The following is a 57,192-nucleotide window of genomic DNA, read 5'->3' as shown; positions in this document are numbered from 1 at the left end:
CCGCTTGAGTCCGCTCAGCAACATACGTGCCAAGGGGAGAAGTGCTGGATTTCTTGGAATAGGCGGAGCGGGGCGCGTCATCGATGCGACACGGCGCGCAACACGATTGTCCCTTCGGTGACGCAGATCTGTTCCGTCGACGCGCGATGCGGGTCCGCCGATCGTCTTCGGCTCTGCACAGAAACGACCTGTTTCCGTCACCCAAGCGCCTCACCTTCCTGCTTGGCATCAAGCATGGCATTTGCCATCGCTTCACCTCCTCCCATCAGCTCATGCCAGCCTGTATCCCAAGCGAACCGCGCGATGAGGAGGTGGAGGCTTCATGCCGGTTACGGTGGTTTTGGGAAATTGGCGAAGCATGAGGTGAACTAAAATCGATCTCGAGATGGGAATCTCGCCAGTCGGGAGCCGCGGCGCGAACATCTCAATTGAAATTGCAATTTGCTTTCCTTGAGCGATTGCCATCGCGCGATCCGAAATCCAGAACCTGGCTCGCCTTACTGAGTAACGACAGGCTGCATGGAGGTGTTTTGGATGCTTGAGGCGCAAGGATATATCGCAATTTCGGTCATCTATTTGGTCGTCGCCTGGGTACATTGGCGGTTTTCAAACAAAGCGCACGTTGCGACCGGCCAATCGACGGCGAACGAATCGAATGAGCAAGGCGGCAAAGAATGAACAAGGAGACCCTGATCATCTGCGCGAGTTACGCTGCCATCGCACTGATCTACTTCGCGATGGCGATTGCTCATGCGGTGGGCATTTAGAAGGAAGCCGGCGAGTGAGAGTGCACTCGCAGGCTTGATTGCTAGCTCTCAAGGCTGGATTTTGTCAGTATTGGTTGGCAATGGCGAGCACCGAACACTGCTCATATAACCGAGTTTCTCAAAGTCGATGGACGAGTTAACGTCGCGATTCAATCTTGGCATCTCGATTGCCTTCGATGTGGATTGCATGGCATAAGCCAAAGACAATGTCCGATCCTTCATTCCAGAGGCTTGAGTGTCTTGGAGTGCTGGAGGGGAGAACATGACATGTCCCTCCCGATTGGCAAAGGAAGCGCGCGCTGTCTTGATCTGTAAGGCAATCTCGGAAATCTCATTTTGCCTGTTCTTTAGCTCTGCTGCGACTTCCCTTTGTTGCCTTACAAACGAGGCGACGACATCCGCTAGCGATTCCGAGCGCGCAGGCTTGAGGGACTGATTGATCCAGTGCATCTCGGCAACTTCAGCTCGCAACTGGAGCGAGAATACGGTCATCGTAATCGTACTCCCAACCAGAGCGACGCCAGCTATTCCAAACGCTAGACGCAACCGCCATCGCGTCGTGAATATGCGTGCAATGGCGTTTGCAGCGGCGCCGATCCGTCCATGTGGGTGGAGTTCTCCCCGAGGCTTCGGATCGCCCTGAGACTTTCCCGTCAGTTCGCGCAAGGCCTGCGGCATTTCGGGGCGCAGTCCCGCTGCTCGCAGTTCCTCTCGAATGACGGCGTCCGGATAATCAAGAACATCCGTATGATCTTCCGGCGGGTTCGCGTCGAGGCGAGCCAAGATCGTTTCGATAAGCGATTTATCCATGTTTACTCCTCCAATTCAGCGATCTTGGTGCCAGACGCCGGCTTACGCTTGAGGCACAAGTCGTTCCCTCCAAGCTCCAGAACGATGCGGCGCAAATTCTTCTTGAGCGCGTCCACTTTTTGAGGAGGAACACTCATGGCCTCGGCTATTTCACGCGAGGTTCTGAGTCCTGCGAGCATGTGCATCGCTACTTGGTTGGCCCCTGGGTCCTGTTGTTCGATGAGCCGCGAAAGATTCGCGATCGACAGCGCGTCGTCTTGAGTGGGACGCGCGGGGAAGCGGATCACCGCTTCATCATCGAAATCGAACAGCCTTGCGCCTGGTGACCTCATCTGATCGCTGCGAATGCTTCGCATGATGCCGACGAGATAGACGAAGAGTTCGTATTTTTTTAAATCAACCGTCCTGGTTGTGAAGCTCCGCGTGATAGCTTCTTGCGCAAGTTGTTCGGCTTCGTGCCGCCTGTTCGCTCGACCGGCACTCATCCGATAGGCGACAGCGAGGACTCTTGGATAGAGGTCGTCCCAATCGATGTCGTCCACCCAGTCCGGTCGTTTTTGCATTCTTCACCGCCTTGCTCGAGGCATTCTAAATGGCCGCCGTCCCCATCGCCTTGGCGAACAGCTGAAGTCTCATTCGGGTAGGCGAGCCTGCGGCACGTTTTCATCGCCACCAGACCAAATAAATTCGACAACATAAAAATCTTTGCAAAAACAGCGGCGTGTTCTTTTGGCAAGAGGCTTCCGGCGCGACGTGGCGGCGATCCGCGAGTTCGGCTTCAAGGTGTTCAGCTATGAGCTCTTCACGAAGGGCACCGTCAAGGAGACGCTCTCGACGATCAATCAGCCGGTCATCGGCGGCTTGCCGTTCACCCGGGCGACATCGTCAGCGCGGATGACAACGGCGTGATGGTGATGCCGAAGGCAACGAGCGCCGCGGCCGCGAAAATCGCAGCCGCATGTGACGAGAAGGAAGCCGGGAGCCATGAAGGCACTCCTGGACGGAGGCGACATTCGAGCTTTCCGGGATGAAACGGGTGCTTTCCGCCAAGAATTGCACCTGGGACTGAGGCTGGCGCGGCTCTTCGCGCCGTCGGCACCGACAAGCGAGAATTGGCGGTGAAAGGCGGTCACACGGTTTCCTCCGGCGGCAAGAGCATCGCGCATATCCTGCATCACCTCATCGGCTTCGTTTCGCAAAAATCGCCGGCCACGTCATCCTGTTGAATGGCGAGCGTGCTGTCGAAAGCGAGCGAGACGGAAAGCCGTCCCCTCTCTCCTACCGAGAGGCGGGAGGAACTGTCTGGACCAGATCATCCAGCAGACCAGGTTGACTGCGGAAGACCAAACTTGATGCATGGGATCGGAGGCCTCGAAGGGCGCTTCAATGAGTTGCGGTCTTGGAAAATGCAGGCCGCTACGGGCGCAGCCGGAAGATCCACCGAGCGCCAGGGCCTGGTAACCTGGCCAGTTGCCAAAGGGTGAATGGCGCTTCGGGTCTTCTCATCAGCCCCTAGGTAGCGCCGGGAAGGGGCTCAGAAGCCATCATCACTCTTCCTGGGCCGGAAAACCACCAGGGAACTGAGGGCATCGGCTCTTCCCTGAAAAAGACTTGTTTAGGGATCATTGATGATCCGGAAGATACGTAGACATATCAATTGACGGCGGTTCCTGTGATCTGTATACGTATCATTTAACTCTTGAATGAATTGAGAACGTATCATGTCGCGCGCACCGGATCCACTCCTCAAGGACCTTGGCCTGCGCTTTCGAAAAGCGCGCTTGGCCGCTCGCTTGTCGCAGCAGCAAATCGCCGAGCGGGCCAACATCAGCAGGCCTCGCTATCGGGACATCGAAACGGGCGCTGCCGCCGCCCGTGCAACCACGCTTGTCAACGTCGCCCGAGCGCTTGGCATGGAGATGATGCTGATCCCGCAGGCGATGGTGCCCGCTGTTCAGTCGATGCTCCAGCCCGCGGATAGCGATGATGATCGCCCTGCGTTCACGTCGGATGTCGAAGACGAGGAAGGATCGTGAGCGCGACACCCCACGCCGCCGAGCGTATCCAGTCGCTCGATATCTCGTTGAACAATCTGGCGGTCGGCACGCTCGTCCGGACGCCGGGCGACTACAACGCGTTCAACCTCGTGCCTTCTTACCGGAGCTTGAACAACCCGCCGATCTTCAGCCTGTCGCTTCGATCAGTCGATGGCGGCCTTCGCAAGGACCCCCAACCGATACGCGGCGCACTTCCACCATTCTTTGCAAACCTGCTGCCCGAAGAGAAGCTGCGCGAGGCCATGGAAAAGCATCACGCCGCGTCAGTCAGGCCGGGCAACGATTTCGATCTGCTCGCAGCTCTGGGAACCAATCTGCCCGGCGCGGTGCGCGCGCTGCCAAGTGACGGCATCCCCGTTCCCATTGGTTCGGAAGCGGAGGGCAACAAGAAGGCGCGCTTTTCGCTCGCCGGCGTGCAGATGAAACTGTCGGTCATGAAAAACACGGGAGAGGAAGGCGGGATCACGCTCGCCGTGGACGATGAACAAGGGCAATACACCGCGAAATTTCCCTCCCTCACGCACATCGGCCTATCGGAGAACGAATTCGCGATCCTGGCCCTTGCGGAAGCGCTGGGAATGGACGTGCCCGCCCGCGAACTCGTCGACAGATCAGAGTTTGCCGGCATCCCGGAAGAATTCAACACCATGTCCACGGGCAAGGTTCTGCTGGTCCGCCGCTTCGACCGCGAGGCTAGCGGCGCACGCGTGCACATGGAGGATTTCGCGCAAGTGTTTGGCCGATATCCTTCCGAGAAATACACCGGCGCAGCCTATCACAACATCGCGGCAGCGCTGAACAGCGGCGTCTCCTTCGATGCAGCCATCGAATTTGTGCGACGCCTCGCCTTCACGGCGCTCACAGGCAACGGTGACATGCACCTCAAGAATTGGTCGCTGCTGTATCCCGGAGATGGCCGGATACCAACGCTGTCGCCTGTCTATGACGTGCTTTCAACGATTCCCTACATCCCAAAGGACGGCATGGCACTTAGCCTTGCCGGCGAAAAATCGTTCAAGGCGCTGACCCAGGAGCGCTGGCGCAGTTTCGCAAACCGCAGCCGTCTTCCGGCAGGGGCCGTGGTGACAGCAGTAGCTGAGACCGCGGCGGTCGCACGCGACAAGTGGTCGGTTCTTCCGGAACGCGACGTTGTGCCTGCGCAGGTGCTCGAGCGGATCGATGCGCATGTCGATGAAATGGCAGCCATCCTCGACCTCTAGGGTTGGCAGGTCTTGAAGCGCACATCACCCGATCCTGCCATCGCATAAGGGATGCTGCTGAATGCGCTCGCTCACAGATTTTCCCCGCCGGGTTTCCGGGCATCATGTCCAATCAAGAGGGACGGCTCGTTCTCGAAGACGATCTTCTTTCTACGGCTGAATACGCCGACATTCGCCAGCGCATCAGCTCTTGCCCGATCTCGTCATCGAGGTCGGCCCCCGATGCGGTTGCGACAAATCCTCCTCGCAAGGAAAGCGAGACATGCCGCATCGATCGCACAGGGAGCCGCGCATCCGATTGACGGCGATAAGAACACCGCGATCCGTCCGGGGTGGAGACCGGCACTCTCGGCGTGCCCGGCAGCGAAAAGCGCGGCCGGTCCAGTTCGGAACGGTCGTATGCAAAAGCCGCCCGAGCATCGCGGCGAGGTAGCCGAACAGCATTTCCTCGAAGGTCTCCCGCGAATACGCCCAGCCACAGCGGGATCAACGCGCCGGCAGAGATCAAGCCCAGCAGGAAGAATGCAGAAGCTGTAGGGGGGCCGCGGGACCTTGATAGTTGCGAAGACGCGGGACCGACATACGGACTTCTCCTCCTTGGAGGGGGTCTTGACGGCTTTCATTTCTCGAACAGCGTCGCAAACGTCTGCTTGGACCTTGCCGACCTGCGGCACCGCCTTGGTCTGCTCGATGTTGGTCGGCGTGCGGACCACGATCATCGCCACCAAGCCCACGGCGTAATGCAGCAGGCACTTCCCGCCTAGACGCCGGCCTGATCGAATTTCACGCTCATGTCTTCGCCATTCTTACCGACGAAGGGAGCCGCGCCGTCAGGCAGCATGCCCTTGATGCTCGTGGTATTGTGTCCCTTGTCGGCGCCAACGAAATTGACGGTGTCGCCGGGTTCGATTTTCACCTGCGCCGGCTACACCATTACGCCGCCGTCTGACTCTTTGTTCAGCATCTTGACCTCGATTTGCGGCCGCAGCAGCGAAGTTCGCACCGTCAGCATCGCTGCGGCATCCAGAAGCAGCGCCATGTGCGTTGTGATCTCCTGTCGCCTCGCGTTGACGGACTTCGACGATATCCAGGATGTTTGACCGCGGAGCACGAGTGGAGGAGCTAACCAACGTGAGTCCTTGCCGGGATAAATCGCGCCGCGCCCTTGAAACCTTGTCCGGCCTTCTTAATTTTTCGGCGTCGCCGCCGCGGCGATCGGGATAACCTCGGGGTCCCGCGAATGAGTCGGGCGCTGGACGATGTCCGGAGCCTGCTCGTACCCATCTTGCTCCAAGGAGGATTTGGCTATGAGGTATGATTGGACTCCCCTCGGGAGGTCCGCCATCGGCTTCGACCGTCTTTTCGACGTTCTCGACGAGGTCCAGCGGGCCGCCGAAGAGAGCTATCCCCCTTACAACATCGAACGTCTCGACGAGAACCGTTTCCAGATCTCGGTGGCCCTTGCCGGATTCACGCCGGACGAGGTCGCGCTGACGGTCGAGCAGAACGTCCTGACCCTCGAGGGCCGCAAGAGCGAGAAGGAAGAGAAGACCTACCTGCATCGCGGCATCTCGGCACGCAATGTCAAGCGCCAGTTCACGCTCGCCGAGCATGTCGAGGTCAAGGGCGCCCGCTTCGAGAACGGTCTGCTCGTCATCGACCTGCAGCGGGAGATCCCCGAGGCGATGAAGCCGCGCCGCATCGCGATCAGCGACGTCGCCGCGAGCAATTTCACACACATCGAATCCCGGGTCGCCTGATCGGTCCCGAAAATCTGAAAAATCTCAAATTGCCGCCGCGCGGACCCGCGCGGCGGATGCTGTAACTCGTCCTGGATCAGGAGGTGACCATGCGGCCGAGGGTCGCTCCCGACGGCAACATTGTCGATTTCTACTCTTTGCTTCATCCCGGCGTCGCGTTCGAGCACCCGCGGGATGCAGTCTCACACCCGGGCCTCAGCATTTCCGAGAAGCGCGCCATCCTGGCCTCATGGGCACCGGCTGCGACCGCGATCGCGTGGTGCGCGCCGCTCAGGGCTTCCGCAGGGCTCAAGGCGCCGGTGACCACCGACGAGATCCTGGAAGCGCTCTGCAGCTGTACGGCGGCCCGCGGCAATTGCATGCCGGCGTCGCCATCACTGGCCCGCGTTCGGCCGTCTTGTTCTATGACCTCTCGAAGCTGACGACCGATTCTCGCTGGCAAGACGCCTGCGGTGACATCTATCGGCATCGCGCAGGATCATTATCGACCCACGTCGCCGGCGCCCTGTTCAGACATTCCCGCCCGCCGAAGCCAGGCGAATCTTGCGGCGGCTCGGACTTCCACGACACCTCCAAGGGTGCAAGCTGGCTCGATATGATTGAGATCGGGATTGAGCGTCTTGTGCGGAAAATGCCTATCGCTGGATCAATGATCTAGCCGATCGCGCCGCGAGATCACCCCTTGGGAACGGCAGCGGGATGCCGGCACGCTCCCGCATCAAATGGACGTTCGCTACAGAACAAGGCCCGCGCCGAAATGGGCGAAGAGAACGCGACGCTTCCAAAGAGTCATGGTCACTGTGCAGAGGCACTCGTGCGGTCGGAGGCGGGTAGCGGCGCCCTAGCTTCTTATGTCCGAAAACAAACGCACGGCTTGTCCGAAGCTCGCCAAGCTATCGCGAACGCGACATTGCGCGCGACAAGCCAGAGGCAATGAAGGCCGGTTTGGCGCTGGCCTCAATCCTGCAGTCGCGAAGGCTGCGTGTGTAAGACGGTGTAACAGCATCAGCACGCAACGATCTTGGATTGCGATGAGACCCTCTGCCCGTCGCAGGCGGTGAGCTTCGACGCATTTCCATGTCCCTGTGTCGCTGATGCATGCGCTGTGGCGACACGCCTGAAGCAGATGTCGCACTCGGTCCACCGAAGGACGGGCGCAAATTTCTGAGTGTCATCAGCCTTCGTTCGATGATGACGCGCATTGTGAGGTCGTGATGCGATTTGGAGTTCTCACCTGGGGTGCCGCAACAGCTGCGCTCGTTGCAAGCGGAGCGGTCAATTCAACAGATCTTAGGCCGGCAGCAAAGGCCCCGCCCAAACTGTGGAGCTGGACCGGAGGATATATCGGCGGACACGTCGGCGGGGGCTACGGCCGGACGTCGTTCAGCGATCCCTATGGCCCGTCAATTTACGGGGACGTCGTTGACACGCCTGCATTCCTGGCCGGCGGACAGCTCGGCTACAACTGGCAGAGGGACCGCTGGGTGTTCGGCCTCGAACTGGAGGCAAGCCGTGCTGTCTCGGACGGCACAAACACCTGTCTTGCCTTCTCCAGCGTTGTTGTGATCGCAACCTGCAACGCAGGTCCAAGCGTCCTTGCCACGGGAACCGGTCGTGTGGGTTACGCTTTTGGCCCGCAGGGCCACACGCTGGCCTACGTCAAAGGAGGCGCCGCTTGGCAAAGCAATCGCGGCGCCATCGCCAATCACAACGAATTCCGGGACGGGACCTTTGCCGGCTTTCCGCGGCATAAGCTCGGCGCATTTGTCGGATGGACCTACCACGCCCAGAAGTCTGATTCGACAGGTTGCGTGCAGGCCTCGTCGTCCTCGCTGACCTGGCCATGCAACGGGTCGTTCCTGCGGCAGCGGCTGCTCGTCGACAGTCAAGACACCAATTGGAATGCGCCGCGCATCGGCCTTGGCGCCGCTTTGGTGCTTGAACGCTGGCGCGTGAGCGCCGAAATTGCTTACCTGCCATGGACCGAGTTCAGTGGTCGTGACAACCATCTCCTCCCCTCAGAGACAACGTTCTACGATCAGCGCGGAGACGGTGGCGAGGCCTTCAGGTGGAAGGGGCGATATCGTACTTCCTCACCAAATATGTCAGCATCGGAGTTGGTGGCAGATATTGGTCAATGTGGACCAAAAAGGACAGCGATGTGACCTTCAACGCCAACCGGCAGGGTGCTCAAATTCAGACGCCTGCTCTTGCGAAATACCGCATGGAACGGTGGGGCACGTTCTTCCAGGCCTCCTATAAATTTGACTGAAGACGCGTGCCGATGCGCGACCCGCTTGGGTATATGACCTCCGACCGCAAGAGCCTTGCGCTTGCGATGGCCGATGCGGCCTTGAGCGGCCGCAATAGGGAAGCTGTCCACGCCGAGATTGCGGCCGTCGAACGGAGGCTGGGTCTCAAATGAGCGCAGAAGAGCTCACAGTCGAGCACGAGCGTAGGTCGCGGATCCTGATTCCTGCTACGGGTCCGATTTCTCTCCTCGCAATGATCGGAAGCGATGCGCTGGACTGGCTATTCGTACCGAATGCCGATGTGTGGATTCCAGACATGGTCAAGACGGAGGCAACTCGCCCCCCCAATCCAGGTGACGATCAGCGGCTTGAACACCGCGCAACAATTACTGACTGGTTCAAGCGCAATGAGAACCGTATCCACATTGTCGAGACACACGAAGGTATTGAATACGCGAAGGCGATGGAGGCATGGACGCTCGCCGGCTCAAAACCCGAGTTGAAGCCGTCCTGGAAGGGGCGTGGAGAGAAGAGTGTCCTTCAGGTGCTTGACGTCGTCGAAAGTGTGCTTGCGGACGGCGAGGCCGCTGTCGTGCTTGTCGACGACAATAAGGCGCGGATAGCCATACAGTTGGAAAACGAATTCGACATTGATTTGATGGGGACCGAGAGCTTCGTTACGTGGATGCACGAAAAATTCAATGTGACCAATGCGGAGAATGACGTGGGCGGCGATCAAGATCGCCGCGGGCGGCAACGCTCCCGTGGCAGCTGAAAATGGTCATATTAACATGAGAAAATAACAGGGCCCGTTGATAGCACGAGCTTGTGCCGGGCGGCGGCCGTTAAGCTCGGTAACTTTGAAGTTCCTCGCTGCGCATAGTGGGCGGCCGAGCGCCGAAGGGCGCTCGCAGCGAGGTCGCTAAGCACTTTGCTTTTGCCTGGATAAGCCAACAATTGAAGTGGCTCTGCACTGCTCATCTTCTTTTGTTTCTGCATTTGCCGCATAGAAACCTTGTAGGCGCGCTTCATTCCAGACGTTCGACAGCTCGCCTGACCGCGTCGGAAAGCGGGAAATGCTGCGTCGATCGCCGGCCGGCCGGCCGGTCATCCGATCGACGACATTAAGACGACCACGTTCCGTCCAGCGAGCCAGGTGGAGCAGGGCACGAGCAGCGTGCCCTGCAGCGGAAGCCGCCCGGTCCGTTCGGAGCCGCCGTAAGCAGAAAACCCGCCGAGGATCGTCGCGACGTAGCCGAGCAGCATTTCGTCGACATGCCAGTAGCGTGGTGCAAAGCTCGTGGGGAACAAGGTCTCCCGCGAATACGCCCAGCCACAGTGGGATCACCGCGCCGGAATAGATCAAGCCCAGCAGGAAGAACGCGGAATGTATAGCACGACGGCGTGCGTCCCTCATAGTTGCGAAGGCGCGCGACCGACATACGGGACGTCTCCTACCTGGAGAGGATCTTGGCGGCCTCCACTCTCTCGAACAGCGTCGCAAAAATCTGCTTGGCCTTGCCGACCTGCGGCACCGCTTTGGCCTGCTCGATGTTGGTCGGCGTCCCGACCACGATCATCGCCACCATGCCCATGGCGTAATGTGGCAGGCACTTCACACCATAGACGCCGGCCTGATCGAATTTCACACTGATGTCTTCGCCATTCTTGCCGACGAAGGGAACCGCGCCGTCCGGGAGCATGCCCTTGATGCTCGCGGCATTGTGTCCTTTGTCGGCGGCAACGAATTTGACCGTGTCGCCGGGATCGATTTTGACCAGCGCCGGCTCGAACACCATGATGCCGCCGTCTGAACCTTTGTTCAGCATCTTGACCTCGATTTCGGCGGCAGCAGCGAAGCTCGTCACGGTCAGCATCGCTGCGGCAGCCAGAAGCAGCGCCTTGTGCATCATGATCTCCTGTCGTCTCGCGTTCACGGCCCACTCATTAGCGCTGGATCGACGGTCGAGATTTGAGCTGACGCAAATTTTCCAACGAATCTCCTGTCTTATGACCAGCATGGAGCTGCCGCTGTAGAGAAAACGCCGGCAATCAATCGGTTCGGCGAAATTCCGTTCTTCACCGGGCTTGCACCTGGAGAGCTCAACGAGATCTTGAGCGAGGCGCACTATGTCCGATATGAGAAGGACGCCGCTGTCTTAAAGCAGGGGCCGATCCGAAGTCGTTCTTCGTGCGATTGCATTTGCGCGTTGAAGACAAACAGCCTCGGGGCCGCCACATCGTGCTGCGCTACGTTCTCGCCGGCGAGATCTTGGGGAGCCGCACGGGCGCGCCTGGCGTCATGGCCTTTTTGTGTGACGCAAGCAGAACGACGATGACCGCCTTTGACGGAGCACGGCGGCGCATGGTCCTTGACCTGCGTCAATGCCCCGGCGGCAAGCCTTGCTAGTGTTGCACTCTTTAGAGCAGCTCCGCCAAGAGGCTGGATGCACGACCGTCGCATGCGCCCCGGGCGGGCGAGGATAGCCTGCGAGATGAAGGCAATGGACGAGCGAACAGTGTGGGAAGCGATTTCGACGGCCCCGTACGAGCGAGCGCTCGAGCTCGCCGTGATCGAAGGCAATCGCGTGCATGCGCTGATCTTCGCCTGTCGTCGCACTCCGAGCGGCTGGATCAAGGATACGACCCGTGAGCGGGTCGTCATTGATCCGACGCACTGGCGTCCGTGGTCCGCAAAAGACTAGTGTCTTCCAGCCCCCTCTTGTCGAAAGGACGGCCAGTCGTGCTATGAGGCGATCACGTCCATTCTCGCAAAGACGCGTTCGTTGCCGCATCGGGTCACTGAATGACAGCACAAGGCCGATTTTGGCTTCGCTACGGCGCGGCGGCCGCCGCCTCCGCTTTCATCTTCTTTCTGCGCCTTGCCTTGCATCATTATTTCGAGGATCGGACCTTCACCGTAATCTATATTCCGGTCGTCGTCCTTGCGGCATTTGCCGGCGGCCGTGGGCCGGCCATCTTTGCCACGCTCCTCTGTCTCGGCAGCAGCACATATTTCCTCGGAGCGAGCCTCTACAGCAATCCGGCGAACCTGATCGATGTCTCCCTGTTCGCGGCCATGGGTCCCATCCTCGGGATGATCGGAGACCGGCTGCGGCGAGAGTCCGAAGATGCCCGATATCGGCAGGCGCAGCTTCAGTCGATCCTGGATACCGTCCCGGAAGCCATGGTTGTGATCGATGACCGGGGCATCATGCGATCATTCAGTGTCACGGCCGAGCGCCTCTTCGGCTGGTCGGCCGGGGAGGCGATCGGAAAGAATGTCTCGATCCTGATGCCGACACCCTACCGGCAGGGGCACGATAGCTATCTCGATCGCTACCACGCCACGGGCGAGCGTCGCATCATCGGGGTCGGGCGGATCGTGGTCGGCGAGCGCAAGGATGGTTCGACATTTCCCATGGAACTCGCAGTCGGCGAGGCCAAGGCCGGCGCCGAGCGCTACTTTACCGGTTTCGTCCGCGATCTGACCGAACGCCGAACCCAGGAACGCCGGATGCAGGAGCTGCAGTCGGAGCTGGTGCATGTGTCGCGGTTGACCGCCATGGGTGAGATGGCGTCCTCGCTCGCGCACGAGCTCAATCAGCCATTGTCCGCGATCACAAGCTATCTGCGCGGCGCCGCGACCCTGCTGAAGGCGGGCGAGTTTGACAAGGAGCGCGTGCGCGACGCCATGGAGCGCAGCGCAGACCAGGTGTTGCGCGCCGGCGAGATCATCAAGCGCCTGCGGGAGTTCGTCGCCAAAGGCGAGACCGAGCACACTATCGAGAATCCGGCAACGCTGCTCGAAGAGGCGGCAGCGCTCGCCCTGGTCGGCGCCCGGGAACAAGGCGTGCGCGTGTCGCTGCGCTGCGACCACGATCTTCCCGATGTCGTCGTCGACAAGGTCCAGATCCAGCAGGTCGCGCTCAACCTCATCAGGAACGGCATCGAGGCGATGGAAACGACCAGCCGGCGCGAGCTGACTATCGGCGTCACACGCCAAAACAGGTTCGCCTTCTTCTCCGTCACCGATACTGGCACGGGCATCGCCCCGGAGATTGCCGAGAAGCTGTTTCAACCCTTCGTCACCAGCAAGGCAAACGGCATGGGTGTAGGTCTTTCAATCTGCCGAACCATCGTCGAAGCACATGGCGGACGCGTCGCGGCGCGTCCCAACGACGGCGGTGGCACCGTATTTGACTTTACGCTGCCCTTCGCCGAAACGGAGGCGGCTGATGAACGATAAGCCGCTTATTCACGTCATTGACGACGACGCTGCGATGCGGGATTCGCTGGCGTTCCTGCTCGACGTCAATGGATACAAGTCGCAGGTCTACGAGACGGCCGATGCGTTTCTGGCCGGCGGCGGGGCCGAGCTTTTAAGCTGCGTCATCTCTGATATTCGCATGCCGGGCATCAGCGGCATCGAGCTGGTCAGGAAGTTGAAACGCGAAGGAGCAGCCAGTGCGGTGATCCTGATCACCGGCCACGGCGACGTTGCGCTTGCCGTTGAGGCGATGAAGGCGGGTGCTGCGGATTTCATTGAAAAGCCGTTCGATGATGCGGCGCTCTTGGACGCGGTCCGCGCCGCGCTCGATACCCATCCATCCGCTCTGGGCGAAAATTCACGGCGAAAGCAGGCCGGGGCGCGGCTCGCAGACCTATCGCCCCGCGAGCGCGACGTGCTGCAGGGGCTCGTGGCCGGCAAGATCAACAAGGTCATCGCGCATGAGCTCAGCATCAGTCCGCGCACGGTCGAGGTCTACCGTGCCAATCTCATGGCGAAGACGGGCGCGCGCAGTATGTCCGAACTGATGCGTCTCGCGCTCGCTGCGGGTCTGTGAGGCCTGGCGTCGCCCGGCATCGCGTAGCCGATGCCCGCCGGCCCGACCAGTGCCAGTGCTTGCGAGCGCCCGGATCATATCCTCACGCACGAACAGAGTTTTTACGGGCATTATGTAAATTGACTCTACTTGTTCCCACGCCGAAACTCGTCACAACAAGGAAATGGGCGCTGGCGATGAAGGACTATCAGGCTCAGGTCGAAAAGCTTCGCAGAGATGCCGCTGAATGCGCCCTGATCCGAGACCTTGCAACCGACAAGGCCAAGCGCGATCTGTTTGGTCGGCTAGCTAGCCATCTGACAGGTCTTGCGGAACAAGTTGAGATGGCGATGCGCGCACGGAAGAACGGAACGGAAAAGTAAGGCCGCCTCACTTGGCGGCCTCTGCCGTCGAGACAGCTAGATTGTTCTATCAAATGCAGCACGCGATGCAAATCTCCTCAGCATCGACCCTTATGGCGTGATGCGACATGATCTCGTCGACAGTCGTGCCCATCATGTCATCGTCGTGCGGCAGGATGCCGCTTGACTGGAAACGAAGCCTTCAGTGCATCGGCTTCGAGACGCCCTTGCTCTTAGCCGGGTACCACATTCGTGGTGATGAAAGGTGCAAGAGATGCCGCCGTCATCTCCGGCGTGATCGTCCTGGCGCACCGCCTCATGTTTGCTGAACCGTCTCCTTGAGACATTCATACAAGCCCGGCTCTTCGCCGTCGCGGGTGTGATTGCGCGATCATCAGTTCATCGCGCGACTGCTCCTTGAGCTGGATAAGTGATAGCGACAGTTGATTGAGATCAACACACGCACCGCTCCCCCGGGTTAAGAATATCGTTATCGAAACCGCGAAGCGGGAATACCCGAAACATTGGAAGTGGTACACGCCGAGGCCAGCCTTGCCGCTATCACCTGAGAATGGACCTGACGTTCGAAGGCCTTGGTCTTATGGGCTTTATCTGCGCCAATCTGCTGGCGGCGGCGCACTTTCTCTTTGCCCGCCTTATGGCGTCTTCGGGCTGTCCGCCGATGGACGGCTGGGTGGTTCGGTCGAAGGTTTCCGAGAATTGAAGAGAAGCGGTGTCGCGCCTTCAGCGTTATGAGTTTCGTTGCTGTCATCCTGATCATCGGCTTTGCCGTTATTGCGGTTGGATGGACAATCGGGCGCGATGCCTGATTGATCTTGCTCAAGGACTTCGCTCCGGTTCTGAGCAACATGTCGGCAAACAGGAGAACACAATGCCCTTATTTGAGGTGCGCTTTATCAAGACAGTCTTCGACGACACTGGGCACGAGCATCGCGCGTGCCAGGCGGCGTTCGCCATCGAAGCTCCGTCCCTGACCGACGCAGTTCGACGAGCGGAAGCCGACTTCTGCCGGCAGAGGCACGTCCATGACTGGATGATCTTCGCGGATGCCGTCGAATTCCGGGCGCCGACCGCGCTGGAGCGGGCCCGGGCCTCCTAGCAAGGTCGATGTATCTTGAACCCCGTCGTGCGCCGCTATGCGGGCCACAATGTGCCGCGCTATACGTCTTATCCGACTGCCGCCGATTTCTCGCCTGACATTGGCGCGAAAGATCACGAGACCTGGCTGGCCGGCCTCAACCCGCGTCAGACCGTCTCGGTCTATCTTCACGTGCCTTATTGCCGGAAGATATGCCTGTACTGCGGCTGCAATACCAGGATGGCGGTAAGATTGGATGTGATCGAGGCCTATCGCCGCGCGCTGGAAGCCGAGATCGGTCTTATCGCGAGCCTGGTGGAGGCGAGGCCCAAAATTGCCCGGCTGCACTGGGGCGGCGGAACGCCAAGCATTCTCGGACCTGACGGCCTGCGATCCGTCGTCGCCGCGCTCCGCCGCCAATTTCCGTTTGCGAACGCCCTCGAGCACGCGATCGAGCTCGATCCACGTCATGTGACTGTCGCGCTCGTGGAGGCCCTGGCAGAACTCGGCGTCACGCGTGCGAGTCTGGGCGTGCAGGACGTCAATCCTTTAGTTCAGGCCGCGATCGGCCGCCTCCAGCCGCTGTCTGTCATCGAGACGGCCGTCGAGCGATTGCGGTCGGCCGGAATCAGAAATCTGAACGTCGATCTGATGTATGGGCTGCCGCTGCAGACAACCGCCTCGATTCGCAAGACTTGCGCGTTGGTCGCGGCAATGGGGCCGGACCGCATCGCCTGCTTCGGCTATGCGCACCTGCCGTGGCTCAAGGCCAACCAGCGGCGCATCGATGAAGCCAGGCTGCCGTCGCAGGATCAGCGCATCGAGCAGGCCGAGGTCATGTCTGAGGAGCTGATTGGCGCCGGCTATCTGAGCATCGGCATCGATCATTTTGCCCAGCCCGGCGATGCGCTCGCAAGGGCTGCGGCAGGCGGGAAGCTGCATCGCAATTTCCAGGGCTATACCGAGGATGCCAGCGGCGTTCTTCTCGGGCTCGGCGCCTCCGCGATATCGACCTTCGCGGACGGCTTCGTGCAGAACCTCGCGGATGTTCCGAGATATGTCGGTGCCATCGCTGCCGGCTCACTCGCCTCGGCGAAGGGATGCCGACGCGATGAAAGCGACCGGCAGCGCGCGCAAATCATCGAGCGGCTGATGTGCGATTTCACCGTCGATCTGGACGCCGTCGCGCCAAATGCCGAGTTTCGCAATGAAATGGCGAGGCTGACACCGATGCAATCGGAGGGGCTGGTCGAGATCGCGGGCGCGAAATTGACGGTGACGCAAGCCGGCCGGGCCGTCGTTCGCGTCATCGCCGCAACTTTCGATACCTATCGATGCGCGCAGGCCGCACAGTTCAGCAAGGCAATTTGATCTGCATCAACGACAAAGTCCCTTGGCGGATGTAACACATCATCGAAAAACGGGACCCAAATCGTCAAATGTTGATTGAAGCGGCCGGCAAGAGGTGCAGCACACTGTTCGGCAATCTCCGTGACCGCTTGAAGGGCGCCATGGAGCGCAGGAACGAGTTGCTGCGGCTGGACCAGCGGGACATCGAGGTTATCGCGCGCGAGCTGAATCTTTCCAGGACGGAGCTCGCTGCGCTGATCTTGAAGCCTTCGGGTTCGCTTCAGTCCCTGAGCAGACGCCTCTCCTATGCGGGCCTTGCCGAGGACGATTTGGAAGCATCTCACGGTGACGTGCTCCGCGATCTGCGACGCGTGTGCAGCCAATGCTCGTCGACGGCGCGCTGCGCCCGGGACTTAGAGCACAAGCGGCAAGCGACGCCGTCAAAATACTGCCCAAATGAGCAGACGCTTCAGGCGTTAGCGGAGGATGTGCGGCGGTGCGCCCCACCGATTCCGCCGGGCCCCGCCAGGCGCAATTGATGTCGATCAACCCGGGCGCCGCGGCGTGCCTCCCTGATCCACTCCTCGAGGATGTCGCACCATGACGAACGTCTCCGCTGGCGCAAAATCGATGACGATCGGAGAAGCGACATTGTGGCCGCTGTTTGCGGTGCTCGCATTCCTTTGCCTGATCGGTGCGGGATTCGCGCATGACGCCCCGTTCGCCTTTCACGCGTCGCTTGGATGCGCCGCCAGCATCGCGGCTGCGTTTGCGATCCTCAACCGCTACTATGATCGCCCGGCCAAACCGCCCCCGCAGGAGATCAACGGGCGTCCCAATTACAATCTGGGACCGATCAAGTTCGCATCCGTGGCGGCGATGTTCTGGGGCATTGCCGGCTTTGCCGTGGGACTGATCATCGCCTCGCAACTGGCATGGCCCGCGCTCAATCTCGATCTCCCCTGGACCAGCTTCGGCCGCCTTCGTCCGCTGCACACGTCGGCCGTGATCTTCGCGTTCGGCGGCAACGTCCTGATCGCGACCTCGTTCTACGTCGTGCAAAAGACCTGCCGCACACGGCTCGCCGGCGATCTCGCGCCCTGGTTTGTCGTGCTCGGTTACAACTTCTTTATCCTGATCGCCGGCACCGGCTATCTGCTCGGTGTCACGCAGTCGAAGGAATATGCGGAGCCGGAGTGGTACGCCGATCTGTGGCTGACAATCGTCTGGGTGACTTATCTGCTGGTGTTCTTGGCGACGCTCGTCAAGCGCAAGGAACCGCACATTTTCGTCGCCAACTGGTTCTATCTGGCGTTTATCGTCACGATCGCCGTGCTGCACCTCGGCAACAACCCCGCGCTGCCGGTCTCGGTGTTCGGCTCGAAGTCCTACATTGCCTGGGGTGGTGTTCAGGATGCCATGTTCCAGTGGTGGTACGGCCACAATGCGGTCGGCTTCTTCCTCACCGCCGGTTTCCTCGCGATCATGTACTATTTCATCCCGAAGCGCGCCGAGCGGCCGATCTATTCCTATCGGCTTTCCATCATTCATTTCTGGGCGCTGATCTTCCTCTACATCTGGGCCGGCCCGCACCACCTGCACTATACCGCGCTGCCTGATTGGGCGCAGACGCTCGGCATGACCTTTTCGATCATGCTGTGGATGCCGTCCTGGGGCGGCATGATCAACGGGCTCATGACCTTGTCCGGTGCCTGGGACAAGCTGCGTACCGACCCCGTCCTGCGCATGCTCGTCGTCTCGGTCGCCTTTTACGGGATGTCGACGTTCGAAGGCCCGATCATGGCGATCAAGGTCGTCAACTCGCTCAGCCACTACACCGATTGGACCATCGGCCACGTGCATTCCGGTGCGCTCGGCTGGGTCGGCTTCGTCTCCTTCGGCGCACTCTATTGCCTGGTGCCGTGGGCGTGGAATCGCAACGGACTTTACAGCCTCAAGCTGGTCAACTGGCACTTCTGGATCGCCACCCTCGGCATCGTTCTCTACATTTCCGCGATGTGGGTGTCCGGAATCCTGCAAGGTCTGATGTGGCGCGCCTACACCTCGCTCGGCTTCCTTGAATATTCCTTCATCGAGACCGTCGAGGCCATGCATCCCTTCTACATCATCCGTGCAGCCGGGGGCGCGTTGTTCCTGATCGGCGCCCTGATCATGGCCTTCAATCTGTGGATGACGGTCAAGGCCGGCGAAGCCGAGGAGGCACGCGCCGCCGGCCGGCTCCAGCCTGCCGAATAGGTCATCCCATGTCCTTCTGGAATCGACACAAGATCTTCGAGAAGAACGCGACCATCCTGATCGGTGGAATCCTCGTGGTCATCGCGATCGGCGGTCTCGTCGAAATCACGCCGCTGTTCTATCTCAAGAGCACGATCGAGGCGGTCGACGGCGTCAGGCCCTACACGCCGCTCGAGCTTGCCGGGCGCAACATCTATGTCCGTGAAGGCTGCTATCTCTGCCACTCGCAGATGATCCGGCCGCTGCGCGACGAAGTGGAGCGCTACGGCCACTACTCGCTGGCCGCCGAGAGCATGTACGACCACCCCTTCCAGTGGGGATCGAAGCGTACCGGGCCCGATCTCGCCCGCGTCGGCGCCAAATATTCCGATGATTGGCATGTCCGGCATCTGGTCAATCCGCGGGCGATCGTGCCGCGATCGGTGATGCCGGGGTATCCATCCCTGGCTGCGACCGAACTCGAGCTTGAGGACGTCGCCGCGCATCTGCGGACCAACCGCGCGATCGGCGTACCTTATACCGACGACCAGATCGCCCATGCCAAAGCCGACCTCAAGGCTCAGCTCGATCCCGATGCTGCGGATGCCGAAGCGTTCCAGAAGCGCTATCCAAATGCGCTTGTCCACAGCTTCGACGGCAAGGCGGGCCAACCCACCGAACTCGATGCGCTGGTCGCTTACCTGCAGATGCTGGGGACGCTGGTCGACTTCAAGCTCTACGACGAAAAAGCCAATCTGCGTTGAAGGCATTTTGTGATGAAAGCGATTGTCTCCGTTGAAAACCTGGTGTCGCAGTTCGTGCTCAATTTCTGGACGCCGGTCTTCGTTGGCATTTTCCTTGCTATCGTCTGTTACGCGCTGCGTCCCCGCAACAAGGCGCCGTTCGATGCCGCGGCGAAAATGCCGCTGCGGGAGGATTGACAGATGAGCCAGCACGACGACACCGACCGCGTGTCCGGCCGGTCGACCACGGGCCACGAATGGGACGGCATCAAGGAGCTGAATACGCCGCTTCCCCGCTGGTGGGTGCTGACTTTCTACGCCACCATCGTCTGGGCCTTCGGCTATTGGGTGGTCTATCCGGCGTGGCCGCTGGTGAGCGGCTATACGGCCGGCGTCCTGCACACCACCAATCGCGCCGCCGTTACCGAGAATCTCGCCCAACTCGAAGCGTTGCGCGGCGAAAAGATGAAGGCGCTTGGCACCGCGTCTCTTGCCGACATCGAGAACGATCCGGCGCTGCTGGCCCTGGCGCGGGCGCGGGGCAAGACGGTGTTCGGCGACAATTGCGCGCCCTGTCACGGCAGCGGCGCCGCCGGCGCGAAGGGCTATCCGAATCTGAACGATGACGACTGGCTCTGGGGCGGCACGCTCGACCAGATCATGCAGACCATCCAGTTCGGCGCGCGATCCGGCAATGCGAAGGCGCATGAAGGCCAGATGCTCGCCTTCGGGCGCGATGGCATCTTGAAGAAGGACGAGATCGTTACGGTGGCCAATTACGTGCGCTCGCTCTCGGGACTTTCAACCGCGGCCGGCTACAACCCAGCCGCCGGCAAGACGATCTTTGCCGAGAACTGCGTGAGCTGCCACGGCGAGGATGGCAAAGGCAATCAGGAGTTCGGCGCGCCGAACCTGACCGACCAGATCTGGCTCTATGGCTCGGACGAGTCCACCCTTGTGGAGACGATCACCAAGGGCCGCGCCGGCGTCATGCCCGCCTGGAGCGGACGGCTGGACCCGGTCACGACCAAGGCGCTCGCAGTCTACGTCCACTCGCTCGGCGGCGGCAAATAGCAATGCCGGGCGAGCTTTGAGCGGTTCACCCCGGTGAAGCCGTTCCGCCTTCGGGTAATGGAGCCTTATCGGGGGATTTTGATGGGCCTTCCGATGACCAAGAACGTCACTTCGAAGGTGCTGATGGCCGGCGATGATGATCTGCCGCTCTATGCACCCCAGAAGAAAATCTATCCGCAGCGGATTTCCGGCACGTTCCGGCGGATCAAATGGGGGCTGATGGCGCTCTGCCTCGGCGTCTATTACCTGCTGCCGTTGGTGCGCTGGAATCGGGGCCTCGGCGCGCCCGACCAGGCTGTGCTGATCGATTTTCCCAGCCAGCGCTTCTATTTCTTCTTCATCGAGCTGTGGCCGCAGGAGTTCTACTACTTCACCGGGCTGTTGATCCTCGCTGCCTTCACCTTGTTTCTGATGAATGCGCTCGGCGGCCGCATCTGGTGCGGCTATCTCTGCCCACAGACGGTGTGGACCGACCTGTTCTATGCGGTGGAGCGCTGGAGCGAGGGCGACCGCCGCGCGCGAATCAAGGCCGATGCGGGTCCGCTGACAGCCAATCGCCTGGCGCGGCGCGTGCTGAAATACGCGATCTGGCTGATCATCGCCTGGTGGACGGGCGGCGCCTGGGTCCTCTATTTCTCCGATGCACCGACGCTGGTGAGGGATCTCGCCACGTTCCAGGCGCCGGCGATCGCCTGCATCTGGATCGGCATTCTGACGGCTTCGACCTATCTCCTGGCCGGCCACGCACGGGAGCAGGTCTGCCTCTACATGTGCCCATGGCCGCGCATCCAGGCCGCGCTCACCGATGAATGGGCGCTGAACGTCACCTACAAATACGACCGCGGCGAGCCGCGTTGTTCGACGAAGAAGGGACGAGACCTGCGCGCGCTCGGCGAGAAGATCGGTGAGTGCATCGATTGCAACCAGTGCGTCGCGGTCTGCCCGACCGGCATCGACATCCGCAACGGCGCGCAGCTCGGCTGCATCCAGTGCGGCCTCTGCATCGATGCCTGCGACAACGTGATGAAGAGGATCGGCAGGCCGATGCGCCTGATCGGCTACGACAACGACATCAATGTGGAGCGGCGGACATCCGGCAAGACGGAAGTCTTCAAGCCGATCCGTTCCCGGACGCTGGTCTATGCGTCGCTGATCACTATCGTTTGCGCGGTGATGCTGCATACGCTACTGACGCGGTCGCTGCTGGACGTCAACGTGCTGCACGACCGTAACCCCGTGGCGGTCAAGCTCAGCGCCGGCGCCATCCGCAACGGCTATACGCTGCGCTTCCTCAACAAGCGCGGATTTGATCGCGTGATTGTCGTCGATGTCGACGGCCCCGCCAATGCGCAGATCCACATCGTCGGCGTCGATTCCGTCACGCCGGACCGGCCGATGATCGTCCTCGCGCGCGATGCCACCACTGAGTTGCGGGTGCTGGTGACCGCGCCTGTCGGCGAGAAAGCGGAGAAGACCCAGCCGGTGAAGTTCCGCATCACCGACATCGGGCTCGGCGAGGTTGCCTCCGCCACCGATCATTTTGTGACGCCCTGAAATCGGAAGGAAACCGGACATGACAACGTCTTCATCCGCCATATGGCCCATCACCGGACGCTTCGTCCTGATCGCCGTGGTCTCTTTCTTTGCCGTCGTGATCGGCGTCAACGCGGTCATGATGCGGCTTGCCATTACCACGCTGCCGGGAACCGAAGTCGACAGCGCCTATCGTGCGAGCCTTGCCTATCAGAAGGACATCCAGGCTGCGCATCAGCAGAGCGGGCGCGATTGGAAAATCGATGCGCATATCGAACGTCAAGCCGGCGGGACGGCCCGGCTGGCTCTGGACGCGAAGGCGCCGGACGGCGCGCCGCTTGCCGGGTTGTCGGTCTTCGGCCGGCTCGAGCGGCCGACCGACCGCCGAGCCGACCAGGCGTTTGCGATGATCGAGGGGGGCGGCGGCAACTACCACGGAATTGCGCACGGCGTTGCGGTGGGGCAGTGGGACCTGGTGATCGAGGCCGACCGGGACGGAAAGCGCCTGTTCCTATCGCGCAACCGCGTCGTTCTGAATTGAGGCGTGCTGCCATGCAATCGACCATCGATTTTTCGCACTTCCTGAAGAAATCCGGCCCGGATCACCTGCGCCTCGATCTCGCGGTCGACGGCATCTGTTGCGCCGGCTGCATGGCCAAGATCGAGCGCAATCTATCGCAGATCCCGGATGTCACCCTGGCGCGAGTCAATCTGACCGATCGGCGCCTGGCGCTGGAGTGGAAGGCGGGCGCGGTGGATCCTGCGCTCTTCGTCGATCGTCTCGCCGAGCTTGGCTACAAAGCCTATCCATTCGAGCCGGCAGGCGCAGAGACACGGGAAGCCGATCTCGCGGGCGCGCTGCTGCGGCGCCTGGGGGTCGCTGTCTTCGCGGCGATGAATGTGATGATGCTGTCGGTGCCGGTCTGGTTCGGCAATCTCGGCGACATGCTGGGCGAGCAGCGCGATTTCTTTCATTGGCTCTCGGCGCTGATCGTGCTGCCGGCGGCAGCCTATTCGGCCCAGCCGTTCTTTGCGTCGGCCTGCGCGGCGCTCCGCGCGCGCGGCGTCAACATGGATGTGCCGATTTCGATCGGCATCGCCCTGGCGCTCTCGATGTCGCTGTTCGAAACGGCGACGCATGCCGAGCACGCCTATTTTGACGCGGCAATCATGCTGATCGCGTTCCTGCTGGCAGGCCGCTATCTCGACCAGAACGTGCGGCGGCGCACCCGCGCTTTTGCGAGCAATCTTGCCGCGCTGAAGGCGGAAACGGCAACAAAATTCGTCACTGACGAGGAGATCCGCACCGTTCCCGTCGCCGCGATCCACCCCGGGGACATCGTGCTGCTCCGTCCCGGCGAGCGGTCGGCCGTCGACGGCGCTGTCCTCAGCGGCCGCTCCGAGCTCGACCAAAGCCTGATCACCGGCGAGACACGGCCAACGACCGCAATCGCCGGAAGTGCGGTCTACGCCGGGACCCTGGTGCGGTCCGGCGCGTTGCGCGTGCGCGTCTCTGCGGCCTCCGAAGCAACGCTACTGTCTGAAATCTCGCGGCTGCTGGAAAATGCCCTGCAATCGCGGTCGCGCTATCTGCGCCTCGCCGAACGTGCCTCGCGACTTTATGCCCCCCTCGTTCACGCCACGGCACTGCTGACGATGATCGCCTGGCTTATCGCAGGCGCCACGCTCCACGATTCCATCGTGATTGCCATCGCGGTCCTCATCATCACCTGTCCCTGCGCGCTTGGACTCGCCATCCCAGCCGTTCAGACCGTGGCTTCCGGCGCCCTGTTCGGCTCGGGCGTATTGCTCAATGCGGGAGAGGCGATCGAGCGGATCGCCGAGGTCGATCGGGTGATCTTCGATAAGACCGGCACGCTGACTCTGCCTGAACTCGACGTCGCAAATGCCGGGTCAATCCCTGCCGATGTCTTCGATTTGGCCGGCCGCCTGGCGCTATCGAGCCGGCACCCGGTCGCCGCCGCGGTTGCGCGTGCGGCCGGCGCCAAAGCGCCGCTGCCGGGCATCACGGAGGTGCCGGGACAGGGCGTTTCCGGCGTGGTCGATGGTGTCGACATCAGGCTGGGGCGGCCGTCCTGGTGCGGCGCCGATGAGGCGGCGAACCAGATTCTTCAGAACGATCCCGAGGCGTCCGTCGTCGCGTTTCGACATGGCTTGATGCGCCATGTCTTTGCAGTCCGTCAGCGCATCCGGCCCGATGCCGCTGAGGTTATCTGCGCGTTGCATCGCATGGGTCTGTCCGTCGAAATGCTGTCCGGCGACCGGGAGCCGGCCGTCAGGGCCGCTGCCGAAGCGCTCGGCATTTGCCAATGGCGTGCCGAGGTGACCCCGGTCGACAAGATCGCCCGCATCGACGAGCTCGCGCGCCACGGCCACAAGGTGCTGATGGTCGGAGACGGCCTGAACGATGCGCCGGCGCTGGCCGGTGCTCACGCCTCGATGTCGCCGGTCACCGCGACGCACCTCAGTCAGTCGGTGGCGCATGCGGTGTTTCTCGGCGAGCGGCTTGCACCCGTGCAAGCCGCGATCGCCATTTCGCGCAAGGCGCTGCGGCTGATGCGACAGAACCTCTGGCTCGCGGTGATCTACAACGCGCTCGCCGTTCCGCTCGCCATGGCCGGCCTGGTGACGCCGCTGATCGCCGCGGCCGCGATGTCCGGCTCATCGCTGCTCGTGATGCTGAACGCCTTGCGCGCGCGCCGGCAGAGGAAAGCTGCCTGATGGAAGTCCTGCTCTATCTGGTGCCGCTTGCGATCATGCTCGGTGCCCTCGGGCTTGCAGCCTTTCTCTGGTCCCTCAGGAACGGCCAGTATGACGATCTCGATGGCGCCGCCTGGCGGGCGATCGCCGACGATGAGCCGCCTGAGACATTCTCCACCTCGGCGCACCCGGCGAGCGCCCAGCGTCAGCACCGCGATCGCAAGGCGGGCGAAGGCCATCAGAAGGGCCCACCAGGACGTCTGCGCGGCGAACCGAGCGAGCTTCGACAAACCGCAAGATCGCCACCGCTCAGCCATGGCCGCCCACCCATCAACAGCAGCTGATCGGCGCCGTCATCCGCCGCCCGTAGCGCCAGTGCGTGGCAGTACCATCGACCTGCCTCAGCATTTCGGCATCGAGCCAACCGACGCCGTGACGCAGGCATCAGGCGGCGCACATGAGGATACAGCCGTCAAGCATGGCAACCTCGATCTCACGACAACGGTGCTACTAGCGATCTCGCGCCATTTATCGCGCAGCAGGCGCGACAAGAATGCTCTTGGTCGAATCATGGCTGCATTCCGCCATCATGACGAATGGCGGCGATGATAGCGCAAACATGCGCGGGCCGCCTTGAGCTGCATTGACGGGCGCATGAACCGCCGCACAACCGGCAAGATTGCGGGTGCCTCCGGATTTATACTTAGGGGAATGACACGAGTTTCGAAACCCGGGGAAGCGGGCAGACTGCCGTCACCGACGATCGAAACCGGAGATCTGCCATGCTCACCGCCGCAACCGCCGGGTCCTCAATCCACGCGCGTCCGGCCGCTGCGGTTCGGTCAAACACGCTCCCCGAAGGCCCGCTCGGCTTGATCGGCGCTTCGACACGCTTTGCGCGCAACGCTGAAATTTACGGCGAAGACGATCCGGCGGAATACCTCTACCAGGTCATCTCCGGCGCGGTGCGAACCTGTCGCACGCTGGATGACGGCCGTCGCCAGATCGGCAGCTTCTATCTGCCCGGCGATATCTTCGATGTCGAAGCCAGCGAAGTGCATCTTGCCTCGGCGGAAGCGATCAGGGAGGCGCGTATCCTGGTCGCCAAACGCAGCGCCGTGATGGCCCGGGCCGAGTACGAAACGGTCGTTGCCAAACAGCTCTGGACGCTTGCGGTCCGCGAGCTGCAGCGTATGCACGACCACTCAATGGTGCTGATGAAGAGCGCGGAAGAACGGGTGGCCGGGTTTCTGCTGGAAATGGCGGGCCGCAATGCCGCCGCTCCTTCGATCGAATTGCCGATGCCGCGTCAGGACATCGCCGACTATCTCGGCTTGACGATCGAGACGGTGTCGCGGACCTTCAGCCAGCTGGCGCAGTCCGGAACCATCGCGCTGGAAACCTCGCGCCGCATCGTCCTCCGCAACCGCGTGGAGCTGAGCCGGATCAATGCCTGACAATCGAATCTCCTTTCGCGCTTTTGTCACCAGCTCTTTCGCCTTTGAAGGGCCTGTACCCATCCGATCTCATCCCCCGAACCAGGTGGGTTGGTTTGTAATTTTGCAGGTTTATAAAAGTTGGATTGATTTCAAAGGATATTTTTAAACTGGCAGCGAATCAAAGTTCTGCAGTTGAGGAGCAAATCAAGATCTAAGTGAGCTGGCGCGATTTGCGCGACTCGCGGTATGCCGTTGTCGTCAATCTCCTCACTGCGCAAAAGGAATAAGATGGTTGCAGCTGCCCGTGAATTGCCAGCTTCAGGATATGCGCTCGAAGTAGATGGCCGACTCAAGGCCGAATTTGCGACCAGGGACGGAGCCAAGACGGGTGCCGAAGAGCTGAAGAAGCGTTTTCCCATGCTTCAGATCAGAATCTATGACGCGCAGACAAAGATTCGAGAAGAGGTCTAGGTCCAGGCGCCTGGTCGTTCCATCCCGCACTGGATTTGCCGTGCGTCTCCCTGCGGGACCGGGCTGTCGGCTGCGCTGAAACCCCGACCTTTGGCCGGGTTTTCACCCATTCGGGCTTCCATCCCTGACGCGAAGGCTGGGGGCTCGTCTGAGGCTCTTGCGGCGGCACGCCGTCGCCTGCAACAGACATAACGCTCCTACAACAAACATCGAGAGTGAGAGGGCTGGCCGGGTTCGGTCGCGACGGGTTGGAGCTGCGAGAGAGGCTTGCAGCGCCCGTCGCGAAAGATCCGCGATGTCCAGACATCCTCGCGCGCGCACCGGTCAGGACCGGGCAAGCCTTTATGACGAAATCACCGACAAGATCATCGCCGAGCTGGAGGCCGGCCGCGTGCCCTGGGTTCAACCCTGGGGGACGGAGGCTGCAAAGGCGCCGCTGTCGATGCCAAGGAACGCCGCGTCTGCCCGGCCCTACAGCGGGATCAACGTTCTCATCCTCTGGGGGGCGGTGATCGAGCGCGGTTTTACCGGCCAAAGCTGGCTGACCTTCCGCCAGGCGCTTGCGCTTGGCGGTCATGTCCGCAAGGGCGAGCGCGGCATAACCGTGGTCTATGCCGACCGCTTCGTGCCGGCCGACGAACGGCGCCGTGCGCGTGAGACGGGCGAAGAGGCGCAGGCCGTTCCATTCCTGAAGCGGTTCACGGTCTTCAACACCGATCAATGCGACGGACTGTCCGCCGACATCGCGACCACCGCGCCAATGCCGCTGCCGGGCATGATCGAGCCGCAGGTCGAGGCCCTGATCAAGGCAACCGGCATCGACTTTCGCATCGGCGGCCATCGCGCCTTCTATATGCCGGCAGAAGATTACGTGCAGGTGCCGCCGCCGGCGGCCTATTTCGAACCGATTAATTGGCACCGGACCGCGCTGCATGAGCTTGGCCATGCCTGCGGTCATCGTTCGCGCCTCAACCGCGATCTCGGCGGTTCGTACGGCACGAAAAAATACGCGTTCGAGGAATTGATCGCCGAATTGTGCGCCGCGTTTTCCTGCGCTTCACTCGGCATCGTGCCGACCGTGCGGCACGCCGACTATATCGGTTCCTGGCTGGATGTCCTGCGAGAGGACAACCGCGCGATTGTGCGGGCGGCCTCGCAGGCCAGCAAGGCGGCCGATTGGATTCTCGGCTTCCTGCCGGCCGACGACCAGACCCAGCCCGACATGGACAGGAGCGCGGCATGATCCTCCTGACTCCCGAGATGCGCGAACGCTTGCTCGCCGTCCGGGTCAGCCTTTCCACCGTCGGCCGGACCAAGCGCCGCTTCGTGGAAGGCAATCTGGAGCGGGCCTTGAGCGAGGAGCCGCATCCTGGCGCGGAACGCAAGCTGACCGGCAAGGAAGAGGCCCTGCTGGTGGCGACAGCATGCGCTAGGCCGCCCGCCGGTCGCAAACGCTGGACGTTGACGCTGCTGGCCGACGCGATGGTCAAACTCACCGATCAGACAGCCTGTCGTGTGAGACTGTGCGCCGCCGGCTGGCCGACGACGATCTCAAGCCGTGGCGCAGGACAGTGTCGATGGCGCATACGTCGCCCGCATGGAGGACGTGCTCGATCTCTATGCTGAAGCGCCGGATGACGAGCGGCCTCTGGTCTGCTTCGACGAGACCCCCGTCCAGCTCAATGGACGCAAAGCTGACAATCGTGTGCGGTTGCGCACATTCTCAGGCTAGTTCGATCAGTTGGGATTACTCGGAGGCAGCACTCCGCGGGCTGCTTGTAGGTCCTGGAAACGGCATGATGCGAGCGCCGCGTGCTGCATTTGAAAGGTGCTCGACCCGATTAGCTCGCATATTGCTGGGTTGTCCTTCAGACTGCTCGCTCAGAGATTTGACGGCGTTCATCCGTATCTGGCCGGTGACATAATGTCCGCAACTCAACCCTGAACCTCGGGGCTCGCACCGGCGAGGCGCACCCTTCGTCGCCACTGAAGCATTCACTGCACAAATGCTCTGGTGGCACACCAATTGCTAATTAGGTCCCAGATCGCTGCCCGGTCAGTAGTTCCGGTCCAAGCTCCAGTCGCTACTATCAACCATGACCAATAGCTTTAGATGTCAGCCCATCTGCGCAAGCCAAGTGGAGATGCGATATGATTTCGAGTCACCCGGTCGATGTGGTTGGCGTTAGCGACGAACTCATCGAGCAGGCGCTGCGAGCCGCGATGGGTAGTGCTCTGAGTCCGGTGTCGCCGACTCATCTGCGGGAAGCGCTAGAAGCGGCAGTGTTTCCAGGTGGCACCCGGATGCGCCCCAAGCTCTGCTTGAAAGTCTTCGATGCATCCGGCGCAAGCCATCCGGAGCTGGCTACAAGAGCTGCGGCAGCAATCGAATTGCTGCACTGTGCCTCGTTGGTCCATGACGACCTGCCTTGCTTCGATAACGCCGCGCTGCGCCGCGGCAAACCGGCGGTGCACCGGCTATTCGGAGAGCCGACCGCCGTTCTGGCCGGCGATGCCTTGATCGTGACCGCTTTCAAACACCTAAGCCAGCAGGCTGCGCGGGCACCTGAGTTGGTCGCGCGCATGATCGAGGTGGTCGCGGAAGCGGTCGGCCCCAGTCATGGGCTGATCGCCGGACAGTCGATGGAGGCCGTGACGCACGTCCCAATCGGCCGCTATCACCATTACAAGACCGGCTCCCTCTTTGTGGCGGCGGCCACGTGCGGCGCCCTGACAGGTGGTGCTGACCCGGCCCCATGGGCGACGGTGGGGGAACTGCTCGGGCATGCGTACCAGATCGCCGACGACATCGCAGACACGGTCGGCCGCGTCGAGGTGCTTGGCAAATTGCCTGGCGTGGACACGCAACTGAATCGACCCAATATCGTTCGCAGCCAAGGGCTGGATAGTGCAGCCGCCAAATTTTACGCGTATCTCGAACAGATAAGTGACACCATTCCTGCCAGCCCTCACAAAGGGTCCTTCGTTGACTGGCTGAACCAGGCGCTTTGCAACGGCGTAGCGGGCCCGGGAAAAGCCGGACTGATACAACAAGCGGCGCTGGAATGCGTACAACCTTTGTGAGAAATGAATTACAGCCCGCCTGTCATGGAGCTGATTAGCAGCGGCGCGCGCATGGTCTTGCCCAGCAGTGAGGCGCGCAGGTCGATCTGCGTCAGGTCCAACTCGGGCAATGCGCAGTGTTCGAACCGGATGTACTCCCCGCCGGCGGCGACCGTGGCCGGCGCCGTTCGCCGATCCAGCACAAGGTCCAGATGGTCGTCCTTGCGCCGGCTCAGGGCGGTGTCGCTCATGCTCGCTCCATCCGTCGCATCGGGCGACGGCGTTGCGTCGGATCGGACCGACGGCAGTCCGCGCACGCGCCGCCTCGCGCGCGTTCAGGCCGGCCCACGCTGGCCTCCCCCCGCAGCGTCGCTGCGGTAGCGGCTGGTCGAGGTCTGGTAGTACTGCGCGCGGATGGCCGCCATGGCCTCGATCAATGGTCCCCACGGCGCGGGAAAGCGTTCTTCCGCCATCACCCGGTGCAGCATGCGCGTATGGCCGGCCAGCTCCTCGTTGAGGAACTCGACCACAGGCATAGCCGGATAGCGCTGCAGCAGCAGGATCGCCGCGTTGTCGGCCTCGCCGGTCGACCTGTCCTTGTCGCGTCCATGCAGATCGTTCTGCAGGCGCCCTATCGCGGAGATGAGCCGCAGGACCTGGCGAAACGCCGGACGCGCGCGCAAGGTCGCCATGTCCAGCCCCCACAGCAGCGACAGGCAACAGAACACGTTCGCGTAGGCGATCGAATCGATGCCATTGTGCAGGTACTCGGCATAGGACCAGCGTTCCGCCCCCGCTGCCTGCGCGTGTCCGGCGCGCAGCGCCGCGCAGTAGCACCGGGTATCGTCGAGAAGCTGAGCATAGTCGCGACGATCGTAGGCGAGCGCGGCCAGCGAAGCGCGCAGCACAGCGCAGCCCTCGAATCCGGGGAGCACGCACGGCACGCCCTGCCCCAGCGCCTGCTCCACCGCGGCGAGCTGCTCCGGCGCGATCAGGCCAAGGTCGTTGCAATCGTCGAGCCAGAACAGCAGCGCCAGTTCGCGATAGAACGCCACGATCAGCGTTTCGTCCTGCGGATCGCGGCCGGTGTGGGCGCTGCTGTCGCGCAGGCTCGGGTGGATGCGCTGCAGGATGTACTGGCCGCCCCTGACCGCTTCCACGGCATGCTCGTCGGCGAACCCGGTCAGGGTACGCCCCCACTCCAGCACCTGCTGCAGCGCGCGTTCGCTCTGAATCACGGCGCCGCTCCTGCTCCCTCGGCCAGGACGCGCCGCCCCCAACGAAGCGCCAGCCACAATCCGGCGAGTTCGGCCACGCGCACGACCCGGGTGGGGCAATACAGTTCCTTACCGATCCACAGCGGCGTCTGCGGCAATGCATGCGCCGGGGCGAGCATCCACTCCAGCGCACGCGCCACCGCCTGCGCGATGCGCCGGCGCCCCGTCGGCTCTTCGCTCCCGTCCATCACGTGCAACGCGAACAGCGCATAGGCGGTTTCCTCGAATGTGGACGCGCGACCGGCGCCCCAGCCGCCGTCGTCGCGCTGCGCCTGCAGCAGCGCCGCCAGGGCGCGCTCGTCGCGCCACTGGGGCTTGCCTTGCGCCAGCGCAGCGACCGCATGCGCGGTGGGATACAGCCACGAAACGTGCCATTTTTCGTTGTCCCATAGACCGTGCGGGTTGCGATTGGCCTCGACGTAGGCGCTGGTGCCGGCGGCGGGCTTTCCCAACAGTCGCAACGCATGCAGGGCATGGATGTTGGTCGACACCGAGGCATTGCGTTCGCCGGGGAAGGTGACGAACAGCTCGCCGATTTCGAAATGGCGCAACGCATCGACCGCCGAGTCGCGGCCTGCAAGGCGCAGGACGCACAACGCAACGGCGGTGTCGTCCGCATCGGCCGCGAAGTGCAAGGCCGGGCCCAGACCGCGCACGCCCAGGCGGGCGTCGAGCTGCGCGACGATCACGCGCACCGCCTCGGCGAGCGCGGGATGCGCAAACAGCCCGGCCAGATGCAGGGTGTACAGCGACCAGCATGGCTCGAACACATTGATCGGCCAGACGTTGGGAACGACACCTTCGATGCCGCTGCGCGTCGCCCGCGATGCCGCCTGCAGATACGCGTCGGCACGCCCGACCTGCGGCGTGCTCCCCTGTGTCACGGCGTGCGCACGCCACGCGGCGGTGGCCGCCGGACTGATGCCGATGCTGCCGTCGTCATCGGGGCATGCGGTGGTCGGCGACGTCCCCCAGGCTTCCCAGGAGTGCAGCAACGGATGGCCGCTCGGCAACGTCGCCATCGCCGCCAGCTTGACCAGGCACGCGTGCCGCAACGGCAACAGCGCCGGGTGGCGCGGAAACGCCACGCCGCCCAGCAAGGATGCGGCCTCGCCGCAAAACTGCGGCAGGATCAGCTCCGCGCCGATCGGCGCGTCTTCCGGCACCGCATGCGCGTAGGGATCGGGCTGGCGCTGGAGGAACCGGGTTGCAGCCTGGACTGCGTCGGCAGCACCCGGAACAGGATCGGCACGCTGCAATGCCAGCAACGCCGCCCACGTGGGCGCATGGCGGAACAGTGGGAAGTCCGCGCTTCCCCATCCGCCATCGGCCTGTTGCTGCGCGATGAGCCACGCGTATGCGTCCTGCCGACCGGTGACGTTGCCGTGGAACTGCAGAGCTCGCGCCGTGTCGTAGACGGACGGACCGACGCTGCCGCCATCGCTCATCTCGCTCAGCAGGTGGCGCAATTCGGAAAGGATCTGTTCGGACAGCGCGTTCACGCGGGATGTTCCTTCAGACGGTTGATGAGAACCAGGATCGGGCAGACGCCGCGCACGTCGCCGCAGGCCCGTCGCGGCCCGGCGCCGCAGGCCCGTCGCGGCCCGGCGCATGGGCAGCGCCGGACGGCCGCCTGCTCCGGCGCGGCGACGCGCCGCGATGCTGGCGCCGGTCCGCCGCATAGGCTTGCGCGCAGCGCGCCGCGTGCGCCGCGGCCGTGCTGGGCAACCGCTGCGATCGGCCCCGCGGACTCGGACACAGTGCAGCATGCACCGCTGCCGCCGGCCGATCGCAGCGGCACAGCGGCGCCTCCATGCGGACGGGCGCGCTCATGCGCATGGCGCGTGCTTGAACAGATACGCGTTGGCCCGCTGCAGGATCTGCGCCAACCGTTCCGCACGCGGGCCCAGCGGGGCGATGGCCTCCCCGGCGTCGCGCAACAGATCCGGCACGAACTGGCGCGCTGCCCGCAGCCCCATGATCGACGCGCCGGTCGCTTCTGCGCCGCCGCGTCCTTGCCAGGGGTCTTGCCCCGCGTCGCGGTATCCGCTGTCGCGTCGAGAATGTCGTCGACCACCTGCAACGCCAGAACATGCGCTGTAGCGATCGAGCGCACAGTACAGCGCAGCGTGCGCGGCATCCTCCGCGATGGCGCATAGCGTGCCCATGCGAACGGACGCGCGCACGAGCGCTCCGCTCGTCATCCGGTGCATCGCCACGATCCTGTCGAGCCCGACGTGCTTTCCAACCAGCGACAGATCCATGGCCTGCCCGCCAGCGGCACCCTCGGCGGACACCGCCTGCGCCAGCGCGCGGGAGCGCGATACGGTTGTCGCCCGGCGCATCCAGACTCGCCAGGGTCAGGAAGGCGTGCGCCTGCAGCGCATCGCCGACCAGGATCGCAGTGGCTTCGCCGAACTTGACGTGCACGGTCAGAAGGCCGCGGCGAAGCACGTCGTCGTCCATCGCGGGCAGGTCGTCGTGGACCAAAGTACAGGCGTGCATCATCGCGATGGCGGCGCCGACGTCGTCGAGCATGTGCACCGGCGTGTCGGCCAGTGCGCCGGCCGCCAGACAGAGCAAGGCGCGGTTGCGCTTCCCGCCATGCAAGGTGGCGTAGCGCATCGCCGCCATCAGCTCGGTCTCACCGTCGTCTTCGGCGCAGAGAAGACGCGCCAGCGCCTTGTTCGACCCGCTTTGCGCCGTCCTGCATCCAGATATCTGGCAGCAGCCTGACGGATGCGCCGAAACGCCAGTTCGGTCGTCGTGTAGCGTGGAACCTCTCTGCATGTTGTTCATGTCCTTGTCCCTGACAGGAGACGGCCACGGCGAGCGGCGAGCCGCCGCGGTGTTGCCGGCGTCGCTGCCTTGCCACACGGGGCATGCGATGCCAGCTCATGAGAATCTGATGCGGATTGTCATGGACGGATGTGCGGTCGGGTAATAGCGCCGGCCTTTTTCGACGCCGCTCAGCAACCGCGGCCGCACCCCGGCCTTGTGCATGGTCAGCGCCAAGGAGATGCAGAACTGCACCAGTTCCAGCCATACCAGGTGGTAGCCGATGCAGACGTGTGGGCCGGTACCGAACTGCAGCATGTCCACCGGCCGGATCGGCTCCGTGCGTTGCAGCCACCGCGCCAGGCGGAACTGATCAGGCGCCTCGTGCAGCAGCGCCGAAGTCGAGAAATGCAGCAGCGGGATGCACAAATGGGTGCCCGCGGGAATGCGCCGTTGGCCGAGTTGCAATTCCTGCAGCGCGCGACGCGGCAGGACCGTGGTCGCCGGATGCATGCGCAGCGTCTCGCGGAACAGCGCCTCGGCGACCGGACACTGCGCCAGGTCCGCGTGCCGGGTCGGCACCGCGCCCACACGTTGCGCCTCCTCGACCAGGGCGTCCCACAGCACAGGCTGCCGCGCCAGCTCGATCACCATCCAGGCCATCGTCGAGGCGGTGGTGTCGTGACCGCCAAGCAGCAGCAAGCGGATATTGGCGACCAGGACGTCATCGGAGAGCGCATCGTCGCTGCGATCGAAGGCGCTCACCATGTCGTTGATCAACCCGGTGCGCGCGGCATGCGCGCGCGCGTCGCGGACGTACTGGCGCAACTGCGTGTCGATCCAGTCGAGGGCGGCGCGGCCGCGCCGCAAGGGCAGTCCGGGCAGATCGACCGGGGGCGCGACGATCAACTGCAGCAGTTGCCGGTACTTGCGATGCCATCCCGGCAGGTCCTGCGCGGGGATTCCCATGAGGCTGAAGATGAGCTTGAGCATCAGGTCGCCGGTTTCGCGCAGGATGGTTACGTCGCCGCGGTCGCGCCACGCCTGCACCCGCGCCAGAATGACGGGCGCGAACAGATCGCCGATGCCGGCCTGGGTCAGCCCCTTGGGCAGGAACGCCGCCTTGATCGCATCGCGCGACTGCCGGTGAGCGTCGCCGTCCTGGGCGACCAACGTTCCGCCAAACAATTCGGGCGCGATCTCTTCGATCAGAGCGGAGGACACGTCCTTGTGCCGGAGCAGTGCGAACGCATCCGGATCCACGCAGGTCATCAGGTGTCCGGCAGGGCCGAAATCCAGCCAGAAGTGGCTGCCCAGCGTTCGTTCCGCGCGCCGCAGCAGGCGCGGCAGGTCGCAGACGATGGCGGGAAGATGCCCGACCAGGGGGAAAGCGCCGGGCACGACCGGGATGTCGTCCCGCAGCCGGTGCCGACGGTCGAGCGGGTTGAGCAGCATGTCCATCAGCAGCGCGGCGCCGCGGCCGCTTCGGCGGTCTCGCCGGCAGGCCGCGCGCCGCGGCTGTTGCCACCGTCGGCGTAGGTCGGCACATGCGCCAGCATGCCGCCGTCGATGCACACGACCTGGCCGGTGATGAACGCAGCATCGTCGGAGAGCAGGAACGTCACCAGCGCGGCCACGTCCTCGGGGCGGCCGACGCGCGGCAGGAGCTGGTGCCGGCGCAGATGCCGTTGCATGCACTCGTCCAGCTTGGCGAGGAGACGCTCGGTCATGATGAGGCCCGGCGCAACCGCGTTGCAGCGGATCTGCGCATGACCGTACTGGGTGGCGAGCGAGGCCGACAGCATGTTCATCGCCGCCTTCGACGCGGCGTAGGACGTCTGCGCAGTGTCACCGCTGAGCCCCTGGCACGACGACATGTTGACGATCGCGCCACCGCCGCGGGCGATCATCCGTGAGACGGCCTGCCGGCAGCAGAGCAGCGTGCCGCGCAGATTGGTCGCCATGGTCTGATCCCAGACCGCCAGGTCCAGGTCGAGGATCGCGCGGTCGCGCGGGGTCAGATGCATGGCGCTCGCGTTGTTCACCAGCAGGTCGACCCCACCGAAGTGCCGCTCCGCGGTCTCGAACAGCGCTGCCACCGCCTGCGCATCGGCGATGTCCATGGCCAGGGCCAGCGCGTGGCCCGCTTCGGCCGCGATCTGCGCGGTGCAGGCGATGGCCGCCGAGCCATCAATGTCGGCCACCACCACTCTGCCGCCCTCGCGCGCGATGGCGAGGGCGCATGCCTTGCCGATGCCGGCGCCGGCGCCGGTCACTACGGCCACCTTGCCTTCAAACCGTCCCATCGTGTCCTCCTGGTTTGCGTCGATCTTTCGCGGCATGCCGCTCGGCCTCCGCCGGAGAAGGTGCAGTGTCGGCGCTGGCGCGCTCGTCATCGCCAGCGTCGCTTTCGATGACCCGAATGGCGGCGACCGGGCACTGGCTGGCCGCGAGCCGCACGGCGGCGTGCAGCGCCTGCGGGACCGTCGCCACGCACACTTCGGCCACGCCGTCCGGTTCGCGCTGGCGAAAGGTGCCCGGCAGCGTCAGCACGCACTGCCCGGTGGTTCCGCACAGATACTGGTCGACCACGACGCGCATCTCAGCCCCCCTGCGCATGCAGCCGCACCGGCAGCGCGCGGAACGTCCTAAGGAACGCGGAGGGCTCCCGGGTCGGCTGCTCGGCCAATGCCAGCGTGGGGAAGCGCGCCTGGATCCGCGGCAGGCTCTCGGCCAACTGCACCCGGGCCAGTTGCGCACCGAGGCAGAAGTGGATGCCGTGGCCGAAGCTCAGCATGATCTTCCCGTCGGTCGACATGCCAGGACTGGTGCCGTAGAACCGCGCGGGATCGAAGCGGTCGGGATCGGCGAAGGCGTCCGGGTCGCGATTGCCGGCCGCGATCAGCACACGCACGTCCGCGCTCTTCGGGATCACGACGCCGCCCAGTTCGATGTCGCGCTGGGCGATACGCGGAATGGAGCTGAACATGGCGGGCGCGTCGCAGCGCAGGACTTCTTCGACGAATGCCTTCACCCCCACGGCGTCTCCCTGCAGCCAGTGCCGCTGTTCGGGATACGCCAGCATCGCCAGGACCGCATGGCCGATGGTCGCAGCAGTGGTGGCGAAGCCACCCAGCAGCATGCCCCACAGCATGCTGATCAACTCCGCATCCGACAACGTGTCGGCATCGTCGTCGTGTGCGCCGACCAGCATCGACACGATGTCGTGGCGGGGATCGGTGCGCTTGCGCTGTATGAGGTCGCCGAAGTAGGCCTGCACCCTGGCGCTGGCCGCGTCCGCCGCGGCGAGCTGGGGATCGCTGGCGTGCGGGCTCAGGCCTTCCAGAATGGCGCCGATGCCGGCGGCGAGCCCGAACATGTCGTCCTGGGGCATGCCAAACAGTTCGGCGAAGACCAGCATGGGCAAGGCCAGCGCGAATTCCCGATGCAGGTCCACCGCCTCCCCGCGCTCCAGCGCGGGCGCCATGCCGTCCAGGCGCGCTGCGACGATGCGCGCGATGCTCGGCCGCAGGTTGTCGATCTGGCGCATGGTGAAATCGCGCGAGATCAACCGGCGCAGACGCGTATGCGTCGGTGGGTCCTTCATCGCTAGCGTGGACGCCAGCAGATTGAGCGACAGGCTGGTCGCCGCACGCGGGAAATAGCGCGCCAGTTCGCCCGGCGCCGGTCCCCGAAACGCATCGCCCGTGGCCTCGAGCGCCCAGTAGATGTCGGCGTGGCGGCTCAACAGAAAGAGGCCCGACGCCGCGCGATGCACCGGATCGTACTCGCGCAACCACCGCATGAACGGATACGGGTCGTGGATGCACGCTGGCGACGCCAGTTCGGCGAAGGCGTCCCGGCATGCTGCCGTGGTTTCTTGCACGTCCATCTTGGTTACCTGTTGGCTGGCTGATCTGACCGGGCGCGCCAGGCGCGCCGGCCAATTGCGGAGAAGATCGCGATCCCCGGCGGCGTCCGCGCATCACCAGAGCACCGGGAACGCCTCGAACCCGCCGGTGATGATCTCCTTGCGCAACTTCAGTTCTTCGGGCGCCACGGCCAGGCGCAGCGCGGGAAAGCGCTGGAAGATCGAACCGAACACCACCTTGAGTTCCAGCCTGGCCAGCGCCGCGCCGATGCAGGCGTGCGGCCCGCAGGAGAATGCTAGGTGCGGCTTTGCGTCGCGTCCGATGTCGAAGATTTCCGGGTCGTCGAAATGGCGCGGATCGAACGACGTCGCCGGCAGGCCGACCAGCACCTTGCTCTCCGCGGGAATATGCACGCCCGCGATGGTCACGTCGGTCCTCGGATAGCGCATGATGCCGTCCCAGCCCGCGCCCGGCGGGTACATGCGCAGGATCTCCTCCACCGCCTTATCCACCAGGGATGGATCGCCGACCAGGCGTTCGCGCTGTTGCGGATGGCGGAACATGGCCAGCATGCCGAATTCGAGCTGCGCGACGGTGCTCTCGTGTCCCGCCACCAGCATGCCCGCTGCCAGGCCGATCGCCTCTTCCTCGGTCGCCTTGCCCTGGTCGACCGCCGCGAGCAGATCCGTCAGCAGGTTGTCGCCCGGATCCTGGCGCTTGTCCCGCATCTTGCCACGAACGTAGGCGCGCAGTTCTTCCCAGGCCAGGCGCGACGCGCTGCGCGGGCCGCTTTCATGCTGGTGCGTCATCACCTCGTCGGACAGCCCGGCGAAAAAGGCGTGATCCTCGTAGAGCACGCCCATCAGCGCGCTGATGACCATGGCCGGAAGCGGAAAGGAGAGGTGGCGCCGCAGGTCGGCGGGCTGGGGCTGGGCCGCCAGCGTCTCGAACAAGTGCGCAGCGATCGCCTCGACCTGCTGCGCGAGCAGCTTCACCCTGAGGTTGCTGAACGTTGGCGCCACGATCGTGCGCAGCCGGGCATGCTCGCCCCCCTCGTGCGAGACCAGCCACCCCGGCGAACCGAGAATCACCGAATCCGGGGTGAATGCCGCCGGCGGCATTCCCGCGGGCCGGAACGCCGCGTCGGACAGCACCGCCTTGGCCTCGTCATAGCCTGTCACCCACCAGCCTTCGTGCCCGGACGGGAAGCGCACGCGGCGGATCGGACCGTTGGCGCGTAGCGCCAACATCTCGGGCGAGGGCTCGATGTGATCGACGCGCCACACCGGCAGCGTCGGCAATGGTTGTCCGGACATGGTGGCACTTCACTCTCTAAGCGATGGAAGGGCGGAAGGTGACCGGCAAGCGCTGCGGGCAGCGAATGACGTAAAACGGCATGTAGACGACGTCCTCCGCGGCGATGGTCAGCGCAAGATCCTCAACCGCACGAACAGCGCGGGGAGGGCGCATCGCAATTCCAGGCGCGCCAGCGCGGCGCCCAGGCAGAAATGCGGCCCCCTCTCCGAACGACAGGTGCGGATTGTGCCGCCGGTGACATCGAACCTGCCGGCATCGCCATAGATCGACTGACCGTAGGGATTGGTGAAGGAGGTTCGACCGTACCCGCCACCGACGTGTCCGCCGATTAGCCTCCGAACCAGTCCCGCACCGCCGGTGGCAGTTTCACTCCTGGCTCAAGGTCTGTCGCTTGCACCGCTCGCGACGAGCGCAATTGTTGTGGGTCCCAAAAGAAGAACTCTAGATCGCATCCAACACTTCCCTGCATTTTCTCGGTCCACAACCGAGCGCCAAGTCATTGCCACAGCAAGCCGTCGGAACGGACCAGACGCGAACAGCGACGCGCGCAGTGTCCGTCCCGAAGACCATCGCACTGCGATTGGTGATGATGCCGTGAACAGAGCAAATCGCGTGCCGAAGTGAATTCGCAGGCTCAGCAGGCGCTTCGTAGCGCCGCGTAGTGTCAGGTTTCTGTCATTGAGTCTCAATGCCGACAACCGACGCAGCAAGTGCCCGACAAGGGCCTGCTCTCGCGCTGAATGTGCGGGCAGCCTTTGCGCGATATTTCTAGCATCCGGATTGGCTGCAGCAGGTGTGGCTCGCCGAAAACCACTCCGATGTCCGCGGTAGCTATCCGGAAAACGAAGCCCACCTCTCCGACATCTCCCCGGGTTGGATGGCGCATGCGGCCGAGAACTTTCCCGACGGCAAGACGCCCGACGGCTTCGGCATCAAGGTAGACGATAGATTCCTGAAGCTGAATCCGGATCCGCTTGGTCCGTAGCACGACGAGCGCGAACCCGGTCACTTGCGGGGGCAAGTCAAGTGGACCGATGGGTTACGTCAAGTGCAGAGCTAGGCAGTCCTTCATCCGGCGGTGCTTGGGCGCTTCGCCGCGAAGCGGGGCGTGCAGCATTACTAGGAACGGGGTGCCTATAACGCCACACTCGCGCACGAGTGCGTGCACTGGACGGCGCCGGCGCACCGCGTCAACCGCGATCTCAGCCGCTACGTAAAGTACCGCAGCGAGCGCGCCCGCGAAGAGCTTGTCGCGGAATTGTGCGCCGCCTTTTCCTGCGCATCACTCGGCATCGTGCCGACCGTGCGGCACGCCGACTATATCGGCTCCTGGCTGGAAGTCCTGCACGAAGACAACCGCGCGATTGTGCGGGCGGCCTCGCAGGCCAGCAAAGCCGCGGACTATCTGCTTGGCTTCCTGCCCGAAGTTCCCTCCGTGCTCGCTCAATGATCCAAGCCGAACGTGTGTTTGCCTGCCCTGTAGCGTGAGTGCTGGCAGAAAAGCTTTGCGGTGTGACTGACGATAGAGATGGGCGAGCATCGGCAAGCGGCATGTTTGCGGCGCGCTCTGGGCAATTGACCTCTAAGGACATTTGCAATGTCAGACATCTTGACCTGGCACGTTCCCCACGTGATGTCGTCGTTTTCGCTGACCCCTGGAGCTGTCGCAGGCAGATCGTTGGCCAGACGATCCTCCTGGCATAGCAGTGCGGCTCAGGTCGACCGCCCTGAGGTCGCCGAGCTGAAGGCCGCCGAACAGGACAGAAACTGACAGCAGCTCACGCCTTGGTTCCTGTCCGACGTCATTCTAGCGTTACGGCCGTTTTCGGCCGATGCAGATCAGGCGCCGGCCGATTGCAGAGCTGCAATCGGCAAGAAGTTGCACTTGCGCTTCAATCAGCTGGGCGCGCTATTCAGTTGAAGCCCACATCAGCCGCTTAGTCGGTTCTGAAGTGCCTGCCGATCAATGACGAGGCCGCCGAGGCTCAGATCTGCATGCCGCCTTCCCGCGAGCCGTCTGACCAGCGCCCGTGTACCGTCGACCACAAAGACACCGCAATCATAGCCGTTCCTCTGCTGGCTCATCGGGGCATCTTGCAGATCGGCTCCTATCCGGGCTGCGAGCCTTGCTGCAGGTCCGGCATTGTGTCCCTGGGCGGAGTCGTAATGGTAGGCAATCGGCCTGTCGCGATTGCGGCGGTCCACCAGCAGCAACGACCAATGGGAGCCGATGCCCCCGCGGTCCCTGGCGCCGGCATCACGACGCTGCAGGGATAGCAAGTATCTCTCTTGCTCCTCCGCGTTGCTATCGTTCATCGGAAAGAAGAGGAAGTCGGCTACATCGTTATCATTTCGATCATAGACAATGCGTTGGTATTCGCGGAGCGCTCGGTCATCGGTACCTTCTCGTATCATACCGGCAATGAGAGGATCCACGAACCTGGTTCGGGCGGCTAGATTTGGATTACTTTGCTGCAACTCCTGCGACAGGAGCCCGTAGTCCCGCTGGATATGTTCGTCACCAAGCCATTGCCTGGCTCCGAGCACTCGTCCGCTGCGGTCGCGGTGGCCGGCAGAGGCACTCGCAGTCGAAGCAACGATCCGGGCATCAGGAACCGAGGATGGGCCAGGGTGATGGATCAGCTGAGCGTCGCGACGTCCTCGCGGCCCCAATGTGATGGAATAGGTCTCACCATGGATAGCGACCGGCTGGGGAGTGAATTGCGAGTTCGGCAACAACGTTCTGTTGTCCAGCACATCGAGCAGGAAATCCGACACTGGCTGCGTGCCATGCTGCCAATCATCGCCGACGAGATGTCCGATATCCTCGAGGTCTTGCGGCACGCCTGACGGCCCGATGAAGAACGGCGGTCTGCCCGCTGGGCTGAGCACCGGCCTTGACTGGGCGTCGTCACGCAATTCCTGCGGTGTGGGCGGCAGATCAGTGAAAGAGGAGAGACCACGGTAAATGTCTGAGGACCGAGCTGGCTCGCCCTCCAGCGTTGGAAAGTCGAAGTAGGACGGCAGTTGCGGGGACCAGGTCGAGCTCGACCCGGCCGGTCCTTGCAAGCCGGCTTGGCCAAACGGGTCTAGCACCGGCGGCCACTCACTCTCTGACGGTGGCGTCGGCAAATCCCGCATCCAGGTTGGCGTTGAGCTCAAGTCAGCCGTCTGCTCAGGAATGTTTACACCCATCGCTCTGTTTGCCTCGATGACTTGCACATACTGCCTGAGTTTCTTGAGATTCAGGGTAGCTCTGCCTTTGGCGTCGGTGAAAGCCCGGCGGTCCGCTTCCAGCGAGCGTTGTTGCTGACTGTCGCCGTTGACCCGGCTCGCGATGCTCTCTTTGCCCTCGGTGCGGAGCCAATCACTGAACTTGCGTAGCGCCGATGAAAGATTTCGAACTGATTTTTTTGTCTGTTCGGAGACTTGGCTCCTCAACTCTTCATTGACCAAGCCCTGGATGAGGTTGGCGTCATCGTCATAAGGACGAAGTGCCCGTTGGGGTGCCAGACCCAGGTATTCTCGAAGACTATCGAGTGCAGCCGTCCGCTTTGTGGCTTTGCTGAACGCCGCATAATCTGCGTTCAATGACGACTGCTGCTCAGCATTGCCTCCGATGCGCTCCATGATGCTCGGCCTGTCCTCCCTTTGGAGCCAATCACTAAAGGAGCGCAGCCTGGAGACCATCGCCGAAACGGCGGCTTTCTCTTTGGAGGTCGCGTCGGATCCAAGCTTGGAGAGAGCAGCGGTCAAAAAGTCATCGATGTCGGCGATGTCCTCCGGATGAGCCGACAATGTTTCGCGGCCCATCAGGCGAGCACCGGCACCGACAGATTGGAGCCCGTCGGCCCCGATCCTGCGGAGATGAGACAGTGCCGCACTGAGGCGATCACCATCATCGCCGCCAGCGTTGACGTACTCGTCGATGTCGGCGGCGAGCAATCTTGGCTCGTTGAACGCCCGAGGAGCCAGTGGACGCCTGTTTTGCGCTCGCAGCCAACGAGCAAACGCATTGAGCGCCTGCACATTGGACTTGATCGTAGCAAGTGGAACCTGTCCAGTCCCGCGGCCTCTGGTACCATCGGGCTCAATTCTGTAGTCTTTCACGTTCTTCACGAATTGGCCGAGCATCCGCTCGTCCGAAGGATGCATCGCTTGGTCTTGCGTGTTCACCCAATCTGGCGCTGAGATGGACCTTCCAGCATGGAAATTCCGGAGTGTGTCCAACGCCCCGCCCACATAGTTCCTGCTATTGGCGCTCGCCCCCTTCATAAAATCAGCCTTATAGGCTGTCAGCAGATCAGTGTTGCCAAGGAGCGCTTTCAGAGTGGTGCCCTTGGATTGGAGGAATTCGCTGAACATCCGAAGAGCCGTCACATAGTTCTCGATCGTCTTCGTCTTACGGTTCGCGCTGCCCAATGCCGCCTTGAACTCTTCAATCAGCTGCATGTCTGCCTCGGACGGGCGACCGCGCTTAGCAAAGTCGATGCGAAGCTCCGAGTAGAGGTCATCAGATGCTGGGTCGCTGGACCACTTCTCACGGCGGCCTCCAAAGACTTGGCTTAGTCCTGATTTGACTCGGGAAAACAGTCCACGTGATTTGTTGTGCTTCGACCGGGCCGTGGATTGTGCTTCCGAGGGCGTTGCGTAGCGCATGCTGCCGAATGGCCTGTCCCGCAAGTCAGATCGGTAATCATTTGCAGCCGAGCCAAGATGAGCGTGCGGAACGTCGACGCTGTAACGCGTGCTGCTGAACGAATTGTCCCACAGGTCGGGCGTCGGCGGCATTCGCGTCGAACCACCAATGTCCGTGCGCTGAATGTTTTCATGCGACCGGGCAGCCGGAGTGTCCGGGGAACTAACCTCAGGCGAACTCACCTCGGGAGAGCGGAGCCGCAGCGATTGCAGCTCAAAGCTAGCTTGATCCGCAGGCTCGAGGTTCGACTCTTGCTGCGCACGCTGCAACTCCTGCTGCTCGGCGTACCAGCGCATATAATAGTTTGGATCACTATAGTTCGGCTCCATTCCACTCTCCTTAGCTGAGATGATTCTTCATAGCTGCCCCAGAACCGCACTCCGGTGCACTGACCCAAGAGACTCTCCGGCTTCAAAAAGCGGAGCGCCAACATCGCCAAATTGAAAAAAAACGAACCGTTGTCGCGAGCCGTACACTCTCGCATTCCTCGCATCCTCCCCTGGCTGCCACGAAAGGGTGCCCCGTCTCCTGGGCAACAGGTGACCGCTCGCCAAATCTCAAAACGAATCCGGGAGAAGCGAAAGCCGAATACTCGCCCGATCCAATTGCCACTCCCCTGCCGGCAAGTTCGCACGCGTCACAATCGCCATCGAGACTGAGCAGTCCAACTTGCTGCTGGAAGTCATCCGGGCTCCAATGTCTGCACTGCAAGCTCTGTTTCGTCGTCAGTTCTTCAGCCCAATGGCGTCACATTCGCTACAACCAACCGCACCGTGCCTGCATAGTCACGTCGTCCGGGCCTTCCGGACATTGAAGCCTCTCCTTGCGACCACGAATCATGGCCGAAGGTATGACTAAGGGTATACAACCTGACGCTACGAAGGGTTCAAGCCCCATCGTTGTCGCGTCGGATCAGGTGCCCGTGATGCGCCCAGATCTCGACGTCTGCGAGGATGTCGCGACCGGAACGGGATATGGTCCGGCGCGAACCCTTGTGCTGCTGGACCAACGAAGGCGATTCGCGGCCTCACGCGGGCGCGCGCCTTGGCGAGCACCTTGGCCAGACCGTCTTTGCTGCGCGCTTGACGGGAATGCGTGCCATCTTGCGACGGTACTTTCGCTTGGGATCGTCCACCGCAGTGTAGCGCAGGCAATGCTCCGTCACGTCCGGACCGGGGCTGCAACCGAGACGGCGGGAAATACATCACGCGAGCCTCCCCATTCCCCTCGTCGTCAGCGGCAATCGCCTGCGGTAGAAAGGCAAGCAGGAATTCGGCCGCTTTCGACGCCGCACTCGCCGCGCGCAAGTCGGCGCGGTTGTCCTCGCGCAGCACCTCCAGCAATCAGCAGCAGCTCATAATGTGAAGGAAGAACTTAGCGTAGCCAGCTTGTGGAGATCGGCTAAAAGGCGTGCGATTTATTTCCTGCATGAGACCCTCGGCCGTTGATCCAACACAGTTGAGGAAGCCTTTCATGGGACATGGATACGGTACCGTCGTCGTGGAGCTTATTAGGGATGCGCGCACGCGACAGCGATACAACCGAGTTGCAGTTTACAATCATTGCCGCAAGGCCCGCTACTTTCTTGCGTGGCGGCGCGCAAACTGCTCTTGAAGCGGTTATGCCGGCAGACGTAACGAATTATCTGCTCTTTGCGGCCGATTGTGCCGAGGCAGATCAGGAGGAGCGTGAGCGGAGCAGCTGCCAAACAGAGGAAGAGGGCGGCGCCGCGCGCCACGACGGGTCGTAGGTCGAGAGAGAGGCTTCGGCCGCCCGTCGTGGAGACGAAAAATGACAAAGGCAGTCCAAAAGATCACGCTGTCGCCCTCGCGTGACATTCCCTTCAACAAGCTGGTGCTGAGCCAGTCCAACGTTCGGCGCGTCAAGGCGGGCGTCTCGATCGAGCAGCTTGCCGAGAGCATCGCCCAGCGCACTTTGCTGCAAAGTCTCAATGTCCGTGCCATCGTGGACAAAGAGGGTAACGAGACAGGCATGTTCGAGGTGCCGGCTGGCGGCAGGCGCTACCGTGCTCTCGAGCTCCTGGTCAAGCAGAAGCGCATGTCCAAGACGCAAGCCGTGCCCTGCGTCGTTCGCGAGGGAGGCATCGCGGAAGACGATTCCATCGCAGAGAACGATGAGCGCGTCGGCCTGCATCCGCTCGACCAGTTTCGCGCATTCCAGACGCTGCGCGACCTCGGCATGAGCGAAGAGGACATTGCCGCGCGTCATTTCGTGGCGCCCGCAATCGTCAAGCAGCGCCTGAGGCTGGCGTCGGTCTCGCCGAAGCTGCATGAGGTCTATGCCGAGGACGGCATGACGCTGGAGCAGCTCATGGCCTTCTCGGTGAGCGGCGATCATGTCCGCCAGGAGCAGGTCTGGGACAATGTCAGCCGATCCGGCTATGATGAGCCGTACCAGATCCGCCGCATGCTGACCGAGAACACCGTGCGTGGGTCTGATCGGCGTGCGCAGTATGTCGGCATCGACGCCTACGAGCGCGCCGGAGGTCCGGTCCTGCATGATCTGTTCGAGCATGACGACGGTGGCTGGCTCCAGGACGTTGCACTGCTCGATCATCTTGTCACTGAGAAGCTCAAGCAAGACGCCGAGGTGATCGCGGCGGAGGGGTGGAAGTGGATCTCGGTGGCAGTCGATTTTCCATTTGGCCACACCAGCGGCTTGCGGGAATTGGAGGGAACGCCGGCCTCGCTCAGCATCGAGGAGCAGGGCACGATCGATGCGCTCAATGCCGAGCATGACAGGCTCGAAGCCGAGTATCAGGATGCTGACGAACTTCCCGAGGAGGTCGACCAGCGCCTTGGCGAGATCGAGGCGGCATTGCTCGCGTTCGAGGAGCGGCCAATGATCTACGATCCGGCCGACATCGCCCGCGCCGGCGTTTTCATCAGCATCGATTCCGACGGACGGCTGTCGGTGGATCGCGGCTACGTCCGCCCGGAGGATGAACAGGCGGTCGTCGATACCGACCCCGGACAGGGCAGCGCAACGGTTGACGGGAAGGAGGCCGTTGGTCCGGTGCAGCGGACGGCCATCACCGTCGGCGGTGCGCCAACCGAGCCGGCCGAAGAGGATGAGGACGATGCTGCAAGACCGCTGCCGGACCGTCTGATCACCGAGCTGACCGCCTACCGAACGCTGGCGTTGCGCGACGCGCTCGCCGAGCATCCCTCGATCACGTTCCTGGCGTTGCTGCACAGTTTCGTGCTCGCAACCTTTTACCGGTTCGCATCATCCGCCAGTTGCCTCGAGATCGCGGTTCACACGCCGACATTTCCGGCCCAGGCTCCGGGATTGAAGGACAGCGCGCCGGCCAAGGCCATCGACACCAGGCACGAAGCCTGGAAAGCGCGGCTGCCCAACGATGCGAAGGCGCTTTGGGATACGCTCTGCGCATTGGACGGCCATGCGCAAGCAGCCCTGTTCGCCCATTGCGCATCGTTCTCGGTCAACGCCCTCTATGAACCCGTGAACCGCTATGCTCAGGGGCGGGTATCGGCTGATGGGCTCGCGCGCAGGCTCGGCGCGGCCGACGTGCTGGCGCGGGCGGTCGGGCTCGACATGGTGCAGGCCGGCTGGAGGCCGACCGTCGATAATTATCTCGGCCGCATCACCAAGCCACGTATTCTGGAGGCGGTGAGGCAAGCAAAGGGCGAAGCCTCCGCAGAACTGATCGACCATCTGAAGAAGTCCGATATGGCCCGCGAAGCCGAGCGCCTTCTTGAGGGCACGGGATGGCTACCGGAGCCACTGCGCCTCACTGACGCCGTCCAATCGGCAGACCAAGACGCAGACGCGGGTCCGCTTCCCGAGTTCCTCGCTGACGATGAAGACGGTAGCGGCACCGCAGATGACGCTCGGCCAAACGGCATTGCCGCTGAATGAGTCCGGCGTAGCACGGCATCCCCCGTGCGTTTCATTCGAACTTGCTTCCGAAGCCCGGCATCACGCCGGGCTTCTCATTTCGGAATGCGGCTCCATCGCGCTGAGGCTTCCGCGCGGCGTGGCCCGCGTCCTCCGCGCGCGGTGGAGGCAAGAGGTGAGCAGAGTGAGAGATCGGCCGGGACAGGTTTGAGCCGGTCGGGCCTTAGAGAGCGCCCGTCGGCCCGATCGTTCCCGCTCTCCTCGAAAGCTCAACGCTCATGATCAATCTGTCCTGCTCCGCGACCGCCGCGGCTGCGTCCTCCATCGCCCAAGCCGCGCGGCTGATCCTCTGCGACCTCGAACAGGGGCGGCGCATCGATGCAGCGAGCGTTCTGCGTTCCGCGATGGAAGGTGCATTCGGCGGCTCGGATGCCGCCGGTGCCTGGCATTGGAAAGCCGCCTATGAGGCCTGTGAGGCCGCAACCGTTCTTTTCCTGCGCAAGCACGGCGCCGCCATGCGGACCAAGGCGGGATCACCGGCAGCGCAGCTCTCGATGCTGGCCAAGGTTGCAAGCCTGCTTCCAACCCATACGCGCAGGTCCGAAGAAAGCGAGGCGCTTCAGCAATTCTCGACGCCGATCCCGCTTGGCTTCGTCGCCTGCACCGCCGCCGGCATTACCACCACAGACCTCGTGCTGGAGCCCTCGGCGGGCACCGGTCTTCTCGCCATTCTCGCTGAGATCTCCGGCGGCACTGTTGCGCTGAACGAGCTCGCCGAAACGCGCGCCGGGCTGCTCGACCTCCTGTTCCCGAACGTGACCGTCACGCGCTACGACGCGGCCCAGATTGACGATCATCTCGAGGCGGCTGTTGCCCCGAGCGTCGTGCTGATGAATCCGCCGTTTTCGGCTCTGCCCAATGTTGACAGGCGGATGGCGGACGCAGCACTGCGCCATCTCTCCTCGGCATTGGCCAGGCTTCGCGACGGCGGTCGCCTCGTCGCGATCACCGGTGCAAGTCTCGCTCCCGACAATCCAGGCTGGACCGACGCCTTCATCCGTCTCCAGGAGCGCGGCCGCGTGGTATTTTCTGCTGCGATTGCAGGGGCGTTTTTTGTCAAGCACGGGACGGCGATCGAGACGCGGCTCACCGTCATCGACAAGCAGCCCGCGATAGACAAAAACGTCTTTCCAGCATGTCCGGGCATGGCGCCGGACGCAGCTACGCTGCTGGCATGGGTCCTCGAACATGTGCCGCCGCGGCTTCCGATCACTTCACCTGGTCTCGCTCCCGTCAGCTCAACCGTGCCGGTTCGGCGACCCGCTCGCGCTTTCACGATGCCGCACTCGCCCGGTCAGCGGCTCGGCGATCCGCAGAGCGTAGAGCTCACCTACCAGACGGTCGACTGGACCCCTCCGGACGGAGCTCATCTGACCGATGCCCTCTATGAGGACTACACCCTGCAATCGATCCGCATTCACGGATCGCAGCCGCATCCGACCAAACTGGTGCAGTCGGCCGCGATGGCCTCGGTTGCCCCGCCGAAGCCGTCGTACCGGCCCCACCTTCCGGTCAACCTCGCTATAGACGGCCTGTTGTCGGACGCCCAGCTCGAGAGCGTGATCTACGCCGGCGAAGCACACTCAGCCTTCCTCGCAGGCGGCTGGACGGTCGACGCGACCTTTGATGTGGTGGCGGCTGCACGTGACCAAGCTCCAGATGCCGTCCGCTTCCGCCGCGGCTGGTTTCTGGGCGACGGCACCGGCGCGGGCAAGGGCCGGCAGGTCGCCGGCATCCTGCTCGACAATTGGCTCAAGGGCCGGCGCCGTGCGGTCTGGATCTCCAAGAGCGACAAGCTGATCGAGGACGCGCAGCGCGACTGGTCGGCGCTCGGCATGGAGCGGCTCCTGGTCACGCCGCTCTCACGCTTTCGCCAGGGGACGCCGATCCGGCTCTCGGAAGGCATCCTATTTACCACCTACGCTACGCTGCGCACCGATGAGCGCGGCGAAAAGCTTTCGCGTGTCCGGCAGATCGTCGAATGGTTGGGCTCCGATTTCGACGGAGTGGTTGTTTTCGACGAGAGCCACGCCATGCAGAACGCCGTGGGCGGCAAGGGTGAGCGCGGCGAGCAGGCCGCCTCGCAGCAGGGGCGCGCAGGTCTGCGGCTGCAGCATGCCCTGCCCAATGCACGGGTGGTCTACGTGTCCGCCACTGGCGCCACGACCGTTCACAACCTCGCCTATGCCCAGCGTCTCGGCTTGTGGGGCGGCGAGGACTTTCCGTTCGCCACGCGCGCCGAGTTCGTGGAGGCGATCGAGGCGGGCGGCGTTGCGGCGATGGAGGTGCTGGCACGCGACCTCAAGGCGCTCGGTCTTTATGCGGCGCGTTCACTCTCGTACGAAGGCGTCGAATATGAACTGATCGAGCATGAGCTCACGCCCGAACAGATCCGCATCTATGATGCCTATGCGGCCGCCTTCAGCATCATCCATAACAATCTCGATGCCGCGATGCGGGCGGCCAACATCACCGGCGAGACCGGGACCTTGAACGCCCAGGCAAAGTCGGCGGCCCGGTCGGCCTTTGAGTCCGCCAAGCAGCGCTTCTTCGGCCATTTGCTGACATCGATGAAGACGCCTTCCTTGATCCGCGCCATCGAGCGTGACCTCCAGGAGGGGCATGCTGCCGTCATCCAGATCGTGTCGACGGGCGAAGCGCTGATGGAGCGTCGGCTTGCGGAAATCCCGACCGAGGAATGGGGGGATGTGCAACTTGACATCACACCGCGCGAATACGTGCTCGACTACCTCGCCCATTCCTTCCCGGTCCAGCTTTACGAGCCTTTCACCGACGCCGAAGGCAACCTCTCGTCCCGGCCTGTGTACCGTGATGGTCAGTCCGTGGAGAGCCGGGACGCCGTCGCCCGGCGCGACCGGCTGATCGACAAGCTTGCTTCGCTTGCGCCCGTGCCCGGCGCGCTCGATCAGATCGTCCAGCGCTTTGGCACCGACAGGGTCGCCGAGGTCACCGGGCGCTCACGCCGGATCATCCGGAAACACGACCGCCTCATGGTCGAAAACCGCGCCGGTTCGGCGAACCTCGCCGAAACCGCGGCCTTCATGGACGATCTCAAGCGCATCCTCGTCTTCTCGGATGCCGGCGGCACGGGGCGGAGTTACCACGCCGAGCTGTCGGCGCGGAATCGCCGTCTGCGGGTACATTACCTGCTCGAACCCGGCTGGAAGGCCGATGCAGCCATCCAGGGGCTCGGCCGGACCAACAGGACCAATCAGGCGCAACCGCCGCTATTTCGTCCGATTGCGACCGACGTGAAGGCCGAGAAGCGCTTTCTCAGCACGATTGCGCGCCGCCTCGATACGCTTGGCGCCATCACCCGCGGTCAGCGTCAGACCGGGGGCCAGGGGCTGTTTCGGCCCGAGGACAATCTTGAGAGCATCTACGGCCGTGATGCTCTGCGCCAACTCTACCTGCTCCTGGTTCGGGGCAAGGTGGATGGTTGCTCTCTTGAGATGTTCGAGAATGCGACCGGGCTGAAGCTCGTCGATTCCAATGGCATCAGAGATGACCTGCCGCCGATCACGACCTTTCTCAACCGTCTGCTGGCGCTGACCATCGAGCTGCAAAACGTGCTGTTCACCGCCTTCGAGCAACTGCTGACGGCCAGGATCGAAGGCGCCATCGCGTCCGGACTCTATGATGCAGGCCTCGAGACCCTTCGTGCCGAAAGCTTCGTCGTCACGGATCGGCGGACCATCTACACCCATCTCGCCACCAGCGCCGAGACACGGCTGCTCACGATCGTACAGCGCGAACGCAACCGGCCGCTCACTCTGGATGATGCCCTCGGTCTTCTGTCGGATCGCCGCGCAGTCCTGCTGGTGAACGAACGTTCCGGCCGCGCGGCGGTGCAAGTCCCGGCTCCAAGCCTGATGCTGGACGACGGCGACATCGAGCAGCGCGTCAAATTGGTCCGGCCGATGGAAAGCCACAATGTCCCGTCCAAGGCCATGGGCGAAAGCCATTGGATCGAGACAGACCGTGAGCAATTCAGCGCAGCCTGGACAGCTGAGCTCAAAGACGTGCCGGAGTTCACCGAGAGCACGATCCACGTCGTCGCCGGGCTCCTCCTGCCGATCTGGAAACGGCTGCCGAAGGAATCGACCCGCGTCTACCGCCTGCAGACCGACGCCGGCGAGCGGATCATTGGGCGGAAGGTCTCGTCCGCCTGGGTCGCCAACGCGCTCTTGGGCGAGCGGCCGACGCTCAAACCCGAAGACGTCTTCGCCGCCTTGCGCGAAGGCCGCGCGCTCGTCGAGCTTGCGCAAGGTCTGACACTGCGGCGCGTCCGCGTCATGGGTGCGCATCGCATTGAGCTCGCGGACTTTCACGACACCATGCGCGAGCGCTTACGGATCTATGGGCTGTTCAGCGAGATCATCTCCTGGAAGCTGCGCATGTTCGTGCCCACCGATGCAAGCGGGGCCGTCGTGCTTGGCAAGGTGCTCGAAGTTTACCCGGTCGAGCGCATCTGCGAACGCGAGGCCGCCTGATGCGGCGCAATGCTTTCGAACGGGCGCGCCGCCTCGTGCGCGAGGCCGAGGCTGTGTGCCGCCACTCTCGCCCCAACGGCAAGCGCGAGCGACGCGACTGGCTGCCGGGCGTTGTCCACAACCGGCCTGGCCGCTCCTTGTTTGTATGGCTCCACGACTGGCACAAAGGATCGGCCGGCAAGCGGAGCCAACATGGTGCGCGGCGGCTGATGTTGCGCGTTTGCGCTTGGGGGCTGTCTCACAGACGATCGACAGCCTCTCAGCAACCTGCTGCTAGCGCAGTGCGGGACGTTGCGTGATGCCCCGCGATGCTTCTGAACTGGCGCGCCGGCTCGCCCGCGATGCCGAGGCGGTCTGCCGCCAGTACCTGTCCCATGGACGGCGCCAGGGCCGCTATTGGATCGTCGGCGACGTCCGCAATACGCCGGGCCGCTCGATGTTCGTTCGGCTCAGCGGACCGGATTCCGGTCCCGGCGCCGCCGGGCATTGGACCGATGCCGCCTCGGGCGAACATGGCGATCTCCTCGACGTGATCCGCGAGAGCTGCGGTTTCGTCGATTTTCGCGATGTCGCAGGCGAAGCACGACGATTTCTGAGTCTGCCGCGCGCCGAACCGTGCCGCAGCCCAAAGCCCGGTCGCACACCGGTCCCCGCCGGATCGGTGGAAGCGGCACGGCGGCTGATCGCCATGTCGCAGCCGATCCGCCGCACGCTTGTCGAGATCTACCTGGGCAATCGTGGCATCGAGGCTGTCCACGACGCGGGCGCGCTACGCTTTCATCCGCGCTGCTACTATCGCCCGGACGACGGTTCGCCGATTGAGACCTGGCCGGCGATGATCGCCGCCGTGACCGATCTTGCCGGTCGCATCACCGGCGCACATCGCACCTGGCTCGCGCCGGACGGCTCTGGCAAGGCGCCGGTCGACACGCCGCGACGCGCCATGGGCGGTCTCCTCGGCCATGCCGTGCGCTTTGGCGCGGCCGACGAGGTCCTCGCTGCCGGCGAAGGCATCGAGACGATGCTGTCGCTGCGCTGTGCGCTGCCTGCCATGCCGACGGCCGCCGCGCTCTCGGCCAACCACCTGGCCGCCCTTCTGCTTCCGCCGACGCTGCGTCGGCTCTATATCGCCCGCGACCCCGATGCCGCGGGTGACGCAGCGGTCACGACATTGACCCAATGCGCGAAAGCCGCGGGCATCGAGGCGCTCGTCCTGTCTCCGCGGACGGGCGACTTCAACGAGGACCTGCATGCATTCGGCCTCGGTGCCCTGCGGGCGGCACTGCGCATCCAACTCGCGCCGCAGGATGTCGTTCGCTTTATGCTGTTCGCCGATGCCGGGACGGTTTGAACGATCGGCCTGCGCCGCCACTGGCAATTGGGCAGATCATGTCGTGTTGTCGATGATGTTGCGGACCGCAGACCGGTGGAAGAACGCTACAGCCGGCCTTGCCCATCTCTGCCGAGATGCGCGGTGCAGTCACTCGGCAGCGATCTGAGCTACAACAACGACCGTGGCGCTACCGAATTTGGTAGGTCGCCTTTGACCAAGGCAGAACAGTTGACGGTCGTAATCGACATGCGGTTTGTGCTACGCGACGCCTGACGAAAGGGATATCTGATGGCGTGGCTATACATACTTCTGGCGGACGTATTCGAGATCGCATGGCCCTTCGTTTTGAAGCGCTCGGTCGGGCTTCCGAAATGGACAACACTCTTATCGGGTGTGGTCTTCGCTCTTCCTATTTTTCTTCTGTTGGGTGAATCCGTGAAGTGCTTGCCCGCTTCGACGGTTTACGCGGGCTTCGCCGGAATTGCGACCGTGGGAACTGCGATTGTTGGCATTGCGTTTTTCGGTGAGAGCGCAAATCTTGCTCGCCTCTGTTCTGTCATGTTGGTTGTTGTCGGTCTGGTCGGCGTGAAGCTCTTTTCGGAATAGTCTGCGCTTGCACCTTCGCGGACGGATCAAGGCCGTGGAGAACCGAATGCGGCTGTCGTGTGCTATCGAAGCGCGCACTCTGCGGGAGTTGACGCGCTATGGAAAAACGCATTTCTTGATGACAAGACTTGGAATGCCGCGCCCGCAGACATCCCGCAAAAGACCCTCCTCTGGATCTCTGTTGGTGGCTTGCGAAGCAAACCTGGCTGTCGCTCGATCATGGCTGGATTCGATGTACATCGAGGCTGGATATCGCTGATCGCCGTGCTGAGGTCCCGCGGGAAAAGCGATAGGGCAGGCGCTCATTGCTCGTGCAGAAGAGCGGCTTGCGACACGCGGCTGCGCAAGGCCAATCTCCAGGTGCTCGAATCAGACTCGGCCTTGCGCGCACAGCTCGTGCCTGAGGACATCGCCCGGCTTCTGCGGCGTCCCGGGGTCACTACGGGATAGCGCCAGGCAATTTGAACTCGATCTCGTCATGACCGGTCATTGCGTGGGCTGGCTTTGCCAGACAGCGCCGCGCCCACGGCCTTCTAGAGGGCGATCGGACGGCAAGCGGCCCGGCCCGGCAATGGCAGAGGTGCGGCTATTTTCCGCCGGCGCTCACGCGCCTTTGCATCGCGAAACAAAATAGCCGCACCTCTGCCATCCTCCGCTTCGCTACGGCCCTGCGCTTCCACCTGCGCCCTGCGGGCTTCGGCGGATTGATCGCTCCGGGTTCCGGTCCGTTCCGCCCGCCGTCTGGTGATCGCCACGAAGGCCGCGATGGGCGCGGCCGAACGGCAAAGGACCAAAAGCCATGATGACCGAACACGACGACAACCAGTTCGAACCGCCGCACGGCTCATCACCGACCGATCATCTTCTCAACGAGCTTCAGCTCTATGGCCATCGTCCCTTTCACGACGAGCCTGACCCAAGGCCGCTCCCGGACGCCAAGACGATCACAGGCGCGATCGCCGACATCTTTGATGCGCTCGTGGCGAGCCTGAGCGAAACACGGCTTGAACCCGACCTCGAAGATCTCCTCTGGTCGACCGTCAATCTCTTCCATCGCGCCACGGGCCGCATCGAGCGCGAACTCGACGACAACGAAAAAGCGCAGCAAAAGAGCCAGCGCGAGCAGAATGGATCGGAGGTGCGATCCGTCGAACTGGAAAGGCTCACCGCCGAAGGCGTCACTTTGATCGAACGCCGCAATGCCATGGAGCTGTTCCGCGATCTGGCGACTGAGCACTTCGAGCTTCATACCGGCTCGCCCTGGCGCCCCCGTTCTGGGTCACTCGTCAATCATCGCACGCTCACCTCCGCGATGATCGACAGCCGCGATTTTCTCGCTGCCAAACGCCGCGCGGACACCGAGGCGTTGCTGCCGTCGGGACCCAAGATCGCGCTCACTGGTGGGCTCGATTGTAATGACGTCTCCCTGATCTGGGGCCGCCTTGACAAGGTCCACGCGAAGCACCCCGACATGGTGCTGCTGCACGGTGGCTCGCCGAAGGGCGCCGAGCTGATCGCCGCCAAATGGGCGACCAGCCGCAAGGTTCCTCAGGTCTCCTTCAAGCCGGACTGGACCAAGCACGGCAAGGCAGCTCCGTTCAAGCGCAACGATGTCATGCTTGCAGTGCTGCCGATCGGTCTCATGCACTTTCCGGGCACCGGGATACAGGACAACCTTGCCGACAAGGCCAGGAAGCTCGGCATTCCCGTCTGGAAGTTCGGCGGCGCGTAAGCGCCGTCGCCCACCGGCGCTTCTTCATCCAGGGCCAAGTTGGCCAGCGCAGACCAGTGCAAATTCTTTGACGCGACCGATTTAGCGCTCGAGCAGAAATCGTCGGTTCTTGTCCGATCTGACGAACGAGGCCACGCACTCGCACAGCGGCGCATTCTGCGCTATGATTCTCATCGCGCCGTGGTGGTGGTGGAAGGCGCGAGCGTCATGTCTTTTGTCGCGGAGCTACCACCATGCTTATCATCGCACTCGTCCTCACTATGCTTGGGATCGGCCTGTTCTGCTGGCTGGTTCTCACCCTTGCTGTCTACGCGCTGCCCTGTTTCGTTGCGCTTTCCGCAGGCCTGGCGGCTGTTCACGGTGGCGCGGGCATTGCCTGCGCTACTCTTGTCGCAATTCTTGCCGGCGCCGTGACCGTTCTCATCGGTCAAACCGCCTTGATCTGGGCTCGATCCACCTTTGTGCGCACGGTGATTGCCGCAGCTTTCACCGTCCCGGCGGCTGTCGCGGGCTATCACCTCGCCCATGGGCTGTCGCAACTCGCGATGCCAGCCTCACTTTGGCAGGATATCCTCAGCTGGACCGGTGCCTTTGCCATCGCCGGCATGGCTTGGCGACGGATAACCAGCTTTGCCGAGCCGCTGGCATCGGGCGAGGCACTGTTGGAGGAACATCAGTGGCCCCGCTCGGCCAAGACGCGAGGAGGATGAGCCTTGGGTCTCGACGGCTGAGGCACGTGCGGTCCAAGCGTTGGTGGGTCGACGAGCTTGAGCGAGAGATCGTCGCTGCGCTTCTCGGAACGCTTGGCGCTTCGCACCTGGCACTTGGCACCTGACCTCCCGGCGGAAGGCAGGCCAGCCAGGGGCATCTCATCGCGGATGGTTCACGGCACACGTGATCGCCCTTTCTTCGCTTTTGCTTCCAACGCCACGCCTGACCGCAGCGACCTCTTGTGCAGCCGAACCGAGAGACGCCACAACTTCTTCCGGAGATGCTGTCAGCGCACGGACCACCTGGCCTCTTGATGGCTCGATCTGGCCGAAGAGCGGCTGCGCCTCGATCGCCTGAACGCAACGCCAGCNGNNCGACTTTCTTCCCCTGGGCTACGCCCATTCCTCGCGAGGCAAGAAAGTCGCCCCGCTGGCGTCCTCCGCTGCGCTGCGGCCCGCGGGCGGGTGCGTCGTCGATCGTCTTCGGCCTTTAGATCGCCATCGAGGCCGCGGTGGTCGCGGCTCGAAACTAGCTAAGGAGAAGTAACATGGCTACCATCGGTTCCTTCAAGAAGATCGGCAGCGACTTCCAGGGCGAGATCGTCACCCTCAGCCTGCAGACCAAGGGCG

Annotated in this window: 48 protein-coding genes and 7 pseudogenes; 37 read left to right on the top strand and 18 right to left on the bottom strand. The window is 63.0% G+C overall.

Annotated elements, in window-relative coordinates; genetic code table 11:
- The first annotated feature begins 534 nt into the window (after window positions 1–534).
- Window positions 535–678: a hypothetical protein gene (locus tag YUA_RS50630; RefSeq protein ID WP_156947542.1), complete on the top strand. Its 144-nt coding sequence runs from the start codon at window positions 535–537 to the stop codon at window positions 676–678.
- 137 nt (window positions 679–815) lie between these two features.
- On the opposite strand, the gene YUA_RS0136975 is transcribed toward YUA_RS50630, so the two are convergent.
- Together YUA_RS0136975 and YUA_RS0136970 are read right to left on the bottom strand one after the other, a co-directional pair.
- Window positions 816–1,577 (bottom strand): hypothetical protein, encoded by a 762-nt coding sequence (locus YUA_RS0136975; protein WP_027535164.1) that lies wholly within the window; start codon window positions 1,575–1,577, stop codon window positions 816–818.
- A 2-nt stretch (window positions 1,578–1,579) separates the two neighbouring features.
- The gene (locus tag YUA_RS0136970; RefSeq protein ID WP_027535163.1) at window positions 1,580–2,140 is read right to left on the bottom strand and encodes an RNA polymerase sigma factor; all 561 of its coding nucleotides are present in this window, start codon (window positions 2,138–2,140) and stop codon (window positions 1,580–1,582) included.
- A 166-nt stretch (window positions 2,141–2,306) separates the two neighbouring features.
- Between YUA_RS0136970 and YUA_RS0136965 the strand changes: the two genes are divergently transcribed.
- The 3 genes from YUA_RS0136965 (at window position 2,307) to YUA_RS0136955 (ending at window position 4,854) form a co-directional block, all read left to right on the top strand.
- Entirely contained in the window at window positions 2,307–2,486 is a 180-nt protein-coding gene (locus YUA_RS0136965; protein WP_027535162.1) for a hypothetical protein, read from the top strand.
- Window positions 2,487–3,298: 812 nt separating this feature from the next.
- Window positions 3,299–3,613 carry a helix-turn-helix domain-containing protein gene (locus tag YUA_RS0136960; RefSeq protein WP_027535161.1) on the top strand — a complete coding sequence of 105 codons (315 nt, stop codon included), beginning with the start codon at window positions 3,299–3,301 and terminating at the stop codon, window positions 3,611–3,613.
- Window positions 3,610–4,854, top strand: a complete 1,245-nt coding sequence (locus tag YUA_RS0136955; protein ID WP_371259939.1) for a type II toxin-antitoxin system HipA family toxin — start codon at window positions 3,610–3,612, stop codon at window positions 4,852–4,854. The genes YUA_RS0136960 and YUA_RS0136955 overlap by 4 nt, the downstream gene beginning before the upstream one ends.
- A 760-nt stretch (window positions 4,855–5,614) precedes the next feature.
- On the opposite strand, the gene YUA_RS50625 is transcribed toward YUA_RS0136955, so the two are convergent.
- The gene (locus tag YUA_RS50625; protein ID WP_156947538.1) at window positions 5,615–5,770 is read right to left on the bottom strand and encodes a plastocyanin/azurin family copper-binding protein; all 156 of its coding nucleotides are present in this window, start codon (window positions 5,768–5,770) and stop codon (window positions 5,615–5,617) included.
- Window positions 5,771–6,161: 391 nt separating this feature from the next.
- Here YUA_RS50625 and YUA_RS0136935 point away from each other — a divergent pair, with 391 nt between their 5' ends.
- The 3 genes from YUA_RS0136935 to YUA_RS0136910 all read left to right on the top strand — a co-directional run bounded on the left by YUA_RS0136935 (window position 6,162) and on the right by YUA_RS0136910 (window position 9,641).
- A complete protein-coding gene (locus YUA_RS0136935; RefSeq protein WP_027535159.1) occupies window positions 6,162–6,614 on the top strand; it encodes an Hsp20 family protein in 453 nt (150 codons plus the stop codon).
- Between the two features lie 1,214 nt (window positions 6,615–7,828).
- A complete protein-coding gene (locus YUA_RS47315) occupies window positions 7,829–8,779 on the top strand; it encodes an outer membrane protein (protein WP_027535157.1) in 951 nt (316 codons plus the stop codon).
- A 256-nt stretch (window positions 8,780–9,035) separates the two neighbouring features.
- Window positions 9,036–9,641, top strand: coding sequence for a hypothetical protein (locus YUA_RS0136910; protein ID WP_027535156.1), 606 nt, complete (start codon window positions 9,036–9,038; stop codon window positions 9,639–9,641).
- 332 nt (window positions 9,642–9,973) lie between these two features.
- Here YUA_RS0136910 and YUA_RS50615 read toward each other — a convergent pair whose 3' ends face one another.
- Both YUA_RS50615 and YUA_RS0136900 read right to left on the bottom strand, forming a co-directional pair.
- Window positions 9,974–10,177 carry an NnrS family protein gene (locus YUA_RS50615; protein WP_156947536.1) on the bottom strand — a complete coding sequence of 68 codons (204 nt, stop codon included), beginning with the start codon at window positions 10,175–10,177 and terminating at the stop codon, window positions 9,974–9,976.
- A gap of 143 nt (window positions 10,178–10,320) precedes the next feature.
- On the bottom strand, window positions 10,321–10,803 hold the full coding sequence (locus tag YUA_RS0136900; protein WP_371259938.1) for a pseudoazurin: 483 nt from the start codon (window positions 10,801–10,803) through the stop codon (window positions 10,321–10,323).
- 510 nt (window positions 10,804–11,313) lie between these two features.
- On the opposite strand from YUA_RS0136900, the gene YUA_RS0136890 reads away from it, so the two are divergent.
- The 4 genes from YUA_RS0136890 (at window position 11,314) to YUA_RS0136875 (ending at window position 14,075) form a co-directional block, all read left to right on the top strand.
- Window positions 11,314–11,571 carry a hypothetical protein gene (locus tag YUA_RS0136890; RefSeq protein WP_245285357.1) on the top strand — a complete coding sequence of 86 codons (258 nt, stop codon included), beginning with the start codon at window positions 11,314–11,316 and terminating at the stop codon, window positions 11,569–11,571.
- A 101-nt stretch (window positions 11,572–11,672) separates the two neighbouring features.
- Window positions 11,673–13,115, top strand: coding sequence for a PAS domain S-box protein (locus tag YUA_RS0136885; RefSeq protein WP_027535152.1), 1,443 nt, complete (start codon window positions 11,673–11,675; stop codon window positions 13,113–13,115).
- Complete coding sequence (gene fixJ, locus YUA_RS0136880; protein WP_027535151.1) at window positions 13,105–13,713, top strand: response regulator FixJ; 609 nt, start codon at window positions 13,105–13,107, stop codon at window positions 13,711–13,713. The genes YUA_RS0136885 and fixJ overlap by 11 nt, the downstream gene beginning before the upstream one ends.
- Window positions 13,714–13,889: 176 nt before the next feature.
- Entirely contained in the window at window positions 13,890–14,075 is a 186-nt protein-coding gene (locus YUA_RS0136875) for a hypothetical protein (protein WP_027535150.1), read from the top strand.
- Between the two features lie 469 nt (window positions 14,076–14,544).
- Here the strand turns inward: YUA_RS0136875 and YUA_RS50610 are convergent, their stop codons facing one another.
- Window positions 14,545–14,898 (bottom strand): hypothetical protein, encoded by a 354-nt coding sequence (locus YUA_RS50610; protein ID WP_156947534.1) that lies wholly within the window; start codon window positions 14,896–14,898, stop codon window positions 14,545–14,547.
- Window positions 14,899–14,946: 48 nt separating this feature from the next.
- Between YUA_RS50610 and YUA_RS0136860 the strand changes: the two genes are divergently transcribed.
- The 16 genes and pseudogenes from YUA_RS0136860 (at window position 14,947) to YUA_RS0136780 (ending at window position 29,803) form a co-directional block, all read left to right on the top strand.
- Complete coding sequence (locus YUA_RS0136860; RefSeq protein WP_027535149.1) at window positions 14,947–15,174, top strand: hypothetical protein; 228 nt, start codon at window positions 14,947–14,949, stop codon at window positions 15,172–15,174.
- A 12-nt stretch (window positions 15,175–15,186) separates the two neighbouring features.
- Window positions 15,187–16,524 (top strand): oxygen-independent coproporphyrinogen III oxidase, encoded by a 1,338-nt coding sequence (gene hemN, locus YUA_RS0136855; protein WP_027535148.1) that lies wholly within the window; start codon window positions 15,187–15,189, stop codon window positions 16,522–16,524.
- A 68-nt stretch (window positions 16,525–16,592) separates the two neighbouring features.
- On the top strand, window positions 16,593–17,042 hold the full coding sequence (locus tag YUA_RS46260; RefSeq protein ID WP_051383598.1) for a DUF6455 family protein: 450 nt from the start codon (window positions 16,593–16,595) through the stop codon (window positions 17,040–17,042).
- Window positions 17,043–17,133: 91 nt separating this feature from the next.
- The gene (gene ccoN, locus YUA_RS0136845) at window positions 17,134–18,759 is read left to right on the top strand and encodes a cytochrome-c oxidase, cbb3-type subunit I (RefSeq protein WP_027535147.1); all 1,626 of its coding nucleotides are present in this window, start codon (window positions 17,134–17,136) and stop codon (window positions 18,757–18,759) included.
- Between the two features lie 8 nt (window positions 18,760–18,767).
- A complete protein-coding gene (gene ccoO / locus YUA_RS0136840) occupies window positions 18,768–19,502 on the top strand; it encodes a cytochrome-c oxidase, cbb3-type subunit II (RefSeq protein ID WP_027535146.1) in 735 nt (244 codons plus the stop codon).
- 12 nt (window positions 19,503–19,514) lie between these two features.
- Window positions 19,515–19,679, top strand: a complete 165-nt coding sequence (locus YUA_RS0136835; RefSeq protein WP_027535145.1) for a cbb3-type cytochrome c oxidase subunit 3 — start codon at window positions 19,515–19,517, stop codon at window positions 19,677–19,679.
- Between the two features lie 3 nt (window positions 19,680–19,682).
- Window positions 19,683–20,555, top strand: coding sequence for a cytochrome-c oxidase, cbb3-type subunit III (gene ccoP, locus YUA_RS0136830; RefSeq protein ID WP_027535144.1), 873 nt, complete (start codon window positions 19,683–19,685; stop codon window positions 20,553–20,555).
- Between the two features lie 93 nt (window positions 20,556–20,648).
- A complete protein-coding gene (gene ccoG, locus YUA_RS0136825) occupies window positions 20,649–22,109 on the top strand; it encodes a cytochrome c oxidase accessory protein CcoG (RefSeq protein ID WP_027535143.1) in 1,461 nt (486 codons plus the stop codon).
- Between the two features lie 19 nt (window positions 22,110–22,128).
- A complete protein-coding gene (locus YUA_RS0136820) occupies window positions 22,129–22,629 on the top strand; it encodes a FixH family protein (protein WP_027535142.1) in 501 nt (166 codons plus the stop codon).
- 11 nt (window positions 22,630–22,640) lie between these two features.
- Window positions 22,641–24,830, top strand: a complete 2,190-nt coding sequence (locus tag YUA_RS0136815; protein WP_027535141.1) for a heavy metal translocating P-type ATPase — start codon at window positions 22,641–22,643, stop codon at window positions 24,828–24,830.
- A pseudogene (gene ccoS / locus YUA_RS52160) lies at window positions 24,830–24,976 on the top strand (cbb3-type cytochrome oxidase assembly protein CcoS); the annotation flags it as partial. The gene YUA_RS0136815 and the pseudogene ccoS, both read left to right, overlap by 1 nt.
- A 615-nt stretch (window positions 24,977–25,591) precedes the next feature.
- Entirely contained in the window at window positions 25,592–26,266 is a 675-nt protein-coding gene (locus YUA_RS0136800; RefSeq protein ID WP_027535139.1) for a helix-turn-helix domain-containing protein, read from the top strand.
- Between the two features lie 270 nt (window positions 26,267–26,536).
- Window positions 26,537–26,719 (top strand): hypothetical protein, encoded by a 183-nt coding sequence (locus tag YUA_RS0136795; protein WP_027535138.1) that lies wholly within the window; start codon window positions 26,537–26,539, stop codon window positions 26,717–26,719.
- Between the two features lie 295 nt (window positions 26,720–27,014).
- The gene (locus YUA_RS0136790) at window positions 27,015–27,962 is read left to right on the top strand and encodes an ArdC family protein (RefSeq protein WP_027535137.1); all 948 of its coding nucleotides are present in this window, start codon (window positions 27,015–27,017) and stop codon (window positions 27,960–27,962) included.
- Window positions 27,959–28,406, top strand: a pseudogene (locus YUA_RS46250) (helix-turn-helix domain-containing protein); the annotation flags it as partial. The gene YUA_RS0136790 and the pseudogene YUA_RS46250, both read left to right, overlap by 4 nt.
- Before the next feature lie 464 nt (window positions 28,407–28,870).
- Window positions 28,871–29,803 (top strand): polyprenyl synthetase family protein, encoded by a 933-nt coding sequence (locus tag YUA_RS0136780; RefSeq protein WP_027535136.1) that lies wholly within the window; start codon window positions 28,871–28,873, stop codon window positions 29,801–29,803.
- 11 nt (window positions 29,804–29,814) lie between these two features.
- Here YUA_RS0136780 and YUA_RS0136775 read toward each other — a convergent pair.
- The 10 genes and pseudogenes from YUA_RS0136775 to YUA_RS52155 all read right to left on the bottom strand — a co-directional run.
- Window positions 29,815–30,033, bottom strand: a pseudogene (locus YUA_RS0136775) (type 2 isopentenyl-diphosphate Delta-isomerase); the annotation flags it as partial.
- An 84-nt stretch (window positions 30,034–30,117) separates the two neighbouring features.
- Window positions 30,118–31,020 carry a hypothetical protein gene (locus tag YUA_RS0136770; RefSeq protein WP_027535134.1) on the bottom strand — a complete coding sequence of 301 codons (903 nt, stop codon included), beginning with the start codon at window positions 31,018–31,020 and terminating at the stop codon, window positions 30,118–30,120.
- Window positions 31,017–32,561, bottom strand: a complete 1,545-nt coding sequence (locus YUA_RS0136765) for a hypothetical protein (protein WP_027535133.1) — start codon at window positions 32,559–32,561, stop codon at window positions 31,017–31,019. The genes YUA_RS0136770 and YUA_RS0136765 overlap by 4 nt, the downstream gene beginning before the upstream one ends.
- Window positions 32,562–32,888: 327 nt before the next feature.
- Window positions 32,889–33,849: pseudogene (locus YUA_RS46245) on the bottom strand (polyprenyl synthetase family protein).
- 105 nt (window positions 33,850–33,954) lie between these two features.
- Window positions 33,955–35,298 carry a cytochrome P450 gene (locus YUA_RS0136750; RefSeq protein ID WP_027535131.1) on the bottom strand — a complete coding sequence of 448 codons (1,344 nt, stop codon included), beginning with the start codon at window positions 35,296–35,298 and terminating at the stop codon, window positions 33,955–33,957.
- Entirely contained in the window at window positions 35,298–36,143 is an 846-nt protein-coding gene (locus tag YUA_RS0136745) for an SDR family oxidoreductase (protein WP_027535130.1), read from the bottom strand. Before YUA_RS0136745 ends, YUA_RS0136750 begins: the two co-directional genes overlap by 1 nt.
- The gene (locus YUA_RS0136740) at window positions 36,130–36,438 is read right to left on the bottom strand and encodes a ferredoxin (protein ID WP_027535129.1); all 309 of its coding nucleotides are present in this window, start codon (window positions 36,436–36,438) and stop codon (window positions 36,130–36,132) included. The genes YUA_RS0136745 and YUA_RS0136740 overlap by 14 nt, the downstream gene beginning before the upstream one ends.
- 1 nt (window position 36,439) lies before the next feature.
- A complete protein-coding gene (locus YUA_RS0136735; protein WP_027535128.1) occupies window positions 36,440–37,729 on the bottom strand; it encodes a cytochrome P450 in 1,290 nt (429 codons plus the stop codon).
- A gap of 93 nt (window positions 37,730–37,822) precedes the next feature.
- Entirely contained in the window at window positions 37,823–39,025 is a 1,203-nt protein-coding gene (locus YUA_RS0136730) for a cytochrome P450 (protein ID WP_027535127.1), read from the bottom strand.
- A gap of 16 nt (window positions 39,026–39,041) precedes the next feature.
- On the bottom strand, window positions 39,042–39,179 hold the full coding sequence (locus YUA_RS52155) for a hypothetical protein (RefSeq protein ID WP_245285355.1): 138 nt from the start codon (window positions 39,177–39,179) through the stop codon (window positions 39,042–39,044).
- Between the two features lie 640 nt (window positions 39,180–39,819).
- Here YUA_RS52155 and YUA_RS52150 point away from each other — a divergent pair.
- Together YUA_RS52150 and YUA_RS46230 are read left to right on the top strand one after the other, a co-directional pair.
- On the top strand, window positions 39,820–40,011 hold the full coding sequence (locus YUA_RS52150; RefSeq protein ID WP_245285354.1) for a hypothetical protein: 192 nt from the start codon (window positions 39,820–39,822) through the stop codon (window positions 40,009–40,011).
- A gap of 150 nt (window positions 40,012–40,161) precedes the next feature.
- Window positions 40,162–40,476: pseudogene (locus tag YUA_RS46230) on the top strand (zincin-like metallopeptidase domain-containing protein); the annotation flags it as partial.
- Between the two features lie 479 nt (window positions 40,477–40,955).
- Here YUA_RS46230 and YUA_RS47310 read toward each other — a convergent pair.
- The gene (locus YUA_RS47310; RefSeq protein WP_051383595.1) at window positions 40,956–44,054 is read right to left on the bottom strand and encodes a Ulp1 family isopeptidase; all 3,099 of its coding nucleotides are present in this window, start codon (window positions 44,052–44,054) and stop codon (window positions 40,956–40,958) included.
- 882 nt (window positions 44,055–44,936) lie between these two features.
- Window positions 44,937–45,065, bottom strand: a pseudogene (locus tag YUA_RS52145) (antirestriction protein ArdC); the annotation flags it as partial.
- Window positions 45,066–45,241: 176 nt separating this feature from the next.
- Between YUA_RS52145 and YUA_RS50605 the strand changes: the two are divergent.
- The 8 genes and pseudogenes from YUA_RS50605 to YUA_RS52135 form a co-directional block, all read left to right on the top strand.
- The gene (locus tag YUA_RS50605) at window positions 45,242–45,475 is read left to right on the top strand and encodes a hypothetical protein (RefSeq protein WP_156947532.1); all 234 of its coding nucleotides are present in this window, start codon (window positions 45,242–45,244) and stop codon (window positions 45,473–45,475) included.
- Window positions 45,476–45,516: 41 nt separating this feature from the next.
- Window positions 45,517–47,628 (top strand): ParB/RepB/Spo0J family partition protein, encoded by a 2,112-nt coding sequence (locus YUA_RS50600; protein ID WP_027535125.1) that lies wholly within the window; start codon window positions 45,517–45,519, stop codon window positions 47,626–47,628.
- Window positions 47,629–47,885: 257 nt separating this feature from the next.
- Window positions 47,886–52,181 carry a bifunctional class I SAM-dependent methyltransferase/DEAD/DEAH box helicase gene (locus YUA_RS0136695; protein WP_027535124.1) on the top strand — a complete coding sequence of 1,432 codons (4,296 nt, stop codon included), beginning with the start codon at window positions 47,886–47,888 and terminating at the stop codon, window positions 52,179–52,181.
- A 298-nt stretch (window positions 52,182–52,479) separates the two neighbouring features.
- The gene (locus YUA_RS0136690; RefSeq protein ID WP_027535123.1) at window positions 52,480–53,532 is read left to right on the top strand and encodes a toprim domain-containing protein; all 1,053 of its coding nucleotides are present in this window, start codon (window positions 52,480–52,482) and stop codon (window positions 53,530–53,532) included.
- A gap of 270 nt (window positions 53,533–53,802) precedes the next feature.
- Window positions 53,803–54,120: a multidrug efflux SMR transporter gene (locus YUA_RS0136685; RefSeq protein ID WP_027535122.1), complete on the top strand. Its 318-nt coding sequence runs from the start codon at window positions 53,803–53,805 to the stop codon at window positions 54,118–54,120.
- 802 nt (window positions 54,121–54,922) lie between these two features.
- Entirely contained in the window at window positions 54,923–55,852 is a 930-nt protein-coding gene (locus YUA_RS0136680; protein WP_027535121.1) for a DUF2493 domain-containing protein, read from the top strand.
- Window positions 55,853–56,085: 233 nt separating this feature from the next.
- Window positions 56,086–56,562: a hypothetical protein gene (locus YUA_RS0136675; RefSeq protein ID WP_027535120.1), complete on the top strand. Its 477-nt coding sequence runs from the start codon at window positions 56,086–56,088 to the stop codon at window positions 56,560–56,562.
- A gap of 548 nt (window positions 56,563–57,110) precedes the next feature.
- Window positions 57,111–57,192, top strand: a pseudogene (locus YUA_RS52135) (DUF736 domain-containing protein); the annotation flags it as partial.

The organism is Bradyrhizobium sp. WSM3983, assembly GCF_000473045.1.
Lineage (GTDB): Bacteria > Pseudomonadota > Alphaproteobacteria > Rhizobiales > Xanthobacteraceae > Bradyrhizobium.
This window is presented reverse-complemented; position numbering and strand designations above follow the sequence as displayed.

Excerpts from the sequence above, each read along its gene's own strand:
- YUA_RS50630 (WP_156947542.1), top strand. The coding sequence starts at position 535 with ATGCTTGAGGCGCAAGGATATATCGCAATTTCGGTCATCTATTTGGTC.
- YUA_RS0136975 (WP_027535164.1), bottom strand. The coding sequence starts at position 1,577 with ATGGATAAATCGCTTATCGAAACGATCTTGGCTCGCCTCGACGCGAAC.
- YUA_RS0136970 (WP_027535163.1), bottom strand. The coding sequence starts at position 2,140 with ATGCAAAAACGACCGGACTGGGTGGACGACATCGATTGGGACGACCTC.
- YUA_RS0136960 (WP_027535161.1), top strand. The coding sequence starts at position 3,299 with ATGTCGCGCGCACCGGATCCACTCCTCAAGGACCTTGGCCTGCGCTTT.
- YUA_RS0136935 (WP_027535159.1), top strand. The coding sequence starts at position 6,162 with ATGAGGTATGATTGGACTCCCCTCGGGAGGTCCGCCATCGGCTTCGAC.
- YUA_RS47315 (WP_027535157.1), top strand. The coding sequence starts at position 7,829 with ATGCGATTTGGAGTTCTCACCTGGGGTGCCGCAACAGCTGCGCTCGTT.
- YUA_RS0136910 (WP_027535156.1), top strand. The coding sequence starts at position 9,036 with ATGAGCGCAGAAGAGCTCACAGTCGAGCACGAGCGTAGGTCGCGGATC.
- YUA_RS0136890 (WP_245285357.1), top strand. The coding sequence starts at position 11,314 with ATGCACGACCGTCGCATGCGCCCCGGGCGGGCGAGGATAGCCTGCGAG.
- YUA_RS0136885 (WP_027535152.1), top strand. The coding sequence starts at position 11,673 with ATGACAGCACAAGGCCGATTTTGGCTTCGCTACGGCGCGGCGGCCGCC.
- fixJ (WP_027535151.1), top strand. The coding sequence starts at position 13,105 with ATGAACGATAAGCCGCTTATTCACGTCATTGACGACGACGCTGCGATG.
- YUA_RS0136875 (WP_027535150.1), top strand. The coding sequence starts at position 13,890 with ATGAAGGACTATCAGGCTCAGGTCGAAAAGCTTCGCAGAGATGCCGCT.
- YUA_RS0136860 (WP_027535149.1), top strand. The coding sequence starts at position 14,947 with ATGCCCTTATTTGAGGTGCGCTTTATCAAGACAGTCTTCGACGACACT.
- YUA_RS46260 (WP_051383598.1), top strand. The coding sequence starts at position 16,593 with ATGTTGATTGAAGCGGCCGGCAAGAGGTGCAGCACACTGTTCGGCAAT.
- ccoN (WP_027535147.1), top strand. The coding sequence starts at position 17,134 with ATGACGATCGGAGAAGCGACATTGTGGCCGCTGTTTGCGGTGCTCGCA.
- ccoO (WP_027535146.1), top strand. The coding sequence starts at position 18,768 with ATGTCCTTCTGGAATCGACACAAGATCTTCGAGAAGAACGCGACCATC.
- YUA_RS0136835 (WP_027535145.1), top strand. The coding sequence starts at position 19,515 with ATGAAAGCGATTGTCTCCGTTGAAAACCTGGTGTCGCAGTTCGTGCTC.
- ccoP (WP_027535144.1), top strand. The coding sequence starts at position 19,683 with ATGAGCCAGCACGACGACACCGACCGCGTGTCCGGCCGGTCGACCACG.
- ccoG (WP_027535143.1), top strand. The coding sequence starts at position 20,649 with ATGACCAAGAACGTCACTTCGAAGGTGCTGATGGCCGGCGATGATGAT.
- YUA_RS0136820 (WP_027535142.1), top strand. The coding sequence starts at position 22,129 with ATGACAACGTCTTCATCCGCCATATGGCCCATCACCGGACGCTTCGTC.
- YUA_RS0136815 (WP_027535141.1), top strand. The coding sequence starts at position 22,641 with ATGCAATCGACCATCGATTTTTCGCACTTCCTGAAGAAATCCGGCCCG.
- YUA_RS0136800 (WP_027535139.1), top strand. The coding sequence starts at position 25,592 with ATGCTCACCGCCGCAACCGCCGGGTCCTCAATCCACGCGCGTCCGGCC.
- YUA_RS0136795 (WP_027535138.1), top strand. The coding sequence starts at position 26,537 with ATGGTTGCAGCTGCCCGTGAATTGCCAGCTTCAGGATATGCGCTCGAA.
- YUA_RS0136790 (WP_027535137.1), top strand. The coding sequence starts at position 27,015 with ATGTCCAGACATCCTCGCGCGCGCACCGGTCAGGACCGGGCAAGCCTT.
- YUA_RS0136780 (WP_027535136.1), top strand. The coding sequence starts at position 28,871 with ATGATTTCGAGTCACCCGGTCGATGTGGTTGGCGTTAGCGACGAACTC.
- YUA_RS0136750 (WP_027535131.1), bottom strand. The coding sequence starts at position 35,298 with ATGGACATGCTGCTCAACCCGCTCGACCGTCGGCACCGGCTGCGGGAC.
- YUA_RS0136745 (WP_027535130.1), bottom strand. The coding sequence starts at position 36,143 with ATGGGACGGTTTGAAGGCAAGGTGGCCGTAGTGACCGGCGCCGGCGCC.
- YUA_RS0136740 (WP_027535129.1), bottom strand. The coding sequence starts at position 36,438 with ATGCGCGTCGTGGTCGACCAGTATCTGTGCGGAACCACCGGGCAGTGC.
- YUA_RS0136735 (WP_027535128.1), bottom strand. The coding sequence starts at position 37,729 with ATGGACGTGCAAGAAACCACGGCAGCATGCCGGGACGCCTTCGCCGAA.
- YUA_RS0136730 (WP_027535127.1), bottom strand. The coding sequence starts at position 39,025 with ATGTCCGGACAACCATTGCCGACGCTGCCGGTGTGGCGCGTCGATCAC.
- YUA_RS52155 (WP_245285355.1), bottom strand. The coding sequence starts at position 39,179 with ATGCGCCCTCCCCGCGCTGTTCGTGCGGTTGAGGATCTTGCGCTGACC.
- YUA_RS47310 (WP_051383595.1), bottom strand. The coding sequence starts at position 44,054 with ATGGAGCCGAACTATAGTGATCCAAACTATTATATGCGCTGGTACGCC.
- YUA_RS50605 (WP_156947532.1), top strand. The coding sequence starts at position 45,242 with ATGCGCGCACGCGACAGCGATACAACCGAGTTGCAGTTTACAATCATT.
- YUA_RS50600 (WP_027535125.1), top strand. The coding sequence starts at position 45,517 with ATGACAAAGGCAGTCCAAAAGATCACGCTGTCGCCCTCGCGTGACATT.
- YUA_RS0136695 (WP_027535124.1), top strand. The coding sequence starts at position 47,886 with ATGATCAATCTGTCCTGCTCCGCGACCGCCGCGGCTGCGTCCTCCATC.
- YUA_RS0136690 (WP_027535123.1), top strand. The coding sequence starts at position 52,480 with ATGCCCCGCGATGCTTCTGAACTGGCGCGCCGGCTCGCCCGCGATGCC.
- YUA_RS0136685 (WP_027535122.1), top strand. The coding sequence starts at position 53,803 with ATGGCGTGGCTATACATACTTCTGGCGGACGTATTCGAGATCGCATGG.
- YUA_RS0136680 (WP_027535121.1), top strand. The coding sequence starts at position 54,923 with ATGACCGAACACGACGACAACCAGTTCGAACCGCCGCACGGCTCATCA.
- YUA_RS0136675 (WP_027535120.1), top strand. The coding sequence starts at position 56,086 with ATGCTTATCATCGCACTCGTCCTCACTATGCTTGGGATCGGCCTGTTC.